Genomic DNA, 57,671 nt, shown 5'->3' on the forward strand with positions numbered 1-57,671 from the left:
GTTGCCGAAATTGAATTTATTCAGCGTGTGCGAACCGGGGTAATAGAAAAGCGGGCCTGAGTCGATGTGAACATCTTCCAGAGCGACCCAGGCAGCGGCCAGATGGCTCGGAATTTCGGAAACAACATAGGCAAAATCCTGATGGGTTGCCTGCTGGCTACCGTATTTGAACAACAGACTTTGCATACCGATTACCTTGTCGTTAAATACCGCGCTCAGGAACGTTACGATGTTACGGTGCAGCATGATCTTCTTACCAATCACCGAGTTGTCGTGAAAATCCATGAACTTGATGTAAGGACCGTTCAGGACCTCTTTCGGCACGTCCCGGACGGGCTGAACCGGTTTCTGCGTGTAGGCGGGTAGATCGACCCGAACCAGCGTCTGGTGTTTCTGGTGCTGGTCAATCAGCTCCTCTACTTCGCGCCAGAGCTGTTCGACCCAGGCCGTCTGGATGGCCTGCTCCAGGATCACATAGCCATTGGCTTTCCAGAATCGCATCTTCTCGACCAGGTCATATGGCAGGTCGGTAACGGGTTCGCGTTGCCGCAGAAAGCCATCGATATCGGCGTCTTTCTTGTCGATCCAGGGGAGGGTTGGGTAATCGAATTCAGTGACAGGTTTAACCGGCGGGCTTATTGTTTGCCGAACAACAGCCTTCAACTTACTGATCAGACTCATTAATACTAGTTGGATAAGTACGCGCTAAATATACCAGAAAAATTAGTTCTGATACTTAGTAGGGGGCACTAATCCAATCATTTCTATTGGTAGCCATAGGTAACCCATGCTTTTTCGGCAACCTGGCGAACTGGGCATGTCAGGAAGGGGTAACGGCAACGCTGTTCCGGATAACCCGTACTTCGTTGATCCGTTTATCGTCGGCAGATACTATGTGGAAGTTGAACCCGGCATAGCTTGTCTCGTCGCCCGCTTTTGGTAACCGGCTGAACAATTCGAGCAGCAAGCCACCCAGTGATTCACTATCTCCCTGCACCGCTTCAAAGGTGGTAGCATCTACATTCAGCACACGACAGACGTCTGTAATAGGCACTTTTCCTTCAAATACAACCGTGCGCTCATCTTCGCGTCGATAGCCGGTAGGCGTGTCATCGTCGAATTCATCGTTGATATCACCAAATATCTCTTCGATGATGTCTTCCAGGGTTACAAGTCCGCGGGTGCCGCCGTACTCATCGACCACAATTGCCATATGTACCCGTCGCTTCTGAAAGTCCTGTAGCAGGTCGTCGACTTTTTTGTTTTCGGGAATGAAAAAGGCGGGCCGGAGCAGCGACTGCCAGCGGAACGAATCGTCCTGATGCAGATGGGGCAGCAGATCCTTGATGTACAGTACCCCTTCTATTTTATCCAGCGATTCGCTGAAAACCGGCACCCTTGAATAGCCCGATGCGTTGATCTGTTCCATCAGTTCAGCAAACGTCAGATCGTCGGCAACGGCCGAAATATCGGGTCTGGCCCGCATCACCTGCCGAGCATTCAGGTTGCTGAAGTTGACAATCCCTTTCAGAATTTCTTTTTCCTCGGTAGTGGCATCGGTGCCGGTCAGTTCAACGGCCTGGCTAAGCTCCTCGACCGAGAGTTTGTAGCCCCGGCGCTCAATGCGTTTGTCGACCTGGTTACTCAGGCTCACCAGCAGCGCTGAGAGCGGGCGAAACAAAACCAAACCGACCTGCGCCAGCGGAGCCGTCCGGCGGGCCACTGTCAGGTTGTTCTGGCTGGCGTATACTTTAGGAACAATTTCGCCGAAGAGTACGATGACCAGCGTAGTGAGCAGGGTCACCCCCGACAGAACGAGGCCCGATTCGTGCGAAGCCTGCGAGTAGATCCAGGTCAGGTAGGTGACGATAACGACGATAGCTATGTTCAGCAGGTTATTGAAAATAACCAGCGAAGCCAGTAACCGCTTGGGCCTGTCGAGCAGGCTCGCTATACGTTTCTCGTCGGGCTGTACACTATCCCGGCAGCGGGCCCGGTCATCAGGCGAAAGGGAGAAGAAAGCCGCTTCGGAGGCAGATACAAGGCCTGCCAGCGTCACCAGAAGTAGCAGCAGGGCCGCATAAGGGCCGTAAAAATCAAAATAGGTGCCCCAGCCTTCTGCGGCTGGGAGCACCTGTCGGGGAAGAGGATCGCTAAGGTCCATGTACGTCAAATCTCGTTCAACAATCGAGCGTGGCTAGAATGGAAGGTCATCATCACCACTGTTGCTCTCAAAAGGCATCGGGTCGGGCTCCCGACGGCGCTCTGGCGCAGCCGCCTGCTGACGGGCCGGGGCGGCCTGCTGACGGGTTGCGGCCGGTTGCGGAGCGGGGGCCGCCTGCTGACGGGCTGGGGCGGGTTGTGCCTGCGGAGCGGCAGCCGGAGCGTCATAACCCGTTCCTTCCTGACGGTCGTTCGGTCCGCTCAGGAACTGGAACGTCGTAGCCCGTACGTTCAGGGCAAACCGTTCTTTTCCTTCCCGATCGGTATAAGTCTCTGTGCGCAAACGGCCTTCAACATAAATCTGCTGCCCTTTGCGAACGTATTTTTCTATAGTTTTTGCCTGATCATTCCAGACCTCAACCCGGAACCACTCCGTCGATTCAACCTGCTCTCCGGTACGGGTCGTATATCGTTCATTGGTAGCAACGCTGAACTTAGCCACTACCGAACCGCCGTCCAAATAGCGCACGTCCGGGTCGCTGCCTACGTTGCCGATAATAATCACTTTGTTAAGACTTGCCATTGTTGTTCTAGTTGGTTACGTATAAAAATCCAGGGGTTTAAGAGAGATAAAGATACTGAAACAAACGTACTTATCCAAATTCACGGGCCAAATAGTTACTGATCAGAACGGGCTTCGGAAGCTCGTTTACCTGATCCATAGTGTACCAGTTCAGGCCTGTTGGCAGCTGCTCTAAAAGCCTGTCCGGCAAGTCGATCAGATGGAAAAATGCCCGAATTCGCTGGTGCGATAAAAGCTGCGACAGTTCAACAACATAGGCCGTCGATACTCCCTGCTGCACCAGTCCGCTCACCGGATCAGGCAACGCCAGATCGCGCAGCGTCGTAACAGGCTCGTCGGTTTCCTGAAGGTAGAAATCGAACAGATTTTGCCAGATGTCGCGGGCCGTACGTTCACGAAGGGCGAGCCGGCCGTTGTTTCTGAACACGAGATAGGAATAATATCGATCCCGCACAGGCGATTTTTTTGCCTTGACCGGCAGACGACTTTGCCGCCCCGTTTGGTAGGCCACGCAGTACTGCTGCAGCGGACACAGCAAACAGTCGGGCGAGACGGGGGTACACTGGATAGCCCCGAACTCCATAACGGCCTGATTATAGGTAGCCGGATCGTTGGCCCGCTCGATCAGGCGGGCGGCCAGCGCGGCAAACGTCTTCTTAGCTGTTGTCGTGGTGATATCCTGATCGATCCCAAAAATCCGGGCCAGCACCCGGTATACATTGCCATCGACCACCGCTACCCGCTCGCCAAACGCGAACGACGCGACAGCCGCAGCTGTATAGGCACCTATCCCCTTCATTTTCAGCAACTCCTGATAGGTATCGGGGAACTTACCGGCACAGTGTTCGGTTACGTAGCGGGCAGTCTGGTGCAAATTTCGGGCCCTTGAATAGTAGCCCAGCCCCTGCCATAGACGCAGTAAACTCTGCTCGTCGGCACGGGCCATATCGGCAACCGTTGGGTAGGCAGCAACGAAGCGTTCGTAGTAGGGTTTTCCCTGCGCCACGCGGGTTTGCTGAAGAATTACCTCCGACAGCCAGATGCGGTACGGGTCGCGCGTGTGGCGCCACGGCAGGTCCCGTTTATGGTGGTCGTACCACCCCTCCAGAACGGGCGCAAGTATCGTTTCGGTGACGTTAGCGTCTGATTGCCAATTCAAAATAAAAGCAGAAAATACAACGTTGGGTAAAGAAATGGGAAAGCCGGGGTTTTATAATTTACCAGAAACCCCTACCTTTGTGTCCCATTTTTGACACCCGAATTTTCAACAATACAGTAAACGTTAAAGTTTAAAAAGTCGTGACGAAAGCAGACGTAATTGCAGAGATCGCCGATAAGACCGGGATTGACAAAGCCGAGGTAACCAACACGCTGGAAACCTTCTTCTCGGTGGTTAAAGACTCATTGGCAGAGGGGGAGAACATCTACGTGAGAGGGTTCGGCAGTTTCATCAACAAAAAGAGAGCGAAGAAAGTAGCGCGGAATATTTCGAAGAATACCGCTATGGTGATCGACGAGCACTATATTCCCAGCTTCAAACCCGCCAAAATTTTTGTTGAGCAGGTAAAAACCAGCGATAAAGCCAAAGTTGCGGCTGAGTAACTGAAAACGCCCTGACGTTTCCGGGCGCCTGACGTTTGCGACGCATCATGTAGTCTTATGAATAAGTACGTATTGCTTGTTATCGTTTTGGCAGCGGCTCTGACAGCGGGCTTATATACCCGACCCAAAGTCGTTGTACGCAACACCGATAAGCAGTTAAGTGAACGAGCGTCGCAAACGTCTGGCAACCGGGCCTCTACTACTGACTCGCTCAACCAGGCGGCTTCGGTAGGTGCTCCTGATCCGAGCCAGCCCGACCGCTCGTCTATGCACAATGAGCCTTTGTCGGCAGCGGTTCAGCAACGTGTGGTTGCGTTACAGCAACAGTACGCATCGGCTGATGCCGCCAAACGGCTCACCATTGGCAAGCAGCTGATCGACGTGTTCAGACAGGCCAATCGATTCGACAGTGCCGCCCACTACGCGGGCCAGCTGGCGCTCGAACAGCCTACCGAACAGAATCTGCTGCAGGCGGGTGATCAGTATTTTGAAGCGTACACGTTTGCCGTTGATCAGCAGAAAACGGCAGCGCTGGGCCAGAAAACCCGTGATTTTTACCAGAAAGTACTGGCCAAAAATCCGAACCTGCTGGAGGCTAAGGCCAATATGGCGATGACGTATGTAAATACCGAAACGCCTATGCAGGGAATCATGCTGCTGCGGCAGGTGTTGCAGCAGGACCCTACGAACGAGCTGGCCCTGTTTAACCTGGGGTTGCTGTCGATGCGGTCAAATCAGTATGAGCGGGCCATTGAGCGGTTCCGGCAGATTCTGATTGTGAATCCCGCGAGTCGTAAAGCCCAGTTTTATCTGGGCATCAGTCTGGCCGAAGCCGGTCAGAAGGAAGAAGCCAGAAAGGTGCTGGCGCAGGTGAAACAGCAGGAGAAAGACCCGCAGATTCTGGCTGCCATTCGTGAATACGAAGAGCGGCTGTCACAATAACAGGTACTACAGGTACATTACCTGTCTGAACTCGTTTATCACTAGTTGGGTCTGCCGGTTGGCTGGCCGACATTTATTTTCAACCATTAAACACTGTATACAATGCCTTGCGGTAAGAAACGGAAGCGGCACAAGATTGCCACCCACAAGCGGAAAAAACGGCTCAGAAAAAATCGGCATAAAAAGAAATAGTTTACCGTTTTCAGTTCGCCGTTTTCAGTAGCCCGCTACCTCGTACGAGTAGCTGACCAAACCGCCAGTCTGCGGGAACGTCCCGTGAAAACCAACGATCTGGAAACTGGAAACTCATTTTATAGAAGCCTCGGCCGGCCTGCAAAGTCCGAACGTGGCTTCTTTCTTTTTACACAGCCATTTTAACCGTACATTCATCTTGTGAGTAATGAATTAGTTATCAGTTCGACTCAGAAAGGTGATCGGATCGCACTCTTGCAAAACAAGAGGTTGCTCGAGTATCACGAAGAAGAGTTAGACAGCAGCTTTACTGTTGGCGATCTTTATTTAGGAACAGTCAAGAAACTATCGTCGGGGCTCAACGCAGCCTTTGTGGATGTAGGCCACGAAAAAGATGGTTTCCTGCACTATCAGGACTTGGGGCCGAATATTAATTCGCTCAACAAGTTTGTCAAAGATGTTATCGCCAAGCGCGTCACCACCGGTCGGCTAAACGGCAGCAAGCTGGAGCCGGTTATCGAAAAAATTGGGAAGATCGATAAGGTACTGACGAAAAACGCTCCCATCCTGGTTCAGGTGGTTAAAGAACCCATCTCAACCAAAGGCCCACGCCTTTCCTGCGACATTTCAATAGCAGGCCGCTATCTGGTTCTGGTGCCGTTTTCAGACGGCGTAAACCTATCGAAAAAAATTACCGACCGTGCCGAACGGTCCAGGCTCCTGCGGCTGATGTCATCCCTGAAGCCCCAGAATTTCGGCGTTATCGTTCGTACAGTAGCTCAGGAAAAAGACGTAGAAGAACTTGACCGCGACCTGCAGAACTCACTGGCCAAGTGGGAACAGGCAGTCAAAACCCTGTCAGAGGCCAAGCCCCGCGATCGGGTGCTGGGTGAGATGAACCGGGCGTCGTCGATTCTGCGCGACATGCTCAACGAGTCCTTTGAAAGCATTACCGTCGATACGCGTGAATCGTACGACGAAATCCGGAATTACATCCACACGATTGCGCCCGACAAAGAAAAAATTGTTAAGCTCTACAACGGCAAAACAAAGGTATTTGAAGCGCTGGGGCTCGAGAAACAACTCAAATCCCTGTTTGGCCGATCGGTAAGCTTACCCGGTGGCGGTTACCTGATTATCGAGCATACCGAAGCGCTGCACGTCATCGACGTTAACAGCGGCAACAAGTCAAACTCAGAGGAAGATCAGGAGGCTACGGCTATCAGTGTTAACCGCGAGGCCGCCAAAGAAATTGCCCGGCAGCTCCGGCTGCGCGATATGGGCGGGATCATCGTTGTCGACTTTATCGACATGAAGAAAGCAGAGAATAAAAAGCTCCTGCAAGACATCATGCGCGACGAGATGAAACCCGACCGCTCCAAGTTTACCATTCTGCCCCTGACCAAATTTGGCCTGATGCAGATTACCCGACAGCGCGTTCGGCCCGAGATGAATATTGTTACCCGCGAGGTTTGTCCGACCTGCGGTGGCACCGGTACCATCCAGGCCAGTGTGCTGGTTACCGACGTAATCGAGAACAACCTCGACTATGTGCTGACTAAACAGAACGAGCGTGGTATTTCAATCTCGATGCACCCGTTTCTGTATTCATACTATACCAAAGGCGTTTATTCAAAACAGATGCAGTGGTATATGAAGTACAAAACTTGGGTAAAACTGGTTAAAGACAGCTCGCTGGGCATTGTTAATTTTAAATTCTTTAACAAATCAGGCGACGAGATAGACCTCGGCGGCATTGTCTGAACCAGCAGATAACAAGAAAGGCTTACCAGATGGTAAGCCTTTCTTGTATCGTTAATATTGTAATAGTTAGTAAAGCACTTCCATTTCGACGAGTTCGCCGAATACTTCCTGTCCAACTACTTCTTCTACTGACTCAACGCTATTCAGGTTGAGCAGCAGATCGCGCAGATCTTCCGTAATCTCATACGTCTGATACAGACGCCGGTCGAACAGGATGGGGGCCTGTTCCAGATCGCAAAGCGTATAGCGATCCGCATTGAAGGCCGGTTTTAACATCCGTCTCCGCATCAAATGAGGACGAAATTTCTCTGGCTCGAGGAAAGAGTGAACAAAATTCCACCCTTCCCATTGTTCCGGATATCGGTTCAGATACGGCCAGAAAGCGTCGTAAAGCTGTTGCATAGCCTCCCGACAGTACATTTCCCGGTCACTCTGCCGAATGGGGCGTATTGCACCCAGAAACTGCAACACGTTAGTCAAGTCATCCTGCCGGTAACTCACGACCGGTACGATTGGCACGCCAGCAGCATGCGATAGATACCCTACCCCTTTGCGGGTCAATAACCGTCGCTTGCCAAACCTGACTGACAGAAATTGATCTTCCTGGCCCGGCTCGGGAGCCGTCTCAGGACTTCCATCTACATAAACGATCAGTGATCGCCCGGCTTTCAACTCTCGCAGTACCGTTAAGCCGGCGGTCGGACTCCCCGCTTCGACTATCCGGAATGAATTGGTCAGTCCATGTTTCTGGCGCAGACCCTCAATGTGTTCAACCATACCATCGCCCTGGCTACGATTCATGTTGTTCCCCACCAGCAGCACACAGTCAACTCCTTGTCTGAACAGTACGCTGGTCAACAGCCTGTACGAGCCGAGGTGATAGGTGCAATAAATAGCTGGGGAACTGGCCGCAAACGACGCCGTACGCGTTCCGTTCAGTTTCACCAGGTCGCCAGCCGTCAGACACTGCTGATCGAAGGTGGCGAAGATCTGCTGCAACAGAAGCTGCCTGAAAAGGCTTTCGTGTTCGGTTCGGGGGATATGGGGCAGTACGTTCTCTACGTTCGCCGAAAAGGTCGTGAACCTCATCAGATAGCCCCTCTCCCGCTGCAAGTCGACCCGCTCAAAATGTTCACGACAGCGGGCCAACTCCTGCCTATATAATGTCCGTGGGGTTGGCATGGTTTGTGCGGCTTACAGCGAGAAAACTGGCTTGTTCTGTCCGTTCATCAGCATGACAGAATCACAGCAGATTGGGCTCTTTACGAATTTGAATACGTTGGCTGATTCGGACTTGGCAACTGATTTCGACAAAGATTTCAGAACACTGGCTGGTTTGATGGCAAATTGCTTTTTCATGGTGACTGTCAGTTTGATTGTTTTTTGGTTGTTTGTAAGCCGGCGTTTGTAGTGCCGTTTTGTTGATACAAAGCTACCAGGTGGCCCAGGGGCTGACAATCACGAAAAAGTCACAAAAGCATGTTGGAATTAGTTAATTATTACCAGTATCTTAGTCGAGATTTTGAATAAGGGGACAGCATGAAGGAGATCCGACTCACCCGCAGTTTTCTGAGCAAACCGATCAACAGCATTCTGATTTTGCTGGGTATCATTTTGCTCATTGAAGCGGTTTCATGGTCGATTGGCTACGCCATTAAACTTGACAAAGTAGAGAAAGCAGGCGGCTTTCTCAGCTATGTCGGGTTGGTGGTGCGGGTTTTGTTCCTGCCTGAGTTGGTTACGCTTATCATCACTATTGCACTCATTAACCGCTATCACAAGTGGATAAAGCTGGTTTCGGTCGAAAACGACTGGCAGGCTGTAGGGCTGTACGAGCTCAAATTTCTGCCTGTTCTGGGGATGGCATTCTGGATATTCAATCCTTTCACACAAACCGTCCGGTACATACTGGAACAGTTCCCCACTTATTCGCTATCAGATTATCTCACTTTTTACCTGGTAGGCACCTACAACTGGGCCACTTACTTTAAGTATTTATTCCCAGTCATACTAATCGGTTACATAGCCTTAAATATTTCGCTGCTGTCAGACTTTCTGAAACAGCGCCGGGAAGCCCAGGAAGCCGCCGAGGCCAAAGCCACCAAAGCCGCTCAGGAAGCGCTGGCCCTATCGGCCACGTTTGTACCTAAACCCACTCCTACCACGCCATCGCCTTATCTGACCCAGTTGAAAGGCAAAAATGGCGGTGGTGAGCTAACTTTTCCGATCAACGAAGTCTGCTTCTTTACGGTAGAAGACCGGAGTTATTACGCAGAGCTGACCAAAGGGCGATATCTGGTGAGCAAAACGCTGAATGAACTCGAAACCGAAGTCGACCCAAGTGTCTTTTTCCGAATAAAGCGAGACTATATCATCAACCGCCAGGCTGTTCAGCATTACTCATACTGGGAGAATGGCAAGTATATAGTACGGCTTAATACCCCCGATGCACACGAGATCATTGTTCCCCGGGCTCGTATGCAGGAATTCAGAGAATGGCTGCAAAACACCCAGTCATCACAGACAGACACCGCTGCGGATTCGTTCGTTCTCACCTCCTGATCATTACAAGTAGCTCTTGACAGCAATACCATAGCGCGGTAACTGCCTGCAGCTGCTCAACTCCAGTTTTTTGGCGATATGAGCCTTGTGGTTAATAGCTGTTCTGTAGCTTATGCCCAGTTGCTCGGCTATTTCGGTAGCCGTATGCCCGTTGGCAACCATCTTTAGTACCTCTCGCTCCCGATCGGTGAGCCGCTTGAGTTCATTGCGTGTACTGTCGGCCAGAATTTCAACCCCGAAATTCTTGAGCAACGCCATAAATCCCGTACTGTAATAACACCCTCCGCTACTTACCGTCTGGAAACAGCGGTGCAGTTCTTCGAGACCGTCACTGGCGTACAGAAACCCGAAAAAACCCAATTGCATCGCATTGGCAATCATCCGTAAATCCGGTTTACTGGCGTACAGTATGAACTTGGTTTGCTGGTTCGATTGCCGCATCTGATGAACAATATCGAAACTCTGCCGGCCTGATATCTCTGACTCCAGAATAACACACTGCGGACGCTTGACCCGAATCTGCTGTAGTGTATCTTCAACCTCTACCGCACGACCTACTACATTATATCCCTGCTCTTTGAGGAGCTGGCTTAATACCTCGCACGTGAACACTTCTGACTGAGCTACGAGTATTGAAAAATCCCGGCGTCGAATCGCAAAACTTTTGGCGGCTTCCTGGCCGTCGGTTGAGTAGTTCATAATATACTAGGTTGCATAGGTGCTGAAATCTAAAGCTCACCTGCCCGACAAGGCAAGGGTCGATGTCTGAAATCACCTATTTTCCGTCTGAAATCACCCATAAAGGTTTGTTGGCGTCTAAAGCCATCCGACTTTATGGGTGATTTCACGCATAAAAAGGGTGATTTCACGCATGGTGACTTGTCTAAACGAAATAGAAGGGCCTATTTTGATCATCAGTCAAGAATCACGTACTCAAATTTTTTGTGTGATGAATCAGGAAGAAAAGGTAATGTCGTCTGGATACGAAGCGTCATCAGTAGAAGTACAAAACGTGATTATCGAGTGGGCAAAAGCTGCCGAAGCGTTTCATCAGCGTTATGGAAAGCTAACTGAGGTTATCAACGTTTTACAAGTTACGGCCCGGCGAAATCCTGGTGCCAATAAAGCAAAGCTGCGTCGGCTCGTCGCCCTGCGGCAACACATGAGCGATGCGCTTATGACACTGTTGCTGGATATGTCTGGTCAAAAACCAGGACGTTCTGCACAACCATCAAAACCAGGTCAGCTGCGTTCGCATACCTGCCTCCTGGATGAGCTAAACCGCGAAATTGACGCTGAATTGGTCAGTTTCAGCAATGTAGCCCAAGCATAGTGTTCACTTCCCTATTGATAAAGGTAAGTCCCTCGATTCGTCGAGGGGCTTTTTTTATGGTAAACGTAGTAAATATTTACTACGCGATGAACACAAATTGATTAAATGAATAGTAAATGTTAGCATTATTGCTAATACACATACAAATTCACAAATAGTTACTTTCCAGGAAAAATCCAATTTTAACTCAGACAGATCAGCCCGAAATAACGGTTCCCAACAGGGACGAAATCTGCATATCAATTCGCTTGAAATGCATGAACTCGGTCATAAGCTGATCAGCTTCTTCAGGAGTTTTGCTGCTGACCTCGCGGAGTTGTTGTTGAAGGGTAACCATGCGTTGCTCGGCCAGCATTTTCTTGATGCGCAGCACGTTTTTCCAGGCTGCTTCGGCCAGGATTTTCACTTCCTCTTCTGACGGGACGAATATCTCGTGTTTCTCCCACCCATCACTGATCTCGTACCGGGGGGTTGTCAGATTGATAGCCTGGTGCTGCATGTCGGCAGCACTCGCATTCGGCACAACGGCCGGGTTTCGGTTCAGGAAGTCGTGGGCCAGCAGGATCTCTCCCCGACTATAAGCCTCCCGATACAAGGTTAACATCAGATCATAGGGCGAAGTTTGAAACTCGATCTCATGCAACTCCGAGAGCACATACTGGCAGAGCGTAATGCCGGGCTCCAGTTCCCGGGCTCCGTAGTTCATCAGCAACCGGATACATTCTTCCTCCTGAAACGAGAGCGGAGTACGGGCCGTTGCCGCCAAACTGGGCCTGGGGGGCGCTGCTGCTTCATCGGGAGGCATATCAACGCTCAGTCCGTTAAGCAGGGCATTGATCTCCTCCAGCGACGCATCGGGTTCGGGGTTGCCGCCGGCTGGTTGCTGGCGGTTGTTACGATCGCGTTGGCGTTCGGCCTCTTTCTGCCGCTGATCCTGCTGTTGTCTGAGAAGCCGGTTGATCTCCGAGATGACCGACTGTTCACTCACGTGAAATACCTGCGCCACCCGCTGCGACAGGGTCTGGCGTTTAAGCGGGTCGGGTATTCGGGTGATACTGGCGCATACGTCCGAAATTCCTTCGGCTCGTTTGAGGGGATTATCGCCGGCTTCGGCCAGCCACTGACTGGCTTTGAAATCGATGAAATCTTTCGAGTGGTTCCGGATATACAGTTTAAAGGCATCGGCCCCTACTTTATGCACGTAGCTATCCGGGTCTTCGCCATCGGGTAACAGCAGCAGCCGCAGGTTCAACCCTTCTTCCAGCACCATGTCGAGACCGCGCAGGGCCGCTTTGATACCAGCTGCGTCGCCATCGTAGAGGATGGTCACGTTGGGAGTGAAACGGGCAATCAGCCGGATCTGCTCGGTAGTCAGCGAGGTACCCGACGAGGCCACAACGTTTTTTATTCCAGCCTGATGCAGCGAAATAACATCGGTATACCCTTCTGTCAGGTAGCATACATCCTCCTGCCGAATGGCCTGCTTGGCCTGAAAGATGCCGTATAGCACCTGGCTCTTGTGGTAGACCGTTGTTTCGGGCGAGTTCAGGTACTTTGGCTGCGTTTTATCGGCCTTTAGAATACGCGCGCCAAAGGCAATGACCCGACCCGACACATTATGGATCGGGAACATGACGCGCCCCCTGAAGCGGTCGAAGGTCTTGTTATTTTCCTTGCTTAAAATGAGTCCGGCTTTCTCGAGCAAATCGCGGCTGTATCCACGGCGGCTGCCTTCCTGCAGGAGGGCGTCCCACTGATCAAGGCTGTATCCCAGGTCGAAAGCCTCGATGGTTGGGTTCGTGAAGCCACGTTCCCGAAAGTAACTCAGGCCGATGCTCTTGCCTTCGTCTGTTTGCAATAAGGTTTCCTGAAAAAACGTCTTGGCAAAGTTCAGCACGATCAGCAGGCTCTCCCGCTCATTCTGGCGCAGCAGATCTTCGGGTGTCTGCTCCTGTTCTTCGATCTCGATACCGTATTTCTTGGCCAGATAGCGCAACGCTTCGCCATAGCCAATGTTCTCGATATCCATGACGAACTTGACAGCGTCTCCTGCCTTGCCGCAACCAAAACACTTGTAAATCTGCCGCGACGGGTTTACGTTGAACGAAGGCGACTTCTCATTGTGGAAGGGACAGCAGGCGGTATAGTTACTACCGCGCTTCTTGAGCGAGACAAAATCGCCGACCACCTCCAGGATATCTGCCGCCTGCCGGATTCGTTCAACCGTTTCTTCAGGAATTCGCATTGGATTTCATTACGTAAATGAGTACCCAAATTTACGCCGAAACGCGTCGCAATGACGGTTTCATACAGATAGCTCACACCTGTTTTGGCAGTATTTTTGCTATTTATATAGTTGATCGCAAATGTGATCATGCGTAGAGTGGGTCTCAAAATCACGTAACACCGTATGAACCGACAAGTACTTCCCGCTAGATATATGCCCCCACCTGGCCAAAATCGCCTTATTTCGATAGCTATACTTTCTCTGCTGGTTCTGCTACAGTCGTGCCGCAAACAGCCTGACGATGTAGTAGCCCCTAACGGCAAACCAACCAACCTGTACTCGGCGGATGTGGCTACCAAATGGGCCTCCCTTCAACTTAAGCTAACGAAAACTACGGCTGGGTTTACCCCGCCCGTTGCGTCGCGTGCTTTGGGATATGCCGGCCTTACTATGTATGAGTCAGTCGTACCTGGTATCACCAACCGCAAATCGCTGGTAGGGCAGCTCCAGGGCCTGACAGCTTTGCCTTTACCAGAGATCGGCAAAACCTATAACTGGGCACTTAGCGCTAATGCTGCACAGGCCGCTATCCTTCGTAGTCTGTATGCCAATACCTCGGCTGCTAACAAAACCACTATCGACTCGCTCGAAACGGCTTTGCTAACTCAATTTAAAGACAAAGACGAAACCATAAATCAACGGTCGGTAACCTTCGGCACCGCAATTGCCAATGCGGTATTCGAATACTCAAAGTCAGACGGTGGCCATGAAGGGTACAGCCGTAACTTCCCGACCAGCTACGTCGTTCCAACAGGTGCCGGTATGTGGCAACCGACCGAGAACGGTATAAAAATTCCGATGCAGCCCTACTGGGGACGTAACCGAACGTTTGTAAAAGCCAATGATGAACTGGCTGTACCGAAGCCTCTGGCTTATTCAACCAACACTAACTCGGCGTTTTTCAAGCAGTACATGGATGTCTATAACAAGTCAAAAGTGCTGACCCAGACTGAGAAAGAAATTGCCGTCTGGTGGGCCGACAACCCCGGCGAAACGTTTACACCACCTGGTCACTCCTACAACATTGCCCAGATTGTAGTAACGACTGCCAAAGCCAATCTGGCCAAGGCGGCAGAGACATTTGCGCGTACCGGCCTGGCAGTCTCGGATGCATTCATACTGTGCTGGCGATGCAAGTTTCTCTACAACAACCTGCGCCCCTACACCTACGTGCGACTCGCCATTGACCCCGCCTGGGTTCCGTTCTGGCCAGCTCCGCCCTTCCCGGGCTTCCCGTCTGGTCATGCTACCCAGTCCTCGTCGGCAGCTACTGTACTGGCGGCTATGTACGGTGAAAAATTCACCTTTACGGACAATTCGCACGTCAACCGCGTTAAGGATGCAGCGCGGAATGTAGAATTCAAAGCCCGTACATTTACATCATTTTCCGCTTCGGCGAAAGAATCGGCAGATTCGCGTTTTTACGGCAACATACATACCGCACAGGATAACGAAACAGGGCTGGCTGAAGGCAGGAAGATCGGCGCTAACATAAACGCTCTCGCCTGGACGAAATAGGTCTAACAACAGTTCGGCCCCCGAGCGTACATAAGCGGTACGTTCGGGGGCCGAACTGTTGTTTATAAAGAAGGGCTCAGTAAGCCCGAACGAGCTTACCCTCCATGAAGTTAACGAACGCCTTATTAACGACGTTATTCCCACCCGGCGTTGGGTAGTTACCCGTAAAGTACCAGTCGCCCGAGTGGTTGGGGCAGGCGCGGTGCAGGTTCTCAACCGTTTGGTATACCACGGCTACCTGAGCTTTGAGATCGGATGGCGTAACGATCCGGGCCACCTGCTGCGACAGTTCATCGTGCGTGAACGGTTCAAACAACGCTTTTACGTAATTTTCTTTGGCGGCATTGCCCGACTCGATGGCCGCTACACACTGGGCATAGACTTCTTCGATGACGTCTTCCTGGTTCCGCTCACGCAGCAGATCGAGCGCGGCCCGGAAACCAACGAACTCCTTGAACTTCGACATGTCGATGCCGTAGCAGTCGGGAAAACGGATTTGCGGAGCTGACGAGACAATGATGATTTTTTTGGGACCCAGCCGGTCGAGCATCTTCAGGATGCTTTTCTCAAGCGTTGTTCCCCGTACGATGGAGTCATCAACCACGACCACGTTGTCTTTACCCTTCCGGATAACTTCGAACGTTGTGTCATACACATGCGATACCATATCATCACGCTGGCTATCGTCAGTAATGAAGGTGCGTAGCTTCACATCTTTAGAAACCAGCTTTTCTACCCGCGGCCGGAACGACAGCACCCGGTCGAGCTCCTGCTCGAACAGAATGCCCTCCATGATGGCTTTTTTCCGCTGCTTGTAGAGATATTCTTCCAGCCCTTCTACCATACCGAAGAACGCGGTTTCGGCCGTGTTCGGGATATAGGAGAAGACCGTGTTTTCGAGATCGTAATCGATCTCTTTCAGAATCTGCGGAACCAGCAGTTTGCCGAGCATCTTACGCTCGTTATAAATATCGGGGTCGGTAGCCCGCGAGAAGTAGATCCGCTCAAAGCTGCACGACCTTTTTTCGACCGGCTGGATGAACTCGTACTCGCCGTACTCACCGTATTTGTCAACAATAAGCGCATGGCCGGGCTGTACTTCCTTGATTTCGCTGTATTCTACGTTGAATGCCGTTTTGATAGCCGGTTTCTCCGAGGCTACCACCACCACTTCATCGTCGGCATAGTAATAGGCCGGACGGATACCCGCCGGGTCGCGCGCTACGAACGAGGCTCCGTAGCCCGTCATACCAACCATGGCATAGCCACCGTCGAAATCGCGGCACGACCGGTGCAGAACCCGTTGCAGATCGAGGTTGTCTTCGATAATGTCTGACAGGTCGGGGTTTTCGTAGATGCCCTTGAACCGGTCGAAGACGCGCTGGTTTTCTTCGTCGAGAAAATGGCCGATTTTTTCCATCACCGTTACGGTATCGACCTTTTCTTTGGGGTGCTGACCAAGCGAAACCAGTTTGTTGAACAGGCTGTCTACGTTGGTCATGTTGAAGTTGCCGGCCATTACCAGGTTCCGGCTGCGCCAGTTGCTCTGCCGGAGCATAGGGTGGCAGTTCTCGATCTCGTTGGCGCCATGGGTGCCGTAGCGGAGATGGCCCATCCAGACTTCGCCTGTAAAAGCCACGTTCTCCTGGAGCCACTGCGCGTCTTTGGCCTTGTCCCGGTTGCCTTTGATGGCCTTCCGGAACTTCTTGTTGACCTTCTCGAAGATGTCGGTCACCGGCCGCTGATCAACGGAGCGGTAGCGGCTGATGTACCGATGGCCCGGTGGTACGTCGAGTTTGATGTTGGCAATACCGGCCCCGTCCTGGCCCCGGTTTACCTGCTTTTCCATGAGCAGGTAGAGCTTGTTGGCTCCATAAAGAGCCGTTCCGTACTTATCAATATAATACTGGTACGGTTTGCGGAGCCGGATTAGGGCAATGCCGCACTCATGTTTGATGGCGTCGCTCATGAGGGGTTGTCGCTGAAGCGAAGAGTGTTTTGGTGAATAACGAAGTAACGACCCTCTTCGTAAAAGGGTTCGGCATCGGTATAAGCAAAGGTAGAGAAAGTGAGCTGGAAACAGATGGGTTGTCAACTCATTTTACCACTTCCTCAAACGGGTAGTTTCCCGGGTTGACATTCGACCTGCGATTCGTCATATTTACAGCAATTGGCTACGGCCGAATGGATGAATAACGCCGATGGACTCCGGTTTTGTTATTGCGGTCGGAACGGCCGTACTGTTGATGATGGCCGTGTTCATCATCATTTTCGTGGCCTATTACCAACAAAAACAGGCAAAGCAGCAACTGGCTCTCAAGGAGTTACAGGAACAGCACCGGCGTGAGCTTATGGCAGCGACCTTCCGGGGTCAGGAAGCCGAACGCAAACGCCTGGCCGCCGACCTTCATGATGGCATTGGCACCATGCTGTCGGTTACCAAGATGAGCCTCAACCAGGTAGAGCGGCAACTGAACGGCGATACGCTGAACATGCGAACGGCCCTCCAGGTTCAGAAAACCCGGGCCATGATCGACGAGACCATGACCAACGTCAGGCGCATCAGCCGCGACCTGGTCCCTACTACCCTCGACCGGTTTGGTCTGCTGCCCGCCCTCGAAGAACTGGCCGAACGCGCTTCAGAAGGCGACATTCTGGTTCGGCTCGACTGCCCCGATGATCTCCAGCAGCTATCGCCCCCGCTGAGTTTGACGCTCTACCGCATTGCGCAGGAGTTGCTCAACAACGCCATTCGGCACGCCCGCGCTACCCAGATCGATATTCAGCTGTACTGCCTGCACATGAACAACTCGGTCGGCGAAGTTCGCCTGTCGGTCATCGACGACGGCGTCGGCTTTGATTTCGACGCCATTATGGAAGACAAACGCGCCGGGCTGGGTCTGCGCAATATCGAAAGCCGGCTGAGTGTGGTCGATGGCCATGTCACCTTCGATGTGGCACCCGGCCGGGGCTCACAGATTCACGTACAGGTCAGGCTCGAAGACGCAGAAACTGTTGGTTTTATGCGTTAATTTGTTTCCCCGCAGCACCGCCAAAACGACTAACTATCGACTCAATTTTACTGGCTTCCTCCTATGAGAAAAATAAAACTGGCCCTCTGCGACGACCATACGCTGTTTCGTGTGGGCATGGCTACCATTCTTGGTCAGGTTCACGACTTCGAGCTGATCCTGGAAGCAGGCAATGGGCAGGAACTGATCGAACGCGTTCCCCGAAAAATGCCCGACGTCGTGCTGCTTGACCTGCAAATGCCGGTCATGGACGGCACCGCCACCGCCGACTACCTCCGCGAACACTGGCCCCTGGTTAAAATCGTTGTTCTGACTATGCACGACGAAGACCGTATGGTACTGCACCTGCTCGAAAAAGGGGTAAGCGGCTATCTGCTTAAAGATGCCGAGGCCGATGAGGTTGAAAAAGCGATTCGGAAGGTGATGGACGAAGGCGTTTACCTGAACGAATTCGTATCGAAGGCCATGCTGCGGAAGATGACCAACAAAACAAACGTGGCGAAGCCCGTCAACGCCTTCTACAACAGCAAAATACTGCTCTCGGAGCGGGAGAAAGAAGTGCTGACCCTGATCTGCGAAGGTTTGTCAACGAACGAGATCAGCGAAAAGATCTTTCTCAGTCCGCGCACGGTAGAAGGCCATCGCCTGCGCATTCTGGAGAAAACCGGCACCAAAAATACGGCCGGCATGGTAGCTTACGCGTTCAAGAATAGTCTGGTATAAGATAAGGGGGCTGGCGCTCCCTCGGGACCGGGCTGACCAGAGTCCCGACTAAACCTTTTTCGACTTGTGGGCGTATGTATCTCTAAACAAATGCCGATACGCATGAAACGCTACACACAAAAAGGAATATTGGTAACCCTGACAGGCTTTGCTCTAACCAGCCTGGTGGCCTTCACCGAACCGGGCCCGGTCACTACACCGACAGCCCCGGTCATGACGCTGGCAGCCGACCCCGTTGATCACAGCATCTACGACCGGCTGGCCAAAAAACACATCAATGAAAAAGGGCTGGTCAACTACAAAGGCTTCAGGAGCGACGAGAAAGAACTGGATAAGTACCTCGACCTGCTTTCGAAAAACCCGCCTACCGACAAATGGAATCAGGACGCCCAGATCGCTTACTGGATCAACGCCTATAACGCCTACACCATCAAGCTGATTCTGAACCATTACCCGGTTAAAAGCATCAAGGACATCGGCAGCAAAATCAAGATTCCGTTCGTGACCACCCCCTGGGCCATCAAGTTTATCCCGATTGGGTCGGAGAAGATCAGCCTCGACAACATCGAGCACGGGACCCTCCGCAAGAAGTTCAACGACCAGCGGATTCACTTTGCGCTGGTTTGTGCAGCTCGCTCGTGTCCCCGTCTCCGTAACGAAGCCTACACAGGCGCCAAACTGGATGCCCAGCTCGACGACCAGGGGAGCGATTTCCTGAACAACCCGGCAAAGAATGCAATCAGCCCACAGAAAGCCAGCTTGTCGAAGTACTTCGACTGGTATAAAGGCGACTGGAAAGAAGACAACAAGTCCATTGAATACTGGGTAAATCGGTATTCGAAAACCAAAATCAATAAAGACACCGATATTTCTTTTCTGGATTATAACTGGGCCCTGAACGAACAGTGATGTCTGCTGTCAGTTATCAGTAAGGAGTGATTGCCTCTACGCCGTTGGTTCTCTGGAAACGATGGTCCGGGTCAACCTGCTCCTTACTCAGCTGTTTACAGATGAAACGCATTGTATACTGGTTCCGAAATGATCTGCGGCTACACGACAACGACGGGTTTTCCCGGGCGCTGGCCGACGCCGACGAAGTGCTTCCCGTTTTTGTATTCGACCCGCGCTGGTTTACCGAACCAGACAGCGCCCGGCGCCCCGACACACCCCTCAACTTCCGCAAAACCGGTCTGTACCGAACCAGTTTTCTAATCGAGTCGGTAGCAGATCTGCGCCAGTCGCTACAGGTTAAGGGAGCCGACCTGATTGTCCGTATCGGTAATCCCGCACTCATTCTGGCCGAACTGGCCGAAGATATCGAAGCCGTTGCCATCTACGCCAGCAAAGAGGTAACCCAGGAAGAAACAGACGTAGAATCGGATCTCGGCAAACGACTCAAGCCGCTCAACATCAACCTGGATCTGTTCTGGCAATCGACGCTCTATCACGTGCGGGATCTGCCGTTCGAAATTTCCAGACTGCCCGATGTGTTTACCCAGTTTCGGAACCGGATCGAGAAATATGCGCCGGTGCGGGAGGTGATTTCAACACCGGACCGAATTCGGCTCGCCACCGACGGAGCCGGCTCGGCTATTGATCCTGAACCGCTGCCTACAATCGCCACGTTTGGTTTTCCGTCCGAATTTTCGCCCAGCGCGCAAGCCGCTGTACCCTTCAAAGGGGGCGAGACCATGGCGCTTAGCCGGCTTCAGCACTACCTGTGGGATCGTGACCTGCTCAGAACGTACAAAGAAACCCGCAACGGTATGCTCGGCGAAGCGTATTCGAGCAAGTTTTCGGCCTGGCTGTCGCTGGGTTGCCTGTCGCCCCGGTTCGTGTACGAAGAAGTGAAGCGGTATGAGCAGGAACGGGTCAAGAACGACTCGACCTATTGGCTGATCTTCGAACTTCTCTGGCGCGATTTTTTTCGGTTCGTGGCGCTGCGCTACGGTACCCGGCTTTTCAAACCCAGCGGTATCCGCCATCAGCTCGGCAAAAAATGGCGTCGCGACCGGGATTTGTTTTTGCGATGGGCAGGGGGCGAAACCGGTATTCCCTTTATCGATGCCAACATGCGGGAATTGAACATGACCGGGTTCATGTCCAACCGGGGCCGTCAAAATGTAGGCAGCTTTCTGGTCCGGGATCTGGGCATCGACTGGACCTGGGGGGCCGCTTATTTCGAGAGCCTGCTGGTCGACTACGACCCTTGTAGCAACTGGGGCAACTGGAACTACGTAGCCGGGGTGGGCAACGACCCGCGCGAAGACCGGTACTTTAACATTTACAGCCAGGCCATGCGTTACGACGAGGAAGGTCGGTTCGTCAAACACTGGCTACCGGAGCTGGCCAGTGTACCTTCCCATAGGGTGCATATGGTTTCGAACATCCCCCAGCAGGAGCTGAACGAATACGGCGTAGCGCTGGGCGATAACTACCCCATGCCGATTATCAATCCAAACAAGTGGCTTACGGCTGAAAAAAACCGGTAACCAAAAAAAGTAAAAACAAATCCATAGTTTTAAGCAGTTTTGAATCCGATAAACACCTTTTCGGTACCACAATTATGTCAAGAACAACCATTATCGTCGTTGCTGTTTTGCTTATTCTGGGCGTATACGGCTGCAGTTCGTACAACGGCCTGGTGACTAAAGATACACAGGTAGAAAACGCCTGGGCTAATGTGCAGACCCAGTACCAGCGCCGGGCCGACCTGATCCCGAACCTGGTTCGGACGGTGCAGGGAGCGGCTAATTTCGAGAAAAGCACCTTGTCGGCCGTAATCCAGGCCCGTGCCAACGCGACGGGCATCAACCTCAACGCCGACCAGCTCACGCCCGAGAATATCCAGAAGTTTCAGGCAGCCCAGGATCAGCTGAGCGGTTCGCTGTCGCGGCTGCTGGCGGTGGCCGAGAGCTACCCGCAGCTGAAAGCCACCCAGAATTTCTCTGAATTACAGGCGCAGCTGGAAGGCACTGAGAACCGCATCACCGTGGCCCGTAACGACTTCAACGGGGTAGCCACCAGCTATAACCAGTCGGTTCGGTCATTCCCAAACAACATCTTTGCGGGCGTCTTCGGATTCCAGCGCAAAGGCCTCTTCGAAGCCTCGCAGGCCGCCCAGAGTGCTCCGACCGTACAGTTTTAACGTACAGTGATCAATGCATACGGCAGGCAGGGCTTCGGTCCGGCAGGCCGTATGCATTACCCCGCTCTAAACCATGACAGCCCCTTTCTCTCCTGCCGAGCAGCAACGTATTGTGGAGGCCATCCAACAGGCCGAAAAAGCCACATCGGGTGAAATCCGGGTACACGTTGAGCCACATTGCGTCGGTGCGGACCCCTTGGCACGGGCCATTGAGGTGTTTGCCCAGCTGGGTATGCACCAGACCAAAGCGCAAAACGGGGTTTTGTTTTATCTGGCCCACGCTGACCGCAAATTCGCCGTCATTGGCGATAAAGGCATCGATGCGGTTGTGCCGGCCGGCTTCTGGGAAGAGACGAAAGACCTGCTGCGTAACCATTTTGCCGTTGGCGACTATGTCGGTGGCCTCAGGCAGGGGATAGCCCAGGCAGGTCGGCAGCTCCACCAGTATTTTCCGTACGATGGCGAGACGGACAAGAACGAACTCGCCGACGACATTTCGTTTGATCATTAATTCTGTGAACGTACTTACCCGTCTTTTTCGCCTGATTAGCCAAACAGGGTCGGTTGCGCTGCTGCTTATCCTGCTGGCGCCGAGTCTGCGGGCCCAGGTCAGCAGCGCCGATTCGGTCATTCCGGCCCGGCCCAACCCGCCCCGGCTGGTCAATGATTTTGTGGGCGCGCTGAGCCGGTCTGAACGCGACCAGCTGGAGCAGAAACTCCGCGCTTACAACGACTCGACCTCTAACCAGATCACCGTCGTTATTGTTCGGACTACCGAACCGTATCCGATCGGCGACTTTGCCTTCCGGGTAGGGCGCAAGTGGGGCGTTGGCCAGAAAGGGAAAAACAACGGATTAGTGCTGGCCTGGGCCACCCAGACGCGAAAAATTTACATTGCTACCGGCTATGGGCTGGAGGGAGCCATCCCCGACGCCATTGCTAAACGGATCATCAGCAACACCCTGGTACCGGCCTTCAAACAGGAACAGTACTACCAGGGACTCGACGCAGCCACTACCGAGATCATTCGGCGGGCGCAGGGCGAGTACCAAGCCGAACCCCGGTCCGGCAATGACTCCGACGGGTTCGGTATCCTGATCTGGGTCTTTATTATTTTCGTCATCATCTTCCTGATTTCGCGCCGTAACAAAGGGGGTGGCAGCAACCGAAACCGGGGTGGAGGTTTTTTTCCACCGGTGTTCTTCCCCACGTCAACCTACTCAGGCTGGGGCGGCTCGTCGGGGGGCGGTGGTGGCTTTGGCGGGGGCGGTGGCAGCTTCGGGGGCTTTGGGGGCGGCAGTTTCGGGGGCGGTGGCGCCGGTGGCGACTATTAAGCTACAGACATACCTGCCAGCGCAGTGATATAGAGGTTCTGAAAACGGCTGATCATAGCCCTTGCCGGCTGGCCAGCGAGCGCCTTCTTCCTGATACATCCTACGGCAATGAACCGAACGCTGGAATCCGCCAGGCGCCCTGCTTTTCATCCAATCAGGCAACCGTTCGGCGAAAAAGTACCCTACGCATAGCCGCATGACCTTATTTTTGGCGCCTGCTTAATCTGCGTTTATGGTTCTTTCTTTACGGCGCTATACCCTTCTCCTTTTACCCTTTTATACCCTGGCCCAAACGAATCCGGATATAGCCAATACGGCTCAGTCGGATACCGTTCGGGAAGAGGCTCATACCAACAACCGGGGTGGACAGGCCGTCATTTTTGCCCCACCCACGCGTCGTCGCAGCGTAGAGGCCGTTGAGGTCGGCAGCCGATTACGAATTGACGGTCGGCTTGACGAAGCTGAGTGGCAGCAGGCGCAACCTATCCGCCAGTTTGTTCAGGTAGACCCGCAGCAGGGCCGGGCCGCCACCTTCGATACCGAAGTTCGAATGCTGTTCAACCGCCAGTATCTGTACATAGCCGCTGTTAACCGGGATACGGCTGGTCGGCGATCGTTGCGGACGCCCAACTTTCAGCGTGATTTTCAGTCCAGAGCCCACGACTTCTTTGGTATTACCTTCGATGGGTTCAACGACCGCCGGAACGCCATGGCGCTCATGACCAACGCCTACGGAACCCAGCGCGACCTGCTCAGCTTTGATGATATCCTATACGACACCGATTGGGATGGCCTCTGGAAAGTACGCACCACCCGAACCGACTCGGGCTGGATCGCTGAACTGCAGATACCCTGGCAAACGCTCCGGTATCCGCAATCAACGGATTCGACCCAGACCTGGGGTATCAACTTTTTCAGAAATCGACGCGCCACGAACGAGCTGTCGGCCTGGTCGGCGTTTCCCAGGGCGTTTCCATCGGGCCTGCGCATGGAGTATGCCGGGCAGGTAACCGGTCTCAAACCACCCCCACCCCGCCCCAACGTTCGCGTTCAGCCGTACGTACTCCTCTCCGACGATGCGTATAACGGCTCCGAAACCAGTAACAACCGCACCACCCGCCTGAAACTGGGGGGCGACATCAAATGGGCCATCAACACCAGCACCGTTCTCGACCTGACGTTCAATACCGACTTCGCCCAGGCCGACGTAGACCGGCAGGTCAACAACCTGACCCGCTTTTCGGTGCTTTTTCCTGAACGGCGGGCCTTTTTTCTGGAAAATGCGAGTCTGTTCGGTGCAGGGCTGTCGGCAGTAAACGGCTTGGGGGAGGGGGGCAGCATGGGCATTCAGCCGTTTTTCAGCCGGCGCATCGGCCTGGCGACCCTGCCCGACGGCACCAGTGCCCCCGTACCCATCGATGCGGGTGCGCGGTTGGTATACCGATCGCTGGAGCGTAACTATGGCGGCATGCTCATTCGACAACGCGGCATCACGGGTAGCCCCGCTACGGATTTTCTGGTGGGCAGGTATGTCGAAAACGTGGGGAAACAGAACCGGATTGGCATTCTGGTCACGGGAAAAAACACCCACGCCACCGACACGACCGACAGCCGACAGGATGGTACAGTCGCGATCGATGGCTTTTTCCGGCTCGGTCAGTCGCTCAATTACAGTGCGATGCTGATCGGAACCCAGTCGTCCGAATCGTCGCCGGCCAAGGGCGGTGGGGCGGGTATGGCGGGCTACAGTCAGTTTTTTTACCGCTCCAACCAGGTAGTTGGCTGGCTGACCCAGACCGTTGTGACGCGGAATTTCAACCCGGCCATGGGCTTTGTTTCCCGCTCCGATGTGATCTCGAATTCGTTTGGCGGGTTTCTGGTCAACCGGGCCAGCTGGCTGCCGAAATGGGTACGCAACTTCGAGCCGGGCGCGTTTGCCGAGCTGTATCACAAAGCCTCTACGGGCTATCTGCAGGAAGCACAGTGGAACCTGAACCCGATCTGGTTCACCTTTCAGAACGCAGGAAACTTCGGCCTGTTCGTAAACCCTACGTTCCAGCGTCTCGACGATGGCGATTTCCGCCCGCTCGGTCTCGCGATCGCATCGGGAAAGTACCGCTATGTACGGTATTCGGTTCTGTTCGGCAGTGATCCGTCCCGGCGGGTATCGTACAACCTGACGGCTGAAACCGGGCGTTACTATGACGGCCGGCTTAGCTACGGCCGGGCGTCGCTGATTCTGGCCCCTGTTCCGCACGCGGCCTTCACCCTGAGCAGCGAGCTAAACGAGTTTCGTAACGTAGGCGGCTATACCGGCACCATTGCGCTCTACAGCATCCAGAACCGGCTGGCCGTAAACCCCCGCCTGCAACTGATCAGCTTTTTCCAGCGCAATACCTTTACCGACCGAAACGTCTGGAATGTTCGACTGGCGTGGGAGTTTCAGCCCCTGTCGTTCCTGTACCTGGTGTATAACCGCGGAGTCTACGCCGGTTCGGTAGCGTCGGCCGACGGACTTATAGCCCGGCAGCAGGAACGCCATCTGATCGGTAAAATCTCGTATCTGAAACAGTTTTAGACGACCTGTTTTTCGATGAGCAGGATGAACAGGTGAATCACCTTGATGTGGATTTCCTGAATCCGGTCGGCATAGCCAAAATGAGGCACCCGAATCTCGACATCGGCCTGCCCGGCCAGTTTACCGCCGTCTTTACCGCTCAGCAACACCACCTTCATGCCTTTCTGGCGGGCGGCTGCTACAGCCCGGATCACGTTAGCTGAGTTGCCGCTGGTGCTGATGCCCAGCAACACATCGCCCTCGTTGCCCAGCCCTTCGATGAAGCGAGAGAACACGTATTCGTAGCCATAGTCGTTACTGACGCAGGAAAGGTGGCTCACGTCAGAAATGGCAATGGCGGCCAGCGACCGGCGGTCATCGCGGTAGCGGCCCGACAGTTCTTCGGCAAAATGCATCGCGTCGCAGTGGGAACCGCCGTTACCGCACGAAATAATTTTTCGTCCGTTTTTCAGAGCATCGCCCATGAGCCGGGCAGCCTGCTCAATAGCCAACAAGTGATCAGGGTTAGCTAAAAAGGTATCTAAGACTGACTGGGCTTCGGTCAGTTCCTGGCGAATCAGGTCAAGCATGGTACAGTGTACAGGTTCTGTTTCCAGTGTAACTGGGGTAGTAAGTGACCCCAAAGTTGAGCACTCTTCGCGGAAGCAGGAAACAGAATACCGAAAACTTCTTAAAAGACCCAGTTCCGATACGGCAGATTCCAGCGGAGGGCCAGGCTCGCTACCTGGCTGGTATAGCTGTAAGGGCGGTACTGGCTGTCCTGATAGCGATACAGGAAGCGGGCATCCAGAAAGACATTGTGCCGAACCATATACGAAGCCCGCAGGTCGGCGTAGGTAACGATGGTCTTGCGCCCCTGCCCGATAAAGTTTCCGTCTTCACTGACCCGGTCCGTATAGTCGAGCAGGATATTACCCCCGTAATTGCGACTCGGTCTTCCATCAGGCTCAACATCCGGCGGATCTGTTCCGAAGGTCATCAGTCCAAAAATACCGTTAACCGACAAGCGTTTGCGCTGATACCGGGCAATGAACAACTGCTCAATGAAGTTAGCGCCCAGCGGATGAGCCAGCGGCTGGCTAAAGTGGGCGTAGTTGGTTTGCCCGGCACTTACCCTCGGCGAGGCTTCGTGCGAGTAGGTATAGGGTCTGGCCAGATTCAGCTCGGCCTGCAGGTCGAGGTTGGGTACCCCAAAAGCGTCGATGTATTTGGCGCCCAGCTGAAAGGCGTATTTGTTGGTCCAGTCGCCATTACCAGCCCGGAGTGCGTTGATCCGAAATTCATCGAGCATCAGCTGGCCGTAGACCAGGTAATGCGACAGGAAATTGGCTTTGAAGTCGATACCCAGCAGCGCATTATCAGCACTCCCCTGCCCCGACTCCACATACCGGTACAGAATAATCGGGTTTAGGTAATTTAGATCGATCCGGTCGCGGCTGAATACCGTGGCCTCAAAAACACCCACGTTGATATGGTCATTGATATTGACGCTCAGGTGGTGCATGGTGGCAAATTTGGGCGGAATCAGCCGATCACCCTGCGGCAGGGGGGCCTGGGTGTTCAGCAGATGAGAGAACAGGTTGGTGTACTGAATCCGGCGGCCAAAGCGGGTCGAGAACTTGGCAAAAAGTGCCGGCGGGCTGTTGTCCGACAGGAAGAGCGAACGAAACCCGTTGCCAAAGAAATTGCGGTCGTGCCCAAACTGTATGTTGATAATTTTGAGTGCGTCGAAGGTAATGTACCCCCTGGCCGACAGGTAATCGACTCCGTTCTGCCCAAACCGTTTGATGAAACTTTCGCCCGGAGCCGACCCCTCTATGCCGTTGTCGCGGCTGTATCGGTCGCCATAGCGCTGGATGTATTCCGGAAAAATGACCTGGTTGTCCGAAAAATAAGTGTAGAAGCCTAACTTCTTGCCAATCGTTCCGCGCACTTCCAGACCGCGGGTGTTAACAAATAATTCCTGGCGACCGCCGGGTTGTCCGGCTTCTACGGCATATCGATAGTTGACATTCTCCAGCCCCAGGCCCAGATTGAAAACCGGGTTGACATGCAGGTCGAAATCGGGCGTTTGCAGACTGTAGAAATCGGCTTTTTTACGGTAAAAATTTTTCAGGAACGGTTTACGGCTATCGCCGGGCCCGGCGGGCGGCAACAAGTGGCGCGTAAAGGGGTCGGGGTTCAGCGAATCGATTGAGGAACCCGCCAGTTCCCAGCTGTCATCGCGCAGGTAATCGTAGTTAAAATAATCGGTATCTGACAGTTCGCGGGTGGGGTGAGCAGCCAGACTATCCGTCAGGCGGATGATACTATGCCGGTTATACGGCTTTACGGAACTGTGAAATCCTTCGGCCCATCGGTTCTGACGAATCTCCAGTCGATCAATCAGATGATAATAATCTGTGTTGAGTGGTACAAACGGACTTTGTGCCCAAACTGAAACAGAAATGAATAAAAAAAAGAAAACGTAAACGATACTACGCATGCATGTTACCGGCTATCGGTCGTTCTGGCTCTCGCTCGTGTTCACATTTGACCGTATGAACGGTCAAATTAAACAAATGGCTTGGATATACGACAAGCATCCGGCTAATTTACGCCAAAAGAACCCCCTTCGCCATGTTCGTTTTTACGCAGCAACCCTCGTTAGCTAACCAGTACATAGCCGAACTTCGTAACGTATCCATTCAGCAGGACCGGTTGCGGTTTCGGCGGAACCTGGAGCGGCTCGGCGAGCTGATGGCGTACGAAATCTCGAAAACGCTATCGTATCATAACGTTGCGGTACAGACGCCCTTAGGTACGGCAAACACCCAGGTAATCCGGCAACAGCCGGTGTTAGCCACGATTTTACGGGCTGGCCTGCCGTTTCACCAGGGGTTTACGAACTATTTCGATCAGGCCGAGAACGCATTTGCCGGGGCCTATCGGGGCTATACGCCCGGCGAAGAAGACACCTTCGAGATCGCGATGGACTATATCGTTAGTCCCGACCTGAGCGGAAAAACCCTTATCCTGTGCGACCCGATGCTGGCCACGGGCCGTTCCCTCGAAAAAGTGTACCATGCCTTACTACGCTACGGTATTCCGGCGCAGACCCATATTGCAGCTGCCATTGCCAGCCCCGAGGGAGTCCGTCATGTGCAGCGTCAGTTACCCCAATGCCACCTCTGGCTGGGTGCCATCGACGACCATCTGAACGAGCATGCCTACATTGTGCCCGGCCTCGGCGACGCGGGCGACCTGGCCTATGGCGGTAAGGTGTAGCCGAAAAGCCAGCGGGATGGGAGCCAATGAACGTCGCAGTAGCACGCTCATTGGCCCCCATCCCGCTGGCTTTTTACTCAGGTGACGCGCCTATCGAAGATCGACGACTTCAACGCCGGGGTGGCGGGCTTTGTCGAAAACGAAGTAGCTATCGGGCACGTTGACGTTGGGCGTGAACTTCGTAATCGAGTAAGTCGTGCGCTTGCCGTCTTTGTTAATGATTTCCCAGTTGCGCACCGACTTATCAGCTTTGTCGACCGAAATCTGCACCGTAGCAATCGGACTTTTCTTCCGGTTGGGGGTCAGTTCTATCACTTCCAGCGTACGCCCGCCCTGCTTCTGCTCTTTCAGGAACCGATAATCGAAGCCGCGCTTGTAGATCGTGTAGATCTGCGTAGGGTTCAGCTCGCTGGTGGCGCTGGCGTCATAATCCTGTACGTTTACTTCGTTCGTTTCTTTCACGTAGGTCGACATCGTCTTGCCGTCGGTGAAGACCTCCTGCCCGCCCAGCACCAGCCGAAACTTATCGTTCTTAACGGTCAAATCACCTTTGTACGAATCTTTGGCACCGCCCCCCACGCTGGCGTAGGTGAAACTGGCCTGATAGGACTTCAGGGCCTGGTATTTCTTGCTCATCGCGTCCAGAATGGTCTGCGCCCGCTTATCTTTCTGAGCCATGGCCGGTAGGGTAAGAACCATAACCAGACTCCATATGAATGCTATTTTTCTCATTGGGTATACGTTAATCAGGGATGCAGGCAGCCGCCTATGCCGGGCCACCTGTATAAGCATTGGATCAAAAAAACGGACAATAGTTTAACTGTAGGTCAGGTACGGTTTTACGGTACCGGCTTACCAAATGTACTTACTCGCCCTTCAGGCGTTTTAGCATCTCTTCGAGCGTTTGCAGGTCGGTTACGAGCACATCGCGGGCTTTACTTCCTTCAAACGGTCCAACAATACGGGCCGCTTCCAGCTGATCAACCAGCCGACCGGCCCGGTTATAACCAAGTTTGAGTTTGCGCTGGATGAGCGATGTACTGCCCTGCTGGTGGATAACGATAAGCCGGGCGGCCTCATCGAACATAGGATCCCGGTTGTCGAGGTCCACATCTTTTTCGTCGCCCTGCCCGCCATCGTCGCCAACAAATTCGGGCAACGCATACGCATCGTCATAACCCCGCTGATTGCCGACAAATTCACAAATGTCTTCAATCTCGTTCGTATCCACGAAAGGGCACTGCAACCGGATAATATCGGAGTTGGACGACAGCAGCATATCGCCCATCCCTACCAGCTGTTCGGCCCCGCCCGTATCAAGAATGGTCCGCGAGTCGATCTTCGACGTCACCTTAAACGACAGACGCGCCGGGAAGTTTGCCTTGATCAGACCCGTAATTACGTTGACCGATGGCCGCTGCGTAGCCACGACGAGGTGGATACCAATAGCCCGGGCCAGCTGAGCCAGGCGCGCAATGGGTTGCTCTACCTCTTTACCGGCCGTCATCATCAGATCGGCCAATTCGTCGACAATCAGCACGATGTAGGGCAGGAAGCGATGCCCTTTTTCGGGGTTCAGCCGCCGTTTCACAAACTTGGCATTGTATTCTTTCAGGTTCCGGCAGCCAGCATCTTTGAGCAGGTTATACCGGTTGTCCATCTCGATACACAACGAGTTCAGCGTGTTAACGACCTTCTTGGTATCGGTAATGATCGACTCCTCGGCGTCGGGCAGTTTAGCCAGAAAATGGCGCTCGATCTTGTTGAACAGGGTTAGCTCCACCTTCTTGGGGTCGACCAGCACCAGCTTGAGCTGCGACGGATGCTTCTTATAGATCAGCGACGTCAGCAGTACGTTCAGCCCAACCGACTTCCCCTGTCCGGTAGCCCCGGCCATGAGCAGGTGCGGCATTTTAGCCAGGTCGGCCACGTAGATTTCGTTCGAGATAGTCTTACCCAGCACAACCGGCAAATCGAACTTGCTGTTACTGAACACATCGCTCATCACCACCGAGCGCATGGACACCATCTCCCGATTCTTGTTCGGCACCTCGATACCGATAGTACCCATCCCCGGCATGGGTGCGATGATCCGGATCCCCAGCGCCGAGAGGCTGAGGGCTATGTCGTCTTCCAGGCTTTTGATTTTGGAAATCCGTACGCCTTTGGCCGGCACGATCTCATACAGGGTGACGGTTGGTCCGATCGAAGCCTGAATCGAGTCAATTTCGATACCGAAGTTTCGCAGGGTTGTCTCGATACGTTCTTTGTTGGCCGTCAGCTCATCGTCCGACACCGACGCTTTTCGGCTATTGGCGTATTCGGTCAACAGGTCGATGGTTGGGTACTGGTATTGGGGCAGGTCAAGCGTTGGATCATACAGGCCATGAACCGCTACCAGATCATCTTCCTCGAACGGGTCGGGCTCGTAGGTAGGCGCGGGCGTTGCTGCGAGTTCATCGGCTGGTTCCTGGTCGGCTACGGCGTCGCGGTTTTTGATCGTCAGCGTTACCCCGGTCGATTGGGCAATGACTTCGGGAGCCGCCGGTGGTTCACTGACGGGTTTAGGAGCCGATATCGGTGCTACGGGAGCCGGTGGTACGGGGGCGCTGGCCACGGGAGCCGGTACCGGTGGTTGCTCTTCTTCCTCGTCCAGATCGGCTTCGGCCTCAGCCTCGTCCACTTCGGTGTCCTCAAAGGTCTGCAGGGTATCATCGGCGTAGGGACGAACGCGGGAGGGGTTTTTCCGGGAGAAATCGGGTAGCCGGATCTTGCTGACATCGAAGAAGTAAACGATGAAGAAAAACAGCATGAACCCGATGAAGGCCAGGTTGCCCCAGCCAAACAGGCTGTATAGAGCCACGTTGACTTCGTACCCGATACCCCCACACCAGACGCTGGCCGTTTCGGCCGAGTCGGTCACCAGCACCACGTATCCGATGATCAGGCTGGTCCAGACCGCGGCAAAGAGCAGACCGATCGTAGCCCGGTTCAGCGGCACCAGCTCCTGCCGAAACACCAGTTTGTAGCCCGACAGAAACACGATCACGGGCAGGGCCAGCGCCCCTACCCCAAACCAGCGAAACACGAAGGCATGAGCAACCGAAGCGCCCACCAGCCCGAGCCAGTTCCGGGTTTCGCTACCCGACTCAGCCAGGGGTCGCGACAGCGCCGAGTCAACCGCACTCTGGTCGGCGTTGCCATGAAGCAGATACGATACAAAGGCAAACAGCAGGCCACCCGCCAGTCCCATCAACAACACCCCCAGCGTCAGGGTCGAACGTTGATCGGTCAGCCAGCGGTCCAGAGCAAGGCCCCAGTTAAATGACGATTTGGGTCGGGGGCGGCTTCCCGATTCACCAGTGCGCCCGGCCGGACGGGGCTCAGGAGATCGGCGAAGCGTATTCTGACGGGGTGAAGTGGTCGGTTGGGCCATGCGTTGGGTAGTAAGGCTGTGTCGGCAGGGGTAAATTTCCGCCTTTTTAACGAAAAATTATGAACTAGCGCGTGAAAAAGGAGTCTACGGTAGAGACGCGACCCATCGCGTCTCCTACGCGTCAGCCAGACCGTCTCCCATGCGCTATCTCAGCCCTACATAACCGCCTGGTAACTAGACCAAACTAGATCTGCCAACCCTAAAAACCACAAATCCCATTGACAATCAGAAGCAGCTGAAACGAGGTGGCCGGGGTAGCCAATGCAAGAGGGTGTTATGTTGTTACTGACGCCTGTAAAGACGTAAAGGGTTGCCGTAACGACGGACCGATCTCTACAGGAGGCCGCGGTTGATTCGTTTGGCCAGGGCGGGGCCTTCGTAGATGAAGCTGGTATAGACTTGTACCAGGCTGGCACCGGCGTCTAGTTTCTCGCGGGCGTCTTCGGCCGAAGCAATCCCGCCCACTCCGATGATTGGAAAGGTGCCGCCCGACCGCTCGTGCAGATACCGAATCACGGCTGTAGAGCGCTCCCGCAGCGGTTGTCCACTGACGCCCCCCGCCCCGATCTGCCCGACCTGAGCGGCATCCGTGACGAGGTTGTCGCGGCTGATGGTTGTGTTAGTGGCAATAACCCCCGCAATGCCGGTTTCGGCTACAATAGCGATGATATCGTCCAGCTGGCCGTCGGTAAGGTCGGGGGCAATTTTGAGCAGAATCGGTTTGGGCGCCGGTCGCTGCCGGTTTTCGGTTTGCAGGGCTGTCAGCAGGTTGGTCAATGGTTCACGTTCCTGCAGGTCGCGCAGGCCGGGCGTGTTGGGCGAACTCACGTTAACGACAAAGTAATCGACGGCATCGAACAAAGCCCGGAAGCCCAGCAGGTAATCGTTCAGTGCCTGCTCGTTGGGCGTATCTTTATTTTTACCGATGTTACCGCCTACGATGACCCGTCGGCCACCCCGGTTCGCCGAGAACTGACGCAGCCGCTCAGCCGCAGGCCCTGCTCCTTTGTTGTTGAAGCCCATTCGGTTGATCAGGCCCCGATCGGCTTTGAGCCGAAACAGGCGCGGACGCGGATTACCGGGCTGCGGCCGCGGAGTTACCGTGCCGATCTCGACAAACCCGAACCCCAGATCGCTCAACTCGCTGACCAGTTCGGCATTTTTGTCGAAGCCAGCCGCCATCCCCACCGGGTTTGGAAACGTCAGGCCAAAAACGGTTCGCTCCAGGCGCTTATCTTCCAGCACATACAGCCGTCGACACAGGGCCGACAGCCCCGGAATAGCCAGCGCAAACTTCAGGATTGACGTAACGGTATGGTGGATCGTTTCGGCATCGAACCGAAACAGCAACGGCAGGATAATACGGGTATACATGGCTACAAAGGTACCGAACTTACGGCCAACCGACGAAGGGTCGGGGCGGTAAGCCAGCTTTTTTACCGGTCCTGCCCGGCAGAACCGGCCTACCCGAACAAGCCCGACGAGAGATACCGGTCGCCCCGGTCGCAGATGATGCAAACAATGATGCCCGACTCCAGCTCCTGGGCCAGCCTGATAGCCGACCATACGCAGCCGCCACTGCTCATCCCGGCAAAGACCCCTTCTACGTTCGCCAGTTTGCGGGTCATGTCGGTCGCATCGTCGGCCGACACCTCGATTACCCGATCCACACGCTGCGGCTCAAAAATGCGCGGTAAATACTCGACCGGCCATTTCCGGATACCCGGAATCGACGAGCCATCGGTCGGCTGGCAGCCAACGATCTGTACGTTCGGGTTTTGTTCTTTCAGGTACCGCGACGTACCCATAATGGTACCGGTCGTACCCATCGACGAAACGAAGTGGGTAACCTGCCCATTCGTATCGCGCCAGATTTCGGGGCCGGTTGTCCGGTAGTGAGCCAGGTAGTTGTCGGGGTTGGCAAACTGATTCAGCATGAAATACCCCCCTTTTCTGACCTGCTCGTCGGCATAGTCGCGGGCGGCTTCTATGGTTTCGGTCAGGATCACGCGGGCGCCGAAAGCCTCCATGGTCAGCACCCGTTCGCGGGTTGAATTTTCGGGCATAACCAGCTCAATCTCGATATCATAAAGCCGGGCAATCATTGCCAGGGCAATACCGGTATTTCCGCTGGTGGCTTCGATGAGTTTGATACCGGGTTTCAGCTCACCCCGCTCCAGCGCCCCCTGAATCATGCTGGCTGCGGCCCGGTCTTTCACGCTGCCGCCGGGGTTATTTCCTTCTAGTTTACCGTAGAGTTGTACGTTGGGATTTGGATTCAGGCGATCTAACGACACCAGGGGCGTGTTACCGACCAAATCAAGCAAAGTAGCCATGCGAACTGATTTATTCTTGTGTTCTAGTCAAGGCTAAAGCGGCTCAATTAGTTCGCCAGCTGTCGTTACTACCCGGCGGCATCCTCGTAGCCCGGGCTTATTTAATAAATTTCGGCGCTGGCTAATGGCTTGACAGTGAATTTTGTGTAAACTTGTTTGACAGTGTGCGCGCAACGTACCGAAAGGTCAGTTTGCGTTACCATCCTGTCTATTTATTCACACCATCTTATTGAATAGTATCATGAAATCAACCTTGTTGACCAAGCCGCTGACCAAAGCACATGTCGAAGAAATTGCCGGTCAGTTTGAGATGCCTGATTTGACCCTGCCGTTCTGGGGGTACCGCAAAAAAATGCCGATGCATCGGATTGTCCGGCTCGAAGGCGAAGGCAATTACACCGTTTTTCACTTTGCCGATGGCAGTCAGCTGATGGTGTCGCTGACGCTGAAGAAGATGGAGAGCCGGCTCTCATCGAAAGTGTTCGTGCGACCGCACAAGAAGAACATCATCAACCTGCTGTATCTGGAAGGTATTCACCCTGACCAGCAGCAGTTGAGCGTAAGCCTGATCAACGGGCATCGCGTAGAGGTGTCGCGCCGGAAAGCCAGCCGATTCATAAAACAGGTAAAGGGCTTTCAGCAGGAGCTCGTAACCCTCTCTGACTTCAGGACCAACAGCCGCCTGGCGGCTTAATAGACAGGGGTTTAGCCAACCAGAACGGTGCTAAACCCCTGTTTCTTTTATTTGGCCTGTTTGGCCATTTCTTCATCACGCAGCGGCCGGCGCAGAATCTTGCCAACGTTCGACTTCGGCAGCTCATCGCGGAACTCAATCATCCTCGGGACCTTATAGGGTGTCAGGTTCTCGCGGCAGTACGCTTTTATGGTCTCGGCGGTCAGGGCCGGGTCTTTCCGGACCACGAAAATCTTGACCACCTCCGTCGACTTAGGGTCTGGTACGCCGATACAGGCCACCTCCATAACGCCGGGACACTGAGCTACTACGTCTTCGATCTCGTTGGGGTATACGTTGAAACCCGACACCAGAATCATGTCTTTTTTCCGGTCAACGATTTTGAAGAACCCATCTTCGTTCATCACGCCCACATCGCCGGTTTTGAACCAGCTGTTCAGCATCGATTTAGCCGTTTCTTCGGGGCGGTTGTAGTACCCGCTGAACACCTGCGGCCCCCGCGCCACAATTTCGCCGGGTTCGCCGATGGAAGCGTCGGTACCGTCTTCGCGAATGATTTTCATCTCGGTGCTGGGCCAGGGAATCCCGATCGTACCGACGCGCACCGACCCATCGATCGGGTTCGACGACAGCACGGGTGAGGTTTCGGTCAGGCCGTAGCCTTCGCAGGGGGTGTTACCGGTCAGCTTGGTCCAGCGTTCGGCAACCACCGTTTGCAGCGCCATGCCGCCCGCCGAGGTTACGCTCAGCCGACTCCAGTCTACCTCGCCAATGCGCGGATGATTCAGCAGGCCGTTGTAAAGCGTATTGACGCCCGTAAAGGCCGTAACCTTGTATTTTTTCAGGTCGTCGATAAAGGCGTTCAGATCGCGCGGGTTTGTAATAAGCAGGTTCATAGCCCCGCTTTTCAGGGCCGCCAGCGCGTTGGTTGTCAGCGCATATACGTGATAAAGGGGCAGAGCCGCGACGATAATCCCCTGTCCATCGGGTACGTTGCCGGGCGCCATCCAGACGTGCTGACATTCTACGTTCGAGATGATATTCCGATGGGTCAGCACAGCCCCTTTCGAAACGCCTGTGGTGCCGCCGGTGTACTGCACAAAAGCCATGTCCGTATTCCTGACGTCTACCGGCCGGAACGGCTGCCGACTGCCCCGGCTCAGCGCATCGCCAAACGAAATGGCGGCAGGCAGGTTAAAGGGTGGCACCAGCTTCTTGACGTATTTTACCACCGCGTTCACGATCTGCTTCTTGGGGAAACCCAGCAGATCGCCAAGACTCGTTACGACAACGTGTTCGATGTCGGTTTTGTCGAGAATCTTTTCCAGGTTGGCGGCAAAATTGGTCAGGATCACGACGGCTTTGGCCCCCGAATCCTTGAACTGATGCTGCATTTCGCGGGGGGTATAGAGCGGATTGGTGTTGACCACGGCCAGCCCGGCCCGCAGCGCCCCGAACATAGCCACGGGGTATTGCAGCGTGTTGGGCATCTGAATAGCAATTCGATCGCCCTTCTGCAAACCGAGGTCATTCTGCAAAAACGACGCAAACTGCAGCGACAGCTTATCGAGTTCGGCAAACGTAATCTGCTTACCCATACAGGCATATGCCGGTCGGTCGGCAAACTTCCGGAACGCTTCTTCCATCATAGCTCCCAAAGACGGGTAGGCATCCGGATTTATCTCATGGGGTACGCCTTTAGGGTAAAAGCGACGCCAGGGATATGCATTTATTTCTGTTGACTGCGTATCCATGTGAAGTGGGCTTATTTGGTAGTTCAACAAAAATAAAACGAAAGCAGGAAATCTTTGTTCTGTTTCGGGAATATACCAGCAGTGACAAGGCCATAAAAAGCAAAAACCGCCGATTGTGTCGGCGGTTTTGCGGCTTGTGCTCCCGAAGGGACTCGAACCCCTATCGTCGGTACCGGAAACCGAAATTCTATCCATTGAACTACGGAAGCCTATAATCCCCGGTTTGGGAGTGCAAATATAATAGATTAGTCGACTAGAGCGCAACCCCGACCCGGAAATTCTTTACAACAGCTTCATGGTTTCGTAGTCGCCGACGTGCTGGAGGTACAGAAAATGGATCAGCAGGCCGTTTACGTTGTTGACCAGCTTATGCGCTTCGGGCAGGGTGGTCACCGCCGTGGTGATCCGCTCAAACTCCGATGCGTTACCCATGTCTTTGTGGTGGAAAGCCATAATTTGATCGCGGGGCAGCTCGCGCTCGATGTAGAAAAAATGCATGGCTTCGTCGCTGGTGCCGGTGCTGGGAAACCAGAGCCGGGGGTTCAGTTTGGTCAGGTCGGCGGCTGTGGCTTCCAGACCGATTTCCTCGCCCAGCTCGCGGGCGGCTACCTCGTCGGGGGCGTCGTCGGCATCGACCATACCGGCCGGGTGTTCGTAGGTATGCGAGCCGTCGGAGATACGTCGCTGGCGGACCAGCACCACAAATTTTTCTCGGGTGTCCTGGTCAATCAGGCAAACCAGCACCGAGGCTGCGTGGCCTTTCAGAAACAGCGCGGGCGGGATCTTGTCGCCTTCGGGGGTGTCGGCATCTACCTCCAGCATGGCAAACAGTACTTCGCCGTTGTGACGGTGGCGGACGTAAAAGTCTTTTATCTCGTTTATGGTCAGACCGTTACTTTCCATCTGGCTTTTCCAGAAACGGAATTTCGGTGCGTCCTGAATGGCTTCCAGCCTGCGTTTATCACTCATAACAACATCCATCGGCTGACCCTATGCACATGGCCAGCCAATCGGGTAACCGCAAGTTAGCGAGCTTGGTTGTGAAAACAGCCCGCAACGCGCGTTTACGGGCTGTTTTAAGAGAACAGAAGGTCATTTGACTGGTAGCGCCAGACTCCGCAGGTACCGGCCAACGAGCTAGTTTACCTTCAGGCGGACTTTACCGTCGGTCAGTATGATCTCGTCTTTTTTGTCCTGTTTCTTATAGCCATTGCCTTCGGGGTCGATGTCCGAATCATAGCCCGATGCCTTGGTAATGGCTTTATCTTCCATCTTGTTGATCAACCGGCCCATACCGCCGAAGACCGTAGCCGTGGCTTTTTCTTTCCAGTAAGTGCCGGCCAGCTTACCGCTGAACGTAGCCTCCAGAAACCCGTCGGTACCGAGTTTGACACTGATGGTTTCGTCGTTATTCTGCGACTTACCCACGTGGTATTCCATGCGGGGCTCCCGGGTTTCTTCGACGTATTTGATGATGGCAATGCCTTTGTACTTGCCGAAATCTTCGTACTTCTGCCGGTTTTCCTTCGTATCGGGCTTGTCGGCATCAACAACCAGGTAGGTACCGGACTCGAGCGCATCGCGCCGGTCGAACGTACCGAGCCAGATGCGGAGCGATTTGTCGGGCTTGACGGCGTTGGCCGTAACCCACCAGTAGTTGCCGACCCGAATTCGGCGAGGCTGCGTCGTATAGTCTTTCCCATCGACCTTGACGCTGAGCGTATTGTCATTCGCAATTTTTTGGCCGATGGCGGCTACAGCCGTCAGGAGAAAGCAGGCCAGAACATAAACCGTTTTCATCGCACTTGTGTGATTGGGCTATCTTATTTCCCATAAACGTAGGAAAATAAGGTAACCTGTTCCTCACCCTTTTGAGTATGCGGTTTATCGGATCAGAATTACATTACTAACGGCCCGTTCGCCGGTATGAATCCACTGCTTACTGTCTGACGGATAGTTCACAACGCCCTGTTCGGACACTTGCTTTACCCCCGGCAAACTGGGTTGGAGCCAGAGCGTCGTTGACCCGCCCCCGTCCAGATTGATCGCGTCGCGGCAGCCGAGCCAGCGCATCAGCCGGGTTAGCTCGTGGAGGTTCATACCCTGTGCGTTGGCGTTGCGCCCGTCGACCGTGGCCAGCACCAGCCGTCGGCCAGGGCCCAGGCAAAGGCAAGTCCGCGGATGGCGATTGTCGTTGAAGGCATTCTTCGCCAGCGGATTCGGCTGGCCGTTCTGGAGCAGCAGCGGGCCGGTTGTCATTACGTTCTCGTCGGGAAGCTGACGATCCCAGCCGGGCTGGTTACCGCCGTGTACGATACGCACCCGGTTTCGATCAATCGTTATGGCCGACTGCTGATGCTCGGGCATGCTCTTGCCCGACAGCCGGGTGGTATCGATCAGCCGCCCGTCTATTTTGATCAGATCGACCGAGCCTCCCTGCTTCACATCGAAGAACGTCCCGTTCAGCGCTACCAGCGCCCGGTCCCGTTTCCCAAACCAACTCGTTGGCTTCAGGCTGTCGCCCGCCGATCCGAACGCTACAACCGGCCGTCGGCGTCGGTTTTTGAGTACCACCAGGTTGACATTCTGCTTTGACCCAAACAAACTGTCGAACTGCGCTTCCTGCCAGCGGAGGTGCCGGGTCAGGCGCGTAGTACGCCAGCGGGCCTTCGTCACCTGGGTCGAATCGGAAGTTGGCTGGGCATACAGGCTGGCGCTGGTGACCAGCCACATAACGAAAAAGAGGTTGTTTTTCATGATCGGTTGAGATTCAGTTATTGACCTGGGCAGGCCTGAAGGGTTGTTTGGGTCGTTCGTATGATATTAATGGCCCTCGCTGGTTTACAGTGTTTGGCATACCGACTTCAGGAGGCATCGTAAAGCACGGTTGCTCAACGTGGAAGCTCCGGGCTATCAGGGGGCAACTGTAAGTTTATACCCTGCTTCGTGGAGCCAATGATCAGCGCTGGCCTTCATGCCAGTCTGTAACGGGTTACTTCCTGGCTTTTTGGATATAGTCCGCCACTACCTGTTCCAGAATGGGCAGCGTAACAGTGCCCTGCCCGAGTAACGCATCGTGAAACTGGCGGATGTCGAATCGTTCTTTCAGGGTTACTTCGGCCTGTTTGCGCAGTTGTTTGATTTTCATCTCGCCGGTTTTATAAGCCAGCGCCTGCCCCGGCCACGAAATGTACCGATCAACCTCGGTGCGGACTTCGTGGAGCGAAAGCGCGGTGTTTTCGGCCATAAACTGCATGGCCTGCTCGCGCGACCAGCCTTTGGCGTGAATACCCGTGTCGACCACCAGCCGACACGCGCGCCACATCTCATAGGTCAGCCGGCCAAAGTCGCTGTAGGGATCGGTATAGAATCCCATTTCGCGGCCGAGCCATTCGCAATACAACCCCCAGCCTTCGCCAAACGCGTCGACGTACAGAAACCGCCGGAATACGGGCAGGCTGGTCAGTTCTGCCGATAGGGCGGTTTGCAGATGATGGCCCGGCACGGCTTCGTGCAACGTCAGCGCTTCGAGCGTGTAGAGCGACCGGCTGGGCAGGTTGTAGGTGTTGACCCAGTATTGACCCGCCGTTGTACCGCCCAGCGGAGCGCCCACGTAGCGGCCAGCCGTATATTTTGGCGCTATGGCATCCGGCACCGGCGATACGCCATACGGCTGACGCGGCAACCGACCAAAGAAAGCAGGCAGCTTATCGTCAGCGCGTTTGGCAATGTAGCTCGCTTCGCGCAGGAGCTGACCGGCGGTTTTCGGGTAAAACTGCTCGCTGGTTCGGAGGAATTTCAGAAAGTCGGCAAACGAGCCGGTAAAGCCGGTTTTGACCATCACCGCATTCATTTCAGCCCGGATTCGGGCTACCTCGGCCCCCCCCGTCTGGTGAACCTGGTCGGGGGTCAGATCTAAGGTCGTGTAATACCGCACCCGTTCCTGATAATAGGCTTCGCCGTTGGGTAGCGCACTGGCACCCAGCGTAGTGCGCAGGTTGGGCAGGTAGTCGGTATCCATAAACGCGCCGAACTGACGGTAACCGGCAACGGCTCCGTCCATAACCGCCTGACGACCGGCTTTCTTCAGCCGTTCCCGATCAGCGGCCGAAAAGGTGGCGGGCATCCGCTCAAACGGTTTGTAAAAAACCGAGCTGGCCGGATCGCTGACGATGTGCGCCTGGTAGGTCGTCTGGTAGCCTTCCATAACGGCCCGGGGCTGGGTCATCCCCAGTTTCAGCCCGTCACGCAGGAGCGCCACCACCTCGGTCATCTGCGCCGGAAACCCCATCAGCATCCGGATGTATCGCTCGTAGTCGGCTACGGTCTGAAACGGGAGCTGAGCAGGTATGAACGACAGGTCGGTATGCGGGCCACCTTCGGCCAGGAGGGGGTTCAGGTAGGTTTTCAGTTTGTAGTCGCTGACGTAACTATCGAGCAGATAGATCAGCAGGCTCGCGTTCGTACGGTTGGCAGCGCTAAGCTGGTGAGCCGGCAGCGCCTTCAGCTCGGTCAGCTTCTGCTGGTAAAAGGCATGTCTTTTCTGAAAAGCGGCTTCGCTGTAGGAGAAAAGCCGATCGGGCGATTGGCCCTGACCGGTCATGACAGCCAGCAAAGGTTCATCGGCCAGCCGGAACGCCCATACATCAGCTATCACTTTCGTTACCCGCTGGTCAGGGGTCTGGGCCCAGGCCGGAAAAGCCAGGCAGAGAAAAAGAAGTAGTCGATTGTACATATACGGTGGTGGGTAAGGATAAAAAAGGCCACGGATAACATCGATCCGTGGCCGGGTACTTATTTCTGCGTCAGCCCCTGTGCGTCAGGACCAACGTATCGCTCGAAGAACTCGTAAATGCGCAGCAGCCGGTCGATACGCTGCCGCACGTTGCCGGTCCGGCTCAGCTCGTGGGTAGCGCCGGGCATACGCACGTACTCGACCGGACGACCCAGAATTTTCAGGCTCTTGTACATCATCTCCGACTGGATGATACCCGTCCGCAGGTCGTTTTCCCCGTGTTTGATCAGCAGCGGGGTGCGAATGTTCTGCACGAAGGTATACGGTGAGTTGGCGTCCAACACCCTGGCCTCGGGTGTCCAGGGGTAGGCGAAATAGTTCGGAATAAGCCGCCAGGCATTGCCTTCGCCCAGAAAGGTGGTCAGATCATAAACGCCCCGCTGCGCAAACGCGGCTTTGAAGCGGTTGTCGTGCCCAACAATCCAGGCAGTGAGGTAACCGGCGTATGAGCCACCCGTAATCACTTGCCGGGCGGTATCGACCCAGGCTTCGCGGGCCGCGTCGGTAACGGCCGCCAGCACGTCTTCGGCGGGTCCGGTGCCCCAGTCCTTGATGTTGGCCCGCTGGAAGTTCAGCCCGTACCCGCCCGATCCGCGCGGATTGGCGTAAACGACCCCGTATCCCTGCGCGCACATGTACTGAAATTCGTGCCACATAGACGCTTCGCCCGGTCCCCACATGGCCGTTGGGCCGCCGTGCATATTCAGCAGCAGCGGGTATTTTTTGTCCGCTTCCAGCTGGCTGGGCTTCATGATCCAGTAATCGACGGTTTGCCCGAGCGAGTTCTTGTACGTACGCTTCTCCGGGAAGCTCAGCTGCCGTTGCGCCACCCAGTCGTTATGGCTGGTCAGCTTGACACCCGCCAGCGTGGGGGTAGCCGCTGGTCGGCTGCTGCCGTTACTGAAATCAGCCTTATACAATTCTGAGGGGTTAGCCACTTCGGTTTTGGCGTATACCAGCTGGTTGCCGGCCACGTCAAAATAAGTAACGCCACTCTCGAAGTCCGACAGCTGGGTTACCTGCCGGGTAGACGGGTCGAGCCGGTACAGCGGGGTACCGCCATTCGACGATGCGGTGAAGTACAGTACGGGGGTGGCGGCAGCGCCTTTCCGGGCGGCCGGGGTCACCGACCAGGTCAGGCTGCCGGGCGCCCGATCGAAGGTAACGAGCCGAATGTCCGACGCCTGGCTACCGTTGAGCGTAGCCAGCCCGATCTGCCCGAAATTGACGCCTTCTGATGCGCTGACCAGAAACGCCAGCGTCCGGCCATCGGGCGATACTTCGGGTGAGCCGTATCCTTTGCCAGCTTCGGCCAGTACGGTGGTGCGGTTACCCGACCCATCGGCCGGAATGAAAATAATGGCATTATCCTGCTCCCGGTCGGGGTGGCGGGTCGAGTCGCGGTCGGTAACGGCCAGAAGCCCCTGCCCGCCGGGGAGCCAGGTGCCGGCCTGTACGGAGGCAAAGCCACGCGTCAGGGGTTTGGGCGTCGCGCCTTCGCGCACGTCGATGACGTACATGTGCGTAAAACTCAGGTCCGGCTCCGTTGTCGACTCCCCCTGAAAGTTGAGTCGGTTGATGACCTTCGCCTTTTTGTCCTCTACATCTTTATTCAGATAGGCCCGGATTTCGGCCAGCGACCCGTCGGGGTTAGCTTTCGTTTTAGGGTCGGCCTTTATGAAATCATTGGTCCGGAAACCGGGTTTCTCGAGCGACCAGGCGGGGGTTTTACGGCCCGGGTTGAGCAACGAATCTTTCAGCATCTCGGCCATCGATACGGTCGACGAAAACGCGATTCGTTTGCCATCCGGCGACCACATCGGCCCCGAAGCGCCGTAGGGCAGGCTGGTGAGCTGGTAGGCCTCTCCCCCATCCATCGGCATAACGAATACCTGGCTCTTGCCTTTTACGGTTCGCGAGAACGCCACGTACCGACCATCGGGCGACCATACCGGCTGGCGGGCCGACTCGTTGCCGCGCGTCAGGGCTTTGGTATCGCCGGGCTGGAGGCCGGTCAGGTAGATGTGGGTTCGGTAATCGTATTCGTTGGCTTCGGTGGCGGGCTCGGTCGTGGTAAGCGTGTAAACCGCCCGCTTGCCATCCGGTGATAGTTCAATGCCCGATACCTGCCTGATACGGGTAATGTCGGTAACGGTAATTTTGGTCTTTGTTTGGCCCAGGGCGACCTGCGCAGTCAGAAAAACAAGAAGAAGTGTTCGGTTCAGCATAGCCGGTTTTGATAGTCCGGCTAAAGTACAGATTTTGACCGACTGATAGCGTGACAACTGGCTCAGAAAGGCCAATTGGCTCTTTATTGTGCTTTCCCGGTCAGCAGCGGCACGTACCGTTCCTGGATGATACGGGCGTGGTGAAGGGCATGGCCCACCAGGACGAACCCAAGCGCCAGCGATGATATGGTCTGGTTGTAACAGACACCCGTACGCTGCAGGGCCTCGTCATCGAGGCTTCTGAACAGGGCCAGGCTCGACTGCCGAACAAGCGCAAACTCCTCCAGCAGCGACGACAGCGACCGACGGTTGGCGTTGGCCTGCTGGCCGAACAGTTCTTCGTCGTAGCCAGGCAGCGGAGTTTTATCGTTCCGCGCAAATCGCATGGCCCGGTACGACATGATGCGCTCGTTATCGATAACGTGCTGAACAATATCCCGGACTGTCCATTTCCCGGGTGCGTAAACCTGGTTGCCGAGCGCCAGTAGGGTTTCGGCCGGAATCAGCCCGTCGAACGTAGCGGGTTGAGCGAGGGCGGTCAGCAGGTCAATATCATCGGCCAGGTTGATATACCGGTCGAAGAACTGCGGCATGATGGCAATGTCTGATTTAGTCATGGGCGTCGATAAACGATGGGGCCATAAACTTAGCCAAATTTCCGGAACGTCTGCAGCGCCCGGGTCTGACCAGGTTTATGGCCCCATGGACCCATTCGATTGGTAGGCTTTATTTCTTTGCTTTGGCCGCCGGAGGAGCAGGTGCTCCCGTGAGTTCGCCGATCAGCCGGTCCGCTTTGTAGATGTACCGCATGGCCGCTACCATACCGCCCGCGTGGACAGAGATGCTACGATTGCGGTCGGGCACGAAAATAAACTCACCCGGCAGGCTCTCCAGGTTACCGTCGAAAACGAGCCCAACGGCCTCCCGGTTTTTATTGATCATCGGACTACCCGAGTTACCGCCGATGATGTCATTGGTCGAGATAAAACACATCGGCTCTTTCAGCAGCGCCATAGGCGGATTTTTCCAGCGGGCGGGCAGGTTCCAGGGCGCTTTGTCGCCGAATGAGTAGTTGCGGTCGTACAGCCCGGCAAAGGTCGTAATGATCGGCGCCTGGGTGCCGTTATACGGGTATCCGCGCACCACGCCGTCGTTGATTCGCAGCGAGAACGTAGCGTCGGGCGGCACAGCCGGGCCATAGACGGCATACAGCATCCGGCCGAGCTGCCCCCGGAGCACTTCCTGCCGCTGGCTGATCTGGCGGGCCTGACGAGCAGCGGCCAGATAGCGCGGGAAGCCAATACGGGCCAGTACCAGCATGGGGTCGTTCGACGCGCCGATGGCGCCGGGCCGCGTACGCAGCTCCTGCACAAAACCCGGATCGTTCAGTTTGGTGGTCTTCAGCAGGTAAGCCGCGGCCTCCTTGGGCGTCCGCCCGTTGAGCGCGGCTTTTACGTACGGGTCGTCAGTACCCAAACCCGCTTGCGCTTCGGTCAGGTGAGCGGCCAGGTAAGCCTCTTCCAGCGCCGAATTCCTGACTACCGGCGATACCACCAGCGAACGGGCCCGCTCCGCATCCTGCGGGCGCGACGTCAGCAGTTCGTTATACTGGGTGAGCACGTTGGCAAAGGTCAGCAGCTCGCCCATGGTACGTTCGCTGGGGCCGAGAAAGTTGGCATCGTTGAACAAGCCCCGCAGCTGGGCCGTATTGGCCGCCAGCTCGTCCCAGGTTTTGAGCTGGTCGGCCGGCAGGTTTTTAGCCTGGGCTGCGGCTTTGAACTGCTTCTCGAACGACGCCTTCCGGGCCATCAGCACCGGGTCGCGCAGCCCGGCCAGTTGACCACCGTAGGCTTTCAGACTGTTTTCATAGCTGAAGATCTCATTCAGGACGCTATCGTTTTTGGCAGTGACGTTATAGGCCTGCAGGGCGTTAGACCGGTTCCGAATGAGCTGGATCGTGGCCGGTGTCTGAAAGTCGCGGTCAAACTCAAGCTCGGCCACGGTCTTCAGCCGCTCGGTACGGCCCGGATTACCGATCACGAAGATGGGCTCACCGTCTCGTACCCCGTTGGTATTGAACTTAAAAAAATGGCTCGTTTTTAAGGGCTTACCGTTGTCATACACCCGAAAAAAGGAGCAGTCGAGGGCGTAGCGTGGATAGGTGAAGTTGTCGGGATCGCCCCCGAAAAAGCCCAGTTGCAGCTCGGGCATGAACACCAGCCGCACATCGGTATATCGTTTGAAGCCGTAGAGTGCATAGCGCCCGCCGTTGTAGAACGTAATGGTTTGGAGTTCGAGCCCTTTCCAGTTGTCTTTGCTGGTATACTCGGCCTTTATATCCGAAAATACCTGCTCGCGCGCTTCCAGCTGCCCCGGCCCCGAACTCACCGCGCTCATGGCCTGCTGAACCCGGCTGGTGATGTCTTCGATCTGGACGAGCTGATCGACAAACAGACCTTCGACCGGCCGCTCTTCGGTCAGGGTTTTGGCATAAAAGCCCGTTGCGTTCAGGTCTTCGCCTTTTCGCTGTACGCCCGTACCGGATTCACGCGCGCAGTGGTGGTTGGTCATAACCAGCCCGTTGGCCGACACAAACGACGCCGAGCAGTAATCGGCAAACCGCAGCGAGGCCAGCCGGGCTTCGTCGAACCACTTCTGATCGGCCGTAAAGTTGTAGGTTTTCTGAAAATACGCGGTGGGGGGTGCGTCGAATGTCCACATCTTACCCAGGTCGAGCGGCCCACCGGCGGTATCGGCCTGGGTCTCCAGCGCCGACTGGGCAAACGTGGCCGTCAGCAGGCCCGTTAGCAAAAGGCCCGACAGCATAGCCGGGCGTAGGTGTTGTTTTCGCATCAGCAGCATTATATAGGAAAACAAATATAAACACCCGCTGGCATGTCTCGACGAGAACGCGCCAGCGGGTGAGTGTAAAGAACGGACTGGATCAGGCTACTTCGTTCTTCAGCATGATCTCGTTCGCTACCTTATCGTCTTTTCGGATAAACGGCCTGATAATAAGCCGCGTACCCCGCTGGTAAGTAAAGAGCCGGTACATCCAGTTGCTGAACACAATCAGCTTGCTCCGGAAGCCAACCAGGTACCAGATGTGTACGAACAGCCAGGCCATCCAGGCAATGAACCCGCCGAGGTGAATATTACCCGGCAGATCGGCCACCGCCCGGCTGCGCCCGACGATAGCCAGCGAGCCTTTGTCGAAGTACTCGAAGGGTTCCGTTGGTTCGTTCTTCAGCATTCGGCGCAGGTTTTTAGCCAGGTGGTTACCCTGCTGAATGGCGGGTTGAGCCACGCCCGGATGACCTTTCGGCCATTTTTCGGTCTTCATGAACGCAATGTCGCCGATGGCAAACACGTCGGTCAGGCCCTGCACCCGGTTGATGGGGTCGACCAGAATACGTCCCCGCTCGGTCGACTCGGCCGGGATGCCTTCAATCAGGGCACCCGTTACGCCCGCTCCCCAAACCAGCGTCTGGGTCTTGATCTGCTCCCCACCTTTGAAAGTAACGGTTTCGCCGTCGTAGCTCTCGACCATGGTGTTGAGCTTGATGATTACCCCCAGTTCTTCGAGGTAGCGCCGGGCTTTCTGACCCGCTTCGTCCGACATGGGAGGCAGCACCTTGCCCATGCCTTCAACCAGGTAGATGTTCATCTGGCTGAAGTCGAGGCCCGGATAGTCGGCAGGCAGCACGTGTTTGCGCATCTCGGCCAGTGAGCCCGCCATTTCGACCCCCGTTGGCCCGGCTCCCGCAATGACGAAGTTCAGCAGACTCTGCCGTTCCGATGGTTCGCGGGTGATGCTGGCCTGTTCGAAACATTGCAGAAACTGGCTCCGGATATTGAGCGCTTCGGGCACCGTTTTGAGCGGAAACGAATATTTCTGGATCTGCTCATTGCCGAAAAAATTCGATTTGGAGCCCGTCGCTACGATCAGATAATCATACGTAAGATCACCAATGAGCGTTGTTACAGTCTTGGCCGCCGGATCTATTTTGTTGACCCGCACCATTCGGTAGTGAAAGTCGGTGTGGTTGTCGAACATTTTCCGGAACGGCTCCGAAATAGCATCGGCCTCCAGACCGGCCGTAGCCACCTGATATAGCAATGGCCAGAAACCGTTGTAGTTCTGCTTGTCGAACAGCACTACCTGCACATCGGCGGTGCGCAGGCTTTTGGCCAGGTTCATCCCGCCAAACCCTCCGCCGATAATCACGACGCGAGGTTTGGTTGTATCGGGTATATTCAGTGATAGTTTATCGTATTGCAGCATCTTGCGTAAATCGTTTTCTTCTGACGGCTCCCGTTGTTACTAGACCTCGTAATCAGCCTTTTTGTTCGGATTTGGAGCCTGAATTGATCCTCTATCTCTATAACAAACTTTTTATTAATAAATGTTAATTTCTGGATGCGCTGATCAGCTCTTACAACCTTCTATCTCGCTTTGGCATCAAAATTGAATCCTTTACCTGTTCATCTTAAGCTTATGCGTTTTCAGTTCTACATTTTCCTTTGTCTGTTTCCCTGGCATACGCTCCTGGCGCAGCCCCAGCCCGGCGGCCCACGGTCGGGCGTTACCGTGAGCGGATACGTGCGCGAAGCCGGTAGTCGGGAAGCCCTGATTGGCGTCAACATTTATTTACCAGGCAGCGCTGTCGGCACCACGACCAACACCTACGGCTTTTATTCGCTCACGTTACCGGCTCAGGACAGCGTCAGGCTGGCGTTCTCGTTCGTCGGCTACGAACCCCTGACGCGGGTTATCGGTCTGCGGCAAAATTCCAGCCTCGACGTACAGCTCACCCCCGGTCAGGCCCTGTCGGAGGTAAGCGTTGTGGCCAGCCGCACCGACGAGCGGGTGAGTGAAAGCGCGCAGATGAGCCGGATCGACGTGCCGGTTTCACAGATCAAGAAGATTCCGGCTTTTCTGGGTGAAAAAGATGTGCTGCGCGTGTTGCAGCTGATGCCTGGTGTACAGAAAGGATCAGAAGGGCAAACCGGCATCTACGTACGCGGGGGCGGGCCCGATCAGAACCTGATCATTCTGGACGAAGCCACCGTTTATAATGCCAACCACCTGTTCGGTTTTTTCTCGGTATTCAACGGCGATGCACTGAAAAGCGTCGAGCTGACCAAGGGTGGTTTCCCGGCGCGGTACGGCGGGCGGCTGTCGTCGGTGATTGACCTGAACATGAAAGACGGCAACCGCGATAAACTCCACGGCGAAGGCGGTATTGGCCTTATATCGAGTCGATTAACGCTCGAAGGCCCATTTACGAAGAACAAGAAAGGATCGTTTCTGGTATCGGGCAGACGAACCTACCTGGATGTAGTAGCGGCTCCGCTGATTCGGGCGCAGAGCGAGGGCGAAACCAATGCCGGGTATTATTTCTACGACTTCAACGCCAAAGCCAACTACGAATTCAGCCCAAAAAATAAGGTCTACCTGAGCGGGTATTTCGGCCGCGACCGCTTCTACGCCCGCGATGCCGGCGAAGGAACCGATGTTGGCATTGGCTGGGGTAATGCCACAGGTACGCTTCGCTGGAACCACCTCTTCAACCAGAAACTGTTTTCCAACCTATCGCTCATTTACAGCGATTACGAGTTCAAGATTTCGTCCGATGAGCGGGGCAGTAGCAACAATCTGAACACCTCGCTCCGCTACAGCTCGGGCATCCGCGACCTCTCGGCCAAGCTCGATTTCGATTATTACCCCTCGCCGAAACATTCGGTCCGGTTTGGTACGCAGACTATCTTTCACCGGTTTACGCCCAGCGCCGTGGTGGTACAAAACAGCCTGGTCGACCAGTTTACCCAGAATGTAGAGGCCATTGACGCCGTTGAGTCTGGTGTCTACGCCGAGGATACCTGGCGACCTAATGATCGGTGGCGCGTAAACGGCGGCCTGCGACTGAGCCTGTTTGCGCAGGGAACCGCCAACTACCTGCGACCCGAACCCCGCCTGTCGGCCTCGTACCAGCTGCGGCCGGGCCTGTCGGCCAAGGCTTCGTACGCCATCATGAACCAGTATATTCATTTGCTGAGCAACACCGGCATAGGCCTGCCAACCGACCTGTGGGTGCCTACTACAGATCGCATCGCCCCGCAGCAGTCGAGCCAGGTAGCGGTAGGCATTGCCAATGATTTCTCAGACAATTTCGTACTGGGAAAGGGCTTCGCCCTAACGGTGGAGGGGTATCACAAAACCATGCGGAACATCATCAACTACCGCGAGGGGGCCAGCTTTCTGCTCATCGACGACCCGACCTCGGCCGAACGCGTACGGTGGGAAGACAACGTTACGGCCGGCCGGGGCTGGTCATACGGTGCCGAGGTCCTGCTGCAACGCAAAACCGGTCGGCTGTCGGGCTGGCTCGGCTACACGCTTTCCTGGACCCAGTGGCAGTTTGCCGAACTGAACGCCGGGAAGCCCTTCTTCCCCCGCTATGACCGGCGACATGATATATCGGTAGTGGGTATTTACGAACTCAGCAAGCGCGTGACCCTGTCGGGCACCTGGGTCTATGGTACCGGTAATGCCCTTACCGTGCCCGTGGCCAACTACCGCGCCTTCCGGCATCAGCCCGGTCTGCAAACCCTTTTTGGCTCGAACGGAGCCCCGTCGTCGATTGCTCCGCTTTTCGATTACGGAACTGATGTCAGTGACTACGGCCAGCAGAAGAACAGTTTCCGGGCCGAAGCGTATCACCGTTTCGACGTGTCGATCCAGTTTCATAAGCAGAAAAAGCACCACGAGCGCACCTGGGAGTTCAGCCTCTACAACGCCTACAACCGCCGAAACCCGTTCTTCTACCAGCTCGAATCAGTCAGCCAGGGGCAGGGCCAGCTCAGCCGTACGGCCCTGTTCCGGTATTCCGTTTTCCCCGTCGTTCCGTCATTCAGCTATAACTTCAAGTTCTGATCATGAAATTATCTATCTTGTTTTATAGTGGCCTGCTGAGCGGGCTGCTGCTGGCGGGCTGCGACAGCCTCCGGCAGGAAGTGGAACCAAAAGGAATCACGCGGGAAGGGGAAAAACTGGTGGTTACCTGCTTCATTTCACCCCAGGATACAGTACTGGTAGCCCTGGTGACACGCTCTTTACCCGTGCTAGGCACCGCTGATCCAATCCTCACCCCTACCTCGGTCAGGGACGCCACCGTAACCCTTTCGGATGGCAGCCAGACAATCACCATGACCAGTACAATTGGACGGCTACCCCTGATAGCTTACGATTATCGCGCCGACGCCCGTGAGATGCCTATTATAGTTGGAAAAACCTACACATTAACGGTCAGTGTGCCCGATGGTCGGCAGGTTACCGCCCGCTGCACAGTGCCAGGTCCGGTACCCATAGACCAGGTCGTGCTGGACTCCAGCATCACAAGTGAGTTTGGCCTGACCACCAAGAATTACCACGCCCGCCTTCGCTGGCGCGACCCGGCCGGCCAACCAAACTACTACAGGGTGGCGGGTGATAACGAGTACACCTACAGAAGCCAGTATGTACCAACGCCGGGTGGGCCCGTTAAGGATACGCTCATCAAAACACGGTCGGGCTGGACGTTCAACAACGGCTCTACCACGACCGATATTGGCCGCGACGGCCAGGATATTGTGTCGCAGCGGGCGCGGCTGGCTATTGCCTATTCCTGGATAAACGGTCAGCAGCAGGTAAGTCGACCTACGGGCCCGATCAATGCCTATCTGCTCAGCGTCGATGAAAACTACTACCGGTACCACGACTCGGTAGAACGCCAGAACGAGGTAGGCGGTAATCCGTTTGCCGAACCCGTACCCATCCAGACCAACGTTCAGGGCGGACTGGGCTGCTTCGGCGCCTACAATCAAGCCAGGGCCTCCGTAACGTTCAGGTAAAAAAAGAGAGCGTCCTGATCGAAAGAATTACCGTTACAGCATTCTTTCGATCAGGACGCCCCCTTCTATTGGCTATCTGGCTTAAACCGCCTGATTGTTCATCACTTCGGTCTGTTTCCGAATCGACTCCATGTGAATGATCTTGTAGATTTCTTCGACCAGCTCAGGGTACAAACCCAGCCGCTGGCCCAGTTCACCACGGGTTTTCAGAATTTCTTTCCAGCGATCGGGCTGAAACAGGGTTACGTTATTGTCACGTTTGTACTCGGCGAGCCGCTCGACCAGCGCCATACGGGCCGCCAGCATCTCAACGATTTGCCGATCTACGTTATCGATATTACGACGGGTCTGGTCGGCTACGCTGTTAAACTCGGTGCTGGGCGACTCAACCTGACGAATTTGCAGGTGGTCGAGCATGTCGCCGAAAGCGGCTGGCGTCAGCTGCTGGGCCGCGTCGCTCCAGGCGTTATCCGGATCGATATGCGACTCAACGATCAGACCATCGTAGTTCAGGTCCATCGCCATCTGCGCCAGTTCGTTTAGGTAAGCCCGTTTGCCAGCCATGTGGCTCGGGTCACCAATGATTGGCAGCTGCGGGAAGATCGACTTCAGTTCGATCGCCATCTGCCACATTGGTACGTTGCGGTATTTGGTAGCCTCGCCCGTAGCAAAACCCCGGTGAATAGCACCGAGCTTCGAAACGCCGGCACCGGCAATCCGCTCGAACGCACCCACCCACAGGGCCAGATCGGGGTTAACCGGGTTTTTCACCAGTACAGGCACATCGACACCCCGCAGCGCGTCGGCAATTTCCTGTACGTTGAAAGGGTTCACCGTGGTGCGGGCGCCTACCCACAGGATATCAACACCATATTTCAGGGCTAGCTCAATATGCTCAGGGGTAGCTACTTCAACCGCAAACGGCAGACCTGTTTCCGCTTTGGCGCGCTGAATCCAGGGCAGAGCGGCTTCGCCCATGCCTTCAAAGCTGCCTGGCCGGGTCCGGGGCTTCCAAACGCCGGCCCGGATAACATGAACCGCATCCAGCTGTTTCAGCTGACGCGCGGTTTCAACAAGTTGTTCTTCGGTCTCGGCGCTGCACGGACCGGCAATAATGAGGGGCTTGCCGTTGGTCTCAATCCACGATTCAAGCGGCTCTACGGCTAAATCGACTTTCATAATGACGCGTAATCTGGAGGTAATATGGATACTCTATCGGGAACTTTTCAATGCAATTTTGTGGTATATTTGCAGAGGGAATCGGCTGTTTGTCAAGCTGGTTCCTTCATTTGTCTTATCACAGGTTAAGTTTCTCGAACAAGTCGCGCCGGTGAGTTTAACCGTTTGACCGAAATTTCGTTTTATATTTCGGTCGTGTTAACCGACACGCACCTAACGCTATGGACGTAGCACCGCCAAAACGGAGCATTAATATGTCGAACCGAAGTAATCTAATGCCGGAAACCGCTGAGCGGGTCGCGGGCGTGAAACTGGACGAATCCCGGCCAGTCTCTTTTGAAGACACTTCGATTGCTTTTTCCTGCCAGTCGAATTTCAAACTTCGAAAAACGTACTGGTTGTTTGCGTTGATGAATAAGGGATGGCTGGTAAATATAGGGACATTTTTTATAAAGATTGCCCTACGCTTACGGCTCCCCATCAAATTCCTCATCAAAAACACGATTTTTGAGCAATTCTGTGGAGGTGAGAGTATCAACGATTCTGAACGTACCATCAGGCATCTCCAGAAGTACCACGTCGGAACCATCCTCGACTATTCAGTTGAAGGGGAAGAAACCGAAAAAAGTTTCGACGAGACAACACTCGAAATTCTGCGCACGATAGAACGCGCCAGCGAATCCTCCGATATTCCCTTCTCTGTCTTTAAAATTACGGGTATTGCCTCCACTGAATTGCTCGAAGCGATTCAGATCGGCGACTCGCTGGATAAAGACCAGAAAGCTGAATTTGACCGGGTGTTGAAGCGGGTCGATACGCTTTGCCGCCGGGCCCATGAGCGCAACGTACGCATCTTTATCGATGCCGAAGAAAGCTGGATTCAGGACACCATCGATACGCTGGCCTACGAGATGATGGATCGCTACAACCACGAGCGGCCCGTTGTTTACAACACGTACCAGATGTACCGCTGGGAGAGCCTGGAGCACCTCCGGCGCGATGCCGAAGAGGCCCGTGCCAAAGGCTATTACCTGGGTGTTAAGCTGGTTCGGGGTGCCTATCTGGAGAAAGAACGGCTCCGGGCTCACGAAGAAGAATACCAGGATCCGATCCAGCCTACCAAAGAAGATACGGATCATGATTTCAACGCAGCCATTGACTTCTGCCTGGAAAACCGCGACATCGTTTCAATCTGTCTGGGTACGCATAACGAATACAGTTGCCAGTACTGCGTGCAGCACATGAAAGACTACGGCATTGCCCCCGGCGATCCGCATATCTACTTCGCGCAGCTGCTGGGTATGAGCGATAATATTTCGTATAACCTCGCCAATGCAGGCTACAATGTGGCTAAATACGTGCCTTACGGGCCAGTAGAAGCCGTTATGCCTTACCTGTTCCGCAGGGCCGACGAGAATAAGTCGATTGCCGGTCAGAGCAGCCGCGAGTTTATGCTGATCAGTAACGAGTTGAAGCGCCGGAAAGGCTGCAAGTAGTATTTGTACGGTCAGTCAGTGTCTGCCCGCAGCTACTGACTGACCAGCCGCAAGGCTAAACGGGCACAGCAGGGTGGTTTTACGCTCCGGTGCTGTGCCGTACTTTTTTATATGATTCGTAAGAACCCGTTTAAGTTTTTCCTGCTGACGCTGGTGCTGATTGCGCTCGATCAGGGTGTCAAATTAGCCGTTCACCATTATATGGCTCCGGGCTTTGCGGGTCAGATTAAAGTCGTTGGCGACTGGCTGAAACTCCATTACGTACTTAACCCCGGTATGGCCTTTGGTATGCAGCTGGGCTACGAATACGGCAAGCTGCTCCTGAGTGTGTTCCGGCTGTTTGCTATGGTCGGCATCGGGTACTACCTGGTCCATCTAGCCCACCGGGGGGCGCCAAATGGTCTGCTCTGGGCCATGTCGATGATTCTGGCGGGTGCCGTTGGTAACGTGATCGACAGTACGTTCTACGGTGTTTTTCTGAACAATGCACCCTACGGCTCTCCCACCCCCTGGTTCCACGGCCAGGTTATCGACATGATTTTCGTTGATGTATGGGAGGGCTTCATTCCGGAGTGGGTTCCGATCTGGGGCGGTCAGTATTACTCGACCCCTATTTTCAACATTGCCGACTCGTGCATATTCATCGGGGTCTGTCTGATCCTGTTTTTCCAGCGCCGTTTCTTCGGTGAGCCCCCCCTGGAAGATAACCTCCTGCCCACGTCGGGCCCGGATGCTACCGAAGCGGCCGTGCTGCCCATGGCTGAAGTGCAGGATGAAGCCGATCAGCCAACCAGGCCAGTAGCCAGCGACGTAACCGACCAACCGGCTTCCACGGACCCGCTCCCGGACGAAGCCGATCGGCCCCACCCCAAACCGGCTTCGGTAACCCAGGACGAGCCGAAACCGACCGACTAGCCTGTTTTGCGGGCTACTGCGTTTCGTCCAGCGGCTGGAAATCCTTGAACGTCCGCTTGATAGCTTTGTCGTTGGCTTCTTTCTTGCTCTGCCAGTTGGCATCCAGCTCAAGCGCAACTAGTCCGCTCAGACTCATCGAATTACGGAAATCATCGAGCTTTTTCACAAACTCACCCGTCCGGCGGGTCGATTTGAGCGCAAATTCCCGCGCAAACACCTCCCCTTTGTTCTGTAGTTCGGCCCGCTTGCCCAGCACGTAATTGTACCGGTCGAGCAGATCTTTCATCGACTTTCCAATTACTTCAGTGGCTTCGAGGGTCCCCATGGTCAGCACCGCCGTCCCCCCGACGGCCGACACTAACCGACCGTTCTTCTGAACTTCAGGACTGGTGCTGGCCCCGGTTACCGCCGGAGTGACCCCAGTTACCGCTCCGAGCGAAGCGTTGGCTACCGACCGGTTTCGCTTACCACTTTTGGCTTTCCGATAGTCGCGCTTCAGCTGTTCTTCTTTCTCGCCCAACTGCTCAACCAGCCCCCAGGCCTGTACCAGCAGTTGCCGATATTGAGCGTAATAATACCGGTCTTTTTCACCCTCGTTGATGGTATTAAATACGGTGAACGTGATTCGCCGTTCTTCCCGATTCTGCGATTTGTCGAGCACGTAGAAAGTGATCTGGACATCCAGCGAATCGTAGGGATCTTTCACAAAATCATAGTCCGGCTGCCAGATGAACTCATATTGGTTCTCGGTATTCTTGACCAGCGCACTTTTCGGAATGTTCTGATTATCGGAGAGGAATCCGAAGGTTGCCACATCATCTTCGCCGTTGGGGTCCAGCAACGAAAACTTCAGGTTCACGGTCGCATTTTCGCGCATCCGATAGTGCGTCTGCTTCGGGATAACCGCGATATCGGGCGGCAGGTCCATCTGGGTTACCTCAACCTTCAGCCGACCTTTGGTACGGGTTTTGGCCGGCTGATCCTCAACCCAGAACTCAATATACTGCGGGTTCTGTTTGAGCCGGCTAAACTGGTTGAACGACAAGGTCCAGGACAACTCTCCCTGCGACGTCAGTTTACTCCCCTCGGGCATCTGATCGGGAATCGGAATAAAGACGAGCGGATCGCCGTCATCGTCGCGCACGAAATCAGAGTTGAGGTTATAGGTGTTGGGCGTCCGGTAGCGCACGTAGAAAGGCCGCATAGCGCCCACAACCGGCGGACGGTTGACGTGGAGTACTTTGAACTCAGCCTGCTGGGTAGCGACCTGCCCGCGGCTATTGCGAACCTCGAACGTAACCGGATACAATTTGGCCGACTGCACCCGATCGGTCAGGTCGTAGCTGGGGGTCCAGCTAAAATGGCCGAGCGAGTCGAGCTGCATACCATCCTGCTTGTCAGGTCCGAACGAAAAGACCAGTGTATCCTGAGCTGAACCGGTAGCTTTCAGGTCAAACCGCACGGTACTTCCTTCCGGTACTACGTTCCAGTTAGGCTGTGTTGGTAAAACCAGTTGTATTGATTTGGTATCCTGAGCATGAGTAAAGGTGGCCTGTAGCAGACCCAGCAACCCCGCTCCAATACTGGCAAGACGGTTCATAGGCAATGGATAAATGACAATCTACCTGGAAAAACGTAAAAGTATAACCGGAGATTTTGTAATTAGATAAGATTGATATTTTTCTTAGGTAAAACCCCTCTTTTTGAGCCTTGTATTGACTATTTCAAAGAAAAAGTCGAATAAAAAAGGCCTCTCTGATCATCAGAGAGGCCTTTTTTAAAGGTAAAAAGCGACTATATCAGCGTCAGCCTCTATTTGTTTTTCTTGGGAGCCGGGGTAGCCGGTGCTGGTGTATTGGCGGCACCACTACCTGCCGTAGCTGGTTTAGCCGAAGCAGCAGCCTTGGCCGGATCGAT

46 protein-coding genes and 1 tRNA gene (2 of these 47 cut by a window edge) are annotated in these 57,671 nt (G+C 54.7%); 20 read left to right on the forward strand and 27 right to left on the reverse strand.

Annotation, left to right across the window (positions count from 1 at the left end; translation table 11 throughout):
• The 4 genes from EQG79_RS24645 to mutY all read right to left on the reverse strand — a co-directional run.
• On the reverse strand, nt 1-681 hold the 5' portion of the coding sequence (locus tag EQG79_RS24645; protein ID WP_129605170.1) for a phytanoyl-CoA dioxygenase family protein. Its footprint begins 345 nt before the window's first position; only the first 681 of its 1,026 coding nucleotides appear in the window; the start codon lies at nt 679-681; its stop codon lies beyond the left edge, outside the window.
• Nucleotides 682-820: 139 nt separating this feature from the next.
• Nucleotides 821-2,164 (reverse strand): gliding motility-associated protein GldE, encoded by a 1,344-nt coding sequence (gene gldE / locus EQG79_RS24650; RefSeq protein WP_129605173.1) that lies wholly within the window; start codon nt 2,162-2,164, stop codon nt 821-823.
• Nucleotides 2,165-2,197: 33 nt separating this feature from the next.
• Complete coding sequence (locus EQG79_RS24655; RefSeq protein ID WP_077924299.1) at nt 2,198-2,746, reverse strand: single-stranded DNA-binding protein; 549 nt, start codon at nt 2,744-2,746, stop codon at nt 2,198-2,200.
• Nucleotides 2,747-2,816: 70 nt separating this feature from the next.
• Nucleotides 2,817-3,905, reverse strand: a complete 1,089-nt coding sequence (mutY, locus tag EQG79_RS24660) for an A/G-specific adenine glycosylase (protein WP_129605176.1) — start codon at nt 3,903-3,905, stop codon at nt 2,817-2,819.
• A gap of 140 nt (nt 3,906-4,045) precedes the next feature.
• Between mutY and EQG79_RS24665 the strand changes: the two genes are divergently transcribed.
• The 3 genes from EQG79_RS24665 to EQG79_RS24675 all read left to right on the forward strand — a co-directional run bounded on the left by EQG79_RS24665 (nt 4,046) and on the right by EQG79_RS24675 (nt 7,246).
• The gene (locus EQG79_RS24665; protein WP_077924301.1) at nt 4,046-4,348 is read left to right on the forward strand and encodes an HU family DNA-binding protein; all 303 of its coding nucleotides are present in this window, start codon (nt 4,046-4,048) and stop codon (nt 4,346-4,348) included.
• 57 nt (nt 4,349-4,405) lie between these two features.
• The gene (locus tag EQG79_RS24670; RefSeq protein ID WP_129605179.1) at nt 4,406-5,290 is read left to right on the forward strand and encodes a tetratricopeptide repeat protein; all 885 of its coding nucleotides are present in this window, start codon (nt 4,406-4,408) and stop codon (nt 5,288-5,290) included.
• A gap of 393 nt (nt 5,291-5,683) precedes the next feature.
• The gene (locus EQG79_RS24675) at nt 5,684-7,246 is read left to right on the forward strand and encodes an Rne/Rng family ribonuclease (RefSeq protein ID WP_170315666.1); all 1,563 of its coding nucleotides are present in this window, start codon (nt 5,684-5,686) and stop codon (nt 7,244-7,246) included.
• Between the two features lie 66 nt (nt 7,247-7,312).
• On the opposite strand, the gene EQG79_RS24680 is transcribed toward EQG79_RS24675, so the two are convergent.
• On the reverse strand, nt 7,313-8,335 hold the full coding sequence (locus EQG79_RS24680) for a lysophospholipid acyltransferase family protein (RefSeq protein ID WP_236648944.1): 1,023 nt from the start codon (nt 8,333-8,335) through the stop codon (nt 7,313-7,315).
• Between the two features lie 450 nt (nt 8,336-8,785).
• Between EQG79_RS24680 and EQG79_RS24685 the strand changes: the two genes are divergently transcribed.
• On the forward strand, nt 8,786-9,808 hold the full coding sequence (locus tag EQG79_RS24685) for a LytTR family DNA-binding domain-containing protein (RefSeq protein ID WP_077924305.1): 1,023 nt from the start codon (nt 8,786-8,788) through the stop codon (nt 9,806-9,808).
• Between the two features lie 3 nt (nt 9,809-9,811).
• Here the strand turns inward: EQG79_RS24685 and EQG79_RS24690 are convergent, their stop codons facing one another.
• The gene (locus tag EQG79_RS24690; protein WP_077924306.1) at nt 9,812-10,507 is read right to left on the reverse strand and encodes a LuxR family transcriptional regulator; all 696 of its coding nucleotides are present in this window, start codon (nt 10,505-10,507) and stop codon (nt 9,812-9,814) included.
• 139 nt (nt 10,508-10,646) lie between these two features.
• On the opposite strand from EQG79_RS24690, the gene EQG79_RS24695 reads away from it, so the two are divergent.
• A complete protein-coding gene (locus tag EQG79_RS24695) occupies nt 10,647-11,141 on the forward strand; it encodes a hypothetical protein (protein ID WP_240699443.1) in 495 nt (164 codons plus the stop codon).
• Between the two features lie 196 nt (nt 11,142-11,337).
• Here EQG79_RS24695 and dnaG read toward each other — a convergent pair whose 3' ends face one another.
• Nucleotides 11,338-13,386, reverse strand: a complete 2,049-nt coding sequence (gene dnaG, locus EQG79_RS24700; protein ID WP_077924307.1) for a DNA primase — start codon at nt 13,384-13,386, stop codon at nt 11,338-11,340.
• 195 nt (nt 13,387-13,581) lie between these two features.
• Here dnaG and EQG79_RS24705 point away from each other — a divergent pair, with 195 nt between their 5' ends.
• Nucleotides 13,582-14,946: a vanadium-dependent haloperoxidase gene (locus tag EQG79_RS24705; RefSeq protein ID WP_165358952.1), complete on the forward strand. Its 1,365-nt coding sequence runs from the start codon at nt 13,582-13,584 to the stop codon at nt 14,944-14,946.
• Between the two features lie 76 nt (nt 14,947-15,022).
• Here the strand turns inward: EQG79_RS24705 and EQG79_RS24710 are convergent, their stop codons facing one another.
• Nucleotides 15,023-16,915: an amidophosphoribosyltransferase gene (locus tag EQG79_RS24710; RefSeq protein WP_129605185.1), complete on the reverse strand. Its 1,893-nt coding sequence runs from the start codon at nt 16,913-16,915 to the stop codon at nt 15,023-15,025.
• 232 nt (nt 16,916-17,147) lie between these two features.
• Between EQG79_RS24710 and EQG79_RS24715 the strand changes: the two genes are divergently transcribed.
• From EQG79_RS24715 to EQG79_RS24750, 8 genes are all read left to right on the forward strand, one after another.
• A complete protein-coding gene (locus EQG79_RS24715; RefSeq protein ID WP_077924310.1) occupies nt 17,148-17,978 on the forward strand; it encodes a sensor histidine kinase in 831 nt (276 codons plus the stop codon).
• 63 nt (nt 17,979-18,041) lie between these two features.
• Entirely contained in the window at nt 18,042-18,701 is a 660-nt protein-coding gene (locus tag EQG79_RS24720) for a response regulator transcription factor (RefSeq protein WP_077924311.1), read from the forward strand.
• Nucleotides 18,702-18,803: 102 nt separating this feature from the next.
• The gene (locus tag EQG79_RS24725; protein ID WP_129605188.1) at nt 18,804-19,610 is read left to right on the forward strand and encodes a DUF547 domain-containing protein; all 807 of its coding nucleotides are present in this window, start codon (nt 18,804-18,806) and stop codon (nt 19,608-19,610) included.
• 101 nt (nt 19,611-19,711) lie between these two features.
• Nucleotides 19,712-21,193, forward strand: a complete 1,482-nt coding sequence (locus EQG79_RS24730) for a DASH family cryptochrome (RefSeq protein WP_129605191.1) — start codon at nt 19,712-19,714, stop codon at nt 21,191-21,193.
• A gap of 74 nt (nt 21,194-21,267) precedes the next feature.
• Nucleotides 21,268-21,849, forward strand: a complete 582-nt coding sequence (locus EQG79_RS24735; RefSeq protein ID WP_077924314.1) for a LemA family protein — start codon at nt 21,268-21,270, stop codon at nt 21,847-21,849.
• Between the two features lie 73 nt (nt 21,850-21,922).
• On the forward strand, nt 21,923-22,360 hold the full coding sequence (locus EQG79_RS24740) for a TPM domain-containing protein (protein ID WP_129605194.1): 438 nt from the start codon (nt 21,923-21,925) through the stop codon (nt 22,358-22,360).
• Entirely contained in the window at nt 22,350-23,183 is an 834-nt protein-coding gene (locus EQG79_RS24745) for a TPM domain-containing protein (protein WP_394343323.1), read from the forward strand. Before EQG79_RS24740 ends, EQG79_RS24745 begins: the two co-directional genes overlap by 11 nt.
• Nucleotides 23,184-23,415: 232 nt before the next feature.
• A complete protein-coding gene (locus tag EQG79_RS24750) occupies nt 23,416-25,761 on the forward strand; it encodes a carbohydrate binding family 9 domain-containing protein (protein ID WP_129605200.1) in 2,346 nt (781 codons plus the stop codon).
• On the opposite strand, the gene lpcA is transcribed toward EQG79_RS24750, so the two are convergent.
• Both lpcA and EQG79_RS24760 read right to left on the reverse strand, forming a co-directional pair.
• Nucleotides 25,758-26,330, reverse strand: coding sequence for a D-sedoheptulose 7-phosphate isomerase (lpcA, locus tag EQG79_RS24755; protein ID WP_077923755.1), 573 nt, complete (start codon nt 26,328-26,330; stop codon nt 25,758-25,760). The two genes, EQG79_RS24750 and lpcA, sit on opposite strands and share 4 nt — an antisense overlap.
• Before the next feature lie 101 nt (nt 26,331-26,431).
• Nucleotides 26,432-28,246, reverse strand: coding sequence for a hypothetical protein (locus EQG79_RS24760; RefSeq protein WP_077923754.1), 1,815 nt, complete (start codon nt 28,244-28,246; stop codon nt 26,432-26,434).
• A gap of 134 nt (nt 28,247-28,380) precedes the next feature.
• Between EQG79_RS24760 and upp the strand changes: the two genes are divergently transcribed.
• Complete coding sequence (gene upp, locus EQG79_RS24765) at nt 28,381-29,028, forward strand: uracil phosphoribosyltransferase (protein WP_077923753.1); 648 nt, start codon at nt 28,381-28,383, stop codon at nt 29,026-29,028.
• A gap of 90 nt (nt 29,029-29,118) precedes the next feature.
• On the opposite strand, the gene EQG79_RS24770 is transcribed toward upp, so the two are convergent.
• From EQG79_RS24770 to cysM, 4 genes are all read right to left on the reverse strand, one after another.
• Nucleotides 29,119-29,760 (reverse strand): LolA family protein, encoded by a 642-nt coding sequence (locus EQG79_RS24770; protein WP_129605203.1) that lies wholly within the window; start codon nt 29,758-29,760, stop codon nt 29,119-29,121.
• A 133-nt stretch (nt 29,761-29,893) separates the two neighbouring features.
• A complete protein-coding gene (locus EQG79_RS24775) occupies nt 29,894-32,464 on the reverse strand; it encodes an FtsK/SpoIIIE family DNA translocase (protein WP_129605206.1) in 2,571 nt (856 codons plus the stop codon).
• A 333-nt stretch (nt 32,465-32,797) separates the two neighbouring features.
• On the reverse strand, nt 32,798-33,838 hold the full coding sequence (locus EQG79_RS24780) for a quinone-dependent dihydroorotate dehydrogenase (protein ID WP_129605209.1): 1,041 nt from the start codon (nt 33,836-33,838) through the stop codon (nt 32,798-32,800).
• 89 nt (nt 33,839-33,927) lie between these two features.
• Nucleotides 33,928-34,800 carry a cysteine synthase CysM gene (gene cysM, locus EQG79_RS24785; protein WP_077923750.1) on the reverse strand — a complete coding sequence of 291 codons (873 nt, stop codon included), beginning with the start codon at nt 34,798-34,800 and terminating at the stop codon, nt 33,928-33,930.
• 241 nt (nt 34,801-35,041) lie between these two features.
• On the opposite strand from cysM, the gene EQG79_RS24790 reads away from it, so the two are divergent.
• Nucleotides 35,042-35,494: a LytR/AlgR family response regulator transcription factor gene (locus EQG79_RS24790; RefSeq protein WP_077923749.1), complete on the forward strand. Its 453-nt coding sequence runs from the start codon at nt 35,042-35,044 to the stop codon at nt 35,492-35,494.
• 47 nt (nt 35,495-35,541) lie between these two features.
• Here the strand turns inward: EQG79_RS24790 and EQG79_RS24795 are convergent, their stop codons facing one another.
• The 10 genes from EQG79_RS24795 to EQG79_RS24840 form a co-directional block, all read right to left on the reverse strand.
• Nucleotides 35,542-37,248: an AMP-binding protein gene (locus EQG79_RS24795; RefSeq protein WP_077923748.1), complete on the reverse strand. Its 1,707-nt coding sequence runs from the start codon at nt 37,246-37,248 to the stop codon at nt 35,542-35,544.
• A gap of 137 nt (nt 37,249-37,385) precedes the next feature.
• Nucleotides 37,386-37,457 (reverse strand) — tRNA-Arg (locus EQG79_RS24800).
• 73 nt (nt 37,458-37,530) lie between these two features.
• Nucleotides 37,531-38,217, reverse strand: a complete 687-nt coding sequence (locus tag EQG79_RS24805) for an NUDIX hydrolase (RefSeq protein ID WP_129605212.1) — start codon at nt 38,215-38,217, stop codon at nt 37,531-37,533.
• 168 nt (nt 38,218-38,385) lie between these two features.
• Nucleotides 38,386-39,048: a hypothetical protein gene (locus EQG79_RS24810; RefSeq protein ID WP_077923747.1), complete on the reverse strand. Its 663-nt coding sequence runs from the start codon at nt 39,046-39,048 to the stop codon at nt 38,386-38,388.
• An 84-nt stretch (nt 39,049-39,132) separates the two neighbouring features.
• On the reverse strand, nt 39,133-40,005 hold the full coding sequence (locus EQG79_RS24815; protein ID WP_129605215.1) for a phosphodiester glycosidase family protein: 873 nt from the start codon (nt 40,003-40,005) through the stop codon (nt 39,133-39,135).
• A 235-nt stretch (nt 40,006-40,240) separates the two neighbouring features.
• Nucleotides 40,241-41,983: a DUF885 domain-containing protein gene (locus tag EQG79_RS24820; RefSeq protein WP_129605218.1), complete on the reverse strand. Its 1,743-nt coding sequence runs from the start codon at nt 41,981-41,983 to the stop codon at nt 40,241-40,243.
• Nucleotides 41,984-42,042: 59 nt separating this feature from the next.
• Entirely contained in the window at nt 42,043-44,271 is a 2,229-nt protein-coding gene (locus EQG79_RS24825) for a S9 family peptidase (protein WP_129605221.1), read from the reverse strand.
• A gap of 83 nt (nt 44,272-44,354) precedes the next feature.
• A complete protein-coding gene (locus tag EQG79_RS24830; protein ID WP_129605224.1) occupies nt 44,355-44,888 on the reverse strand; it encodes a DinB family protein in 534 nt (177 codons plus the stop codon).
• A gap of 109 nt (nt 44,889-44,997) precedes the next feature.
• On the reverse strand, nt 44,998-47,124 hold the full coding sequence (locus EQG79_RS24835) for a S46 family peptidase (RefSeq protein WP_129605227.1): 2,127 nt from the start codon (nt 47,122-47,124) through the stop codon (nt 44,998-45,000).
• Between the two features lie 91 nt (nt 47,125-47,215).
• On the reverse strand, nt 47,216-48,556 hold the full coding sequence (locus EQG79_RS24840; RefSeq protein WP_129605230.1) for an NAD(P)/FAD-dependent oxidoreductase: 1,341 nt from the start codon (nt 48,554-48,556) through the stop codon (nt 47,216-47,218).
• Nucleotides 48,557-48,769: 213 nt separating this feature from the next.
• Between EQG79_RS24840 and EQG79_RS24845 the strand changes: the two genes are divergently transcribed.
• Together EQG79_RS24845 and EQG79_RS24850 are read left to right on the forward strand one after the other, a co-directional pair.
• The gene (locus EQG79_RS24845; protein ID WP_129605233.1) at nt 48,770-51,208 is read left to right on the forward strand and encodes a TonB-dependent receptor; all 2,439 of its coding nucleotides are present in this window, start codon (nt 48,770-48,772) and stop codon (nt 51,206-51,208) included.
• A gap of 2 nt (nt 51,209-51,210) precedes the next feature.
• Nucleotides 51,211-52,164, forward strand: a complete 954-nt coding sequence (locus tag EQG79_RS24850) for a DUF4249 domain-containing protein (protein ID WP_129605236.1) — start codon at nt 51,211-51,213, stop codon at nt 52,162-52,164.
• 81 nt (nt 52,165-52,245) lie between these two features.
• Here the strand turns inward: EQG79_RS24850 and EQG79_RS24855 are convergent, their stop codons facing one another.
• Entirely contained in the window at nt 52,246-53,343 is a 1,098-nt protein-coding gene (locus tag EQG79_RS24855) for a chorismate mutase (RefSeq protein WP_077923739.1), read from the reverse strand.
• 275 nt (nt 53,344-53,618) lie between these two features.
• On the opposite strand from EQG79_RS24855, the gene EQG79_RS24860 reads away from it, so the two are divergent.
• Together EQG79_RS24860 and EQG79_RS24865 are read left to right on the forward strand one after the other, a co-directional pair.
• Nucleotides 53,619-54,839, forward strand: coding sequence for a proline dehydrogenase family protein (locus tag EQG79_RS24860; protein WP_077923738.1), 1,221 nt, complete (start codon nt 53,619-53,621; stop codon nt 54,837-54,839).
• 111 nt (nt 54,840-54,950) lie between these two features.
• On the forward strand, nt 54,951-55,754 hold the full coding sequence (locus EQG79_RS24865; RefSeq protein ID WP_077923737.1) for a lipoprotein signal peptidase: 804 nt from the start codon (nt 54,951-54,953) through the stop codon (nt 55,752-55,754).
• 13 nt (nt 55,755-55,767) lie between these two features.
• Here EQG79_RS24865 and EQG79_RS24870 read toward each other — a convergent pair whose 3' ends face one another.
• Nucleotides 55,768-57,354 (reverse strand): hypothetical protein, encoded by a 1,587-nt coding sequence (locus EQG79_RS24870; RefSeq protein WP_129605243.1) that lies wholly within the window; start codon nt 57,352-57,354, stop codon nt 55,768-55,770.
• Between the two features lie 212 nt (nt 57,355-57,566).
• Nucleotides 57,567-57,671, reverse strand: the 3' portion of a protein-coding gene (locus EQG79_RS24875) for an OmpH family outer membrane protein (protein ID WP_077923735.1). The gene runs 585 nt beyond the window's last position; the window shows 105 of its 690 coding nt (coding positions 586-690); the start codon falls outside the window, past its right edge — the gene reads right to left on this strand; it ends in the stop codon at nt 57,567-57,569.

Origin of the sequence: Spirosoma sordidisoli, from assembly GCF_004138325.1 — a bacterium.
GTDB classification, from domain to species: Bacteria; Bacteroidota; Bacteroidia; order Cytophagales; family Spirosomataceae; genus Spirosoma; species Spirosoma sordidisoli.

What these genes read in the sequence shown, in the direction of transcription:
- gldE (WP_129605173.1), bottom strand. Translation starts at nt 2,164, where the DNA reads ATGGACCTTAGCGATCCTCTTCCCCGACAGGTGCTCCCAGCCGCAGAA.
- EQG79_RS24655 (WP_077924299.1), bottom strand. Translation starts at nt 2,746, where the DNA reads ATGGCAAGTCTTAACAAAGTGATTATTATCGGCAACGTAGGCAGCGAC.
- EQG79_RS24670 (WP_129605179.1), top strand. Translation starts at nt 4,406, where the DNA reads ATGAATAAGTACGTATTGCTTGTTATCGTTTTGGCAGCGGCTCTGACA.
- EQG79_RS24680 (WP_236648944.1), bottom strand. Translation starts at nt 8,335, where the DNA reads ATGAGGTTCACGACCTTTTCGGCGAACGTAGAGAACGTACTGCCCCAT.
- EQG79_RS24685 (WP_077924305.1), top strand. Translation starts at nt 8,786, where the DNA reads ATGAAGGAGATCCGACTCACCCGCAGTTTTCTGAGCAAACCGATCAAC.
- EQG79_RS24690 (WP_077924306.1), bottom strand. Translation starts at nt 10,507, where the DNA reads ATGAACTACTCAACCGACGGCCAGGAAGCCGCCAAAAGTTTTGCGATT.
- dnaG (WP_077924307.1), bottom strand. Translation starts at nt 13,386, where the DNA reads ATGCGAATTCCTGAAGAAACGGTTGAACGAATCCGGCAGGCGGCAGAT.
- EQG79_RS24705 (WP_165358952.1), top strand. Translation starts at nt 13,582, where the DNA reads ATGCCCCCACCTGGCCAAAATCGCCTTATTTCGATAGCTATACTTTCT.
- EQG79_RS24710 (WP_129605185.1), bottom strand. Translation starts at nt 16,915, where the DNA reads ATGAGCGACGCCATCAAACATGAGTGCGGCATTGCCCTAATCCGGCTC.
- EQG79_RS24715 (WP_077924310.1), top strand. Translation starts at nt 17,148, where the DNA reads ATGGACTCCGGTTTTGTTATTGCGGTCGGAACGGCCGTACTGTTGATG.
- EQG79_RS24720 (WP_077924311.1), top strand. Translation starts at nt 18,042, where the DNA reads ATGAGAAAAATAAAACTGGCCCTCTGCGACGACCATACGCTGTTTCGT.
- EQG79_RS24725 (WP_129605188.1), top strand. Translation starts at nt 18,804, where the DNA reads ATGAAACGCTACACACAAAAAGGAATATTGGTAACCCTGACAGGCTTT.
- EQG79_RS24730 (WP_129605191.1), top strand. Translation starts at nt 19,712, where the DNA reads ATGAAACGCATTGTATACTGGTTCCGAAATGATCTGCGGCTACACGAC.
- EQG79_RS24735 (WP_077924314.1), top strand. Translation starts at nt 21,268, where the DNA reads ATGTCAAGAACAACCATTATCGTCGTTGCTGTTTTGCTTATTCTGGGC.
- EQG79_RS24740 (WP_129605194.1), top strand. Translation starts at nt 21,923, where the DNA reads ATGACAGCCCCTTTCTCTCCTGCCGAGCAGCAACGTATTGTGGAGGCC.
- EQG79_RS24750 (WP_129605200.1), top strand. Translation starts at nt 23,416, where the DNA reads ATGGTTCTTTCTTTACGGCGCTATACCCTTCTCCTTTTACCCTTTTAT.
- lpcA (WP_077923755.1), bottom strand. Translation starts at nt 26,330, where the DNA reads ATGCTTGACCTGATTCGCCAGGAACTGACCGAAGCCCAGTCAGTCTTA.
- EQG79_RS24760 (WP_077923754.1), bottom strand. Translation starts at nt 28,246, where the DNA reads ATGCGTAGTATCGTTTACGTTTTCTTTTTTTTATTCATTTCTGTTTCA.
- upp (WP_077923753.1), top strand. Translation starts at nt 28,381, where the DNA reads ATGTTCGTTTTTACGCAGCAACCCTCGTTAGCTAACCAGTACATAGCC.
- EQG79_RS24770 (WP_129605203.1), bottom strand. Translation starts at nt 29,760, where the DNA reads ATGAGAAAAATAGCATTCATATGGAGTCTGGTTATGGTTCTTACCCTA.
- EQG79_RS24775 (WP_129605206.1), bottom strand. Translation starts at nt 32,464, where the DNA reads ATGGCCCAACCGACCACTTCACCCCGTCAGAATACGCTTCGCCGATCT.
- EQG79_RS24780 (WP_129605209.1), bottom strand. Translation starts at nt 33,838, where the DNA reads ATGTATACCCGTATTATCCTGCCGTTGCTGTTTCGGTTCGATGCCGAA.
- cysM (WP_077923750.1), bottom strand. Translation starts at nt 34,800, where the DNA reads ATGGCTACTTTGCTTGATTTGGTCGGTAACACGCCCCTGGTGTCGTTA.
- EQG79_RS24790 (WP_077923749.1), top strand. Translation starts at nt 35,042, where the DNA reads ATGAAATCAACCTTGTTGACCAAGCCGCTGACCAAAGCACATGTCGAA.
- EQG79_RS24795 (WP_077923748.1), bottom strand. Translation starts at nt 37,248, where the DNA reads ATGGATACGCAGTCAACAGAAATAAATGCATATCCCTGGCGTCGCTTT.
- EQG79_RS24805 (WP_129605212.1), bottom strand. Translation starts at nt 38,217, where the DNA reads ATGAGTGATAAACGCAGGCTGGAAGCCATTCAGGACGCACCGAAATTC.
- EQG79_RS24810 (WP_077923747.1), bottom strand. Translation starts at nt 39,048, where the DNA reads ATGAAAACGGTTTATGTTCTGGCCTGCTTTCTCCTGACGGCTGTAGCC.
- EQG79_RS24815 (WP_129605215.1), bottom strand. Translation starts at nt 40,005, where the DNA reads ATGAAAAACAACCTCTTTTTCGTTATGTGGCTGGTCACCAGCGCCAGC.
- EQG79_RS24820 (WP_129605218.1), bottom strand. Translation starts at nt 41,983, where the DNA reads ATGTACAATCGACTACTTCTTTTTCTCTGCCTGGCTTTTCCGGCCTGG.
- EQG79_RS24825 (WP_129605221.1), bottom strand. Translation starts at nt 44,271, where the DNA reads ATGCTGAACCGAACACTTCTTCTTGTTTTTCTGACTGCGCAGGTCGCC.
- EQG79_RS24830 (WP_129605224.1), bottom strand. Translation starts at nt 44,888, where the DNA reads ATGACTAAATCAGACATTGCCATCATGCCGCAGTTCTTCGACCGGTAT.
- EQG79_RS24835 (WP_129605227.1), bottom strand. Translation starts at nt 47,124, where the DNA reads ATGCGAAAACAACACCTACGCCCGGCTATGCTGTCGGGCCTTTTGCTA.
- EQG79_RS24840 (WP_129605230.1), bottom strand. Translation starts at nt 48,556, where the DNA reads ATGCTGCAATACGATAAACTATCACTGAATATACCCGATACAACCAAA.
- EQG79_RS24845 (WP_129605233.1), top strand. Translation starts at nt 48,770, where the DNA reads ATGCGTTTTCAGTTCTACATTTTCCTTTGTCTGTTTCCCTGGCATACG.
- EQG79_RS24850 (WP_129605236.1), top strand. Translation starts at nt 51,211, where the DNA reads ATGAAATTATCTATCTTGTTTTATAGTGGCCTGCTGAGCGGGCTGCTG.
- EQG79_RS24855 (WP_077923739.1), bottom strand. Translation starts at nt 53,343, where the DNA reads ATGAAAGTCGATTTAGCCGTAGAGCCGCTTGAATCGTGGATTGAGACC.
- EQG79_RS24860 (WP_077923738.1), top strand. Translation starts at nt 53,619, where the DNA reads ATGCCGGAAACCGCTGAGCGGGTCGCGGGCGTGAAACTGGACGAATCC.
- EQG79_RS24865 (WP_077923737.1), top strand. Translation starts at nt 54,951, where the DNA reads ATGATTCGTAAGAACCCGTTTAAGTTTTTCCTGCTGACGCTGGTGCTG.
- EQG79_RS24870 (WP_129605243.1), bottom strand. Translation starts at nt 57,354, where the DNA reads ATGAACCGTCTTGCCAGTATTGGAGCGGGGTTGCTGGGTCTGCTACAG.